The organism is Nocardia yamanashiensis NBRC 100130 (genome assembly GCF_001613325.1).
Lineage (GTDB): Bacteria > Actinomycetota > Actinomycetes > Mycobacteriales > Mycobacteriaceae > Nocardia > Nocardia yamanashiensis.
Genome location: NZ_BDCD01000052.1, coordinates 1 through 41,884, shown reverse-complemented (window position 1 = coordinate 41,884; position 41,884 = coordinate 1). Strand labels below are relative to the sequence as shown.

The following is a 41,884-nucleotide window of genomic DNA, read 5'->3' as shown; positions in this document are numbered from 1 at the left end:
TCACCCCAGGGTGTGGGCTACCCGTTCACCCCGGGCCTCTACACCGACGCGCAGGCGGTGAGCTGGCGGCGGGTGACCGATCTGGTGCACGCCGCAGGCGGCCGCATCGTCGCGCAGTTGCAGCACTGCGGGCGCATTTCGCATCCGAACCTGCAACCCGGCGAGGCCCTGCCGGTCGCGCCCTCGGCTGTGCGGCCGGACGGGCAGGCGGTGACCTATGACGGGATGCAGGACTTCCTGACCCCGCACCCACTGGACGCCGACGAGATTCCCGCGATCGTGGCGCAGTTCCGCGACGCCGCCCGGCAGGCCAAGCGGGCCGGGTTCGACGGTGTCGAGGTGCACGCCGGCAACGGCTACCTGCTCGATCAGTTCCTGCGCGACGGTACCAATCACCGCACCGACTCCTATGGAGGCGGCACCGCGGGCCGGATGCGGCTGCTGAACGAGATCCTCGACGCCGTGTGCACCCTCTGGCCGGCGGGGCGGGTGGGTGTGCGCGTGACACCGGAGAACAGCTTCAACTCCATGACCGACTCGGACCCACAGGCACACTTCGAATACGTTGCCGCCCAACTGAGCTCACGCCGTCTGGCCTACCTGCACGTCCTGGAAGGCGACATGAGCACCACCACCCGCACCGTCGACTACCGGGCGCTGCGCGCGGCGTTCGCGGGCACCTACATCGCCAACAACGGCTACGACCTGCAGCGTGCCCAACAGGCAATCGCCGCCGGGCACGCCGACCTGGTCGCGTTCGGAACCCCGTTCGTGGCCAACCCGGACCTGGTGCGCCGCTACCGCGAAGGCTTGCCCCTGGCGGTGCCCGATCGCAGCACCTTCTACACCGGCGGCGACACCGGCTACATCGACTACCCGTTCCATCCGCACGAGGAGGCCCTCAGTGCCTGACCCACGGACCACACGACCCGACACCGGCGGAAATACCTTGGGCGGCAGGACGACTCGTGAACACATCGTCGCCGCCGCGGACGAACTGTTCTACCACCACGGATTCGAACACACCTCCTTCGCCTCCATCGCCGAAGCCGTGCGTCTCTCGCGCGGCAACTTCTACTACCACTTCAAAGCCAAGGACGACCTGCTCGAGGCCGTCATCATCGCCCGCCTCGCCTACACCCGGGACATGCTGGCCCAGTGGGAAGCCGAGACACCCGACCCCGCCGCGCGGATCGGCAAGTTCATCGACATCCTGCTGGTCAACCGCGCCGACATCCAAGACCACGGCTGCCCCGTCGGCACCCTGACCACCGAACTGGCCAAACTCGACCACACCGCCCTCGACCACGCCAGCGGCCTGTTCACCCTCTTCCGCGAATGGCTCGCCGACCAATTCACCCACCTCGGACGAGCAGACGACGCCGACGAACTCGCCATGCACGTTCTGGCCGCCAGCCAAGGCGTGGCCACCCTGGCCAACGCCTTCCACGACGAAGCATTCATCCACCGCGAAGTACAGCGGCTGCAGAACTGGCTCGACACCACCCTCGAACAACCCTGACAAATCAGAAGCGAGACAAGCGATGTTCGTAGTACAGCTCGAATTCTCCACCAACAAGGACCAGGCCCCGCAGCACATGGCCGGCCATCAGCAATGGATCCAACAAGGTTTCGACGACGAGGTGTTCCTGCTGGTCGGAAGCATCAAACCCGGTATCGGTGGCGCCGTACTCGCCCACAACACCACCGCCGAAGACCTCCAACAGCGCGTCGCCGAAGACCCCTTCGTCGCCGCCGACGTCGTCGCTGCCCACATCATCGAGATCGCCGTCGGCCAGACCGACGACCGGCTGAAGTTCCTGACCGACGACTGATTCCGACCACTGAAGAACACTTCGCACATCGCTGAACATGGCTTCGACCATCGACAACACGAATCGGGTCGAACCAGCTAAGATGAGTCTCTAAAACCTCTTCCTGAAACAACGTCTCGAAAAAGGCGTTTGGTTGATTGGGGACTCATGTCGAGGCTCATGGCGGTGTCGCTGACCGAGGACCAGGTGCGCGACCGCAGCAAGACGGTGACGCGGCGGATGGGGTGGCGGGATCTGCGCGCCGGCACCCGGCTCACGTTGTGCCGCAAGGTGATGGGCCGCCGCCGCGCCGACGGGTATGTGGAGCCGTTGGTGCGCATCACCGACGTCGAGGTCGTCGCCGTGCGCCGCGAGCGCTTGGACGCGATCACTCCGGATGAGGTTGTGGCCGAGGGCTTTCCGGAGATGTCCCCGCCGGAGTTCGTGGAGTTCTTCTGCGATTCCCACCGCGGTTGCACCCCGGACAGCACGGTGACCCGGATCCAATGGCGCTACCTCGATCCGGCCCAGGAGCTGCTGTGGTGACCGGTGGCCGGCGCCATCGGGTCGGTGAACTGCTGTGCGCGCGTCACCGGGTGGCGTGCGCGGAGTACTGGCCCGTGCTCGCGACGGCGATCGAGTTCGTGCGGTCCTGCCCCGACTGCATGCTGGTGGCGCACGCGGTCACCAAGGATGAGGACTTCCAGATGCGGGTGCCGGACTGGGGTGGGACCGAGTTCGGGCGCGAGCACGACGCGTTCCACGAGGCCGGGCACACCGTGGCCGCCGTGATGGCCGGCATCCCGATCCTGCGGGTGCGGCTGGGTTCGAGCGTCGTGGCCAGCGAGTTGACCGGCACCGGCGAGGTGGACGCCGAGGGCGCGGTGGAGATCGGTCACGGATCCTTCGACACCGTCGGATTCGCCGCGTTCGTGTGGGCGGGGATGCGCGCCACCCGCAAGTGGTTGATCGACAACGACTCCGGCGATCAGCTGAACCTGATCGACAGCATGTCCAAGGGCGGCCACGACGTAGCGGCCCTGCGGCACAACCTCGGCCCGCACGCCCTGCCGATCCACACCGGCCGCGCCCGCGCCGACGAGATCATCACCCGGCACTGGCCCGCGGTGCAGGCCGTCGCGGACCTGCTGCTGCGCGAGCGCACCTTGTCCGGCCGCGCGGTCGCGGACCTGCTGGCACCACTGTTGCCCGTCCCGGTCCTGGTCGCCGACCCCGACACCACCGATGATTCCGACAAGGAGGCAGTTCAGTGACTCGCTACGGGTACGCGCGGGTCTCGACCCGCGACCAGTCCACCGACCACCAGGTCGACGCGCTGCGCGCGGCCGGCGTCGCTGATGAGCATCTGTTCGTGGAGAAGATCTCCGGCAAGCTGGCCTCGCGCCCGAAGCTCGATGAGATGCTGGCGCTGCTGCAACGTGGCGATGAGGTCGTGGTAACCCGCCTGCGGCGCATCGGCCGCAGCCACGCGCACCTACTGGAGCTGGTGAACCAGTTCGGCAAGGACGGCGTCGATTTCGTCGTCCTGGAGCAGGGCATCGACACCCGCACCCCGGGCGGGCGGCTCATCTTCCACTTCCTCGCCGCGCTGGCCGAGTACGACCGGGAACTGATCGTGGAGGGCACCCTCGACGGCCTGGCCGCCGCCAAGGCCCGCGGCCGCGTCGGCGGGCGCCCGCCGGCGCTGACCCAGGCCCAGCTGGATGTGGCGCAGAAGATGTACGACGAGGACACCCACACCGTCGACCAGATCGCCGCCATCCTCGGCGTCGGCCGCTCCACCCTGTACCGGAAACTGACTGCGCCCTACACCGATTGCGTGCTCGTGATCTACCGCAACAGCAAGACGAAGGTCGATCCGGACGGCAACCGCCGCTACGGCGAAACCCGGGCATCGGAAGCGGTGCAGCTGGAGGCCGACCGCAAGTGGTGGCCGATCGCCGATGCGCGCCGCAAGCATGTGAAGGCGCTGGTGTACGTCGTGGACGGTGTGGTCACGCGGGTGCGGGCGGTGGATCCCGGCGGGCGCTGGCAGGTCGATGACCGCGGCTACGCCGATGTCCCGGTCGGGCCGCCCCTGTCGGAGGTCGAGATCGCCCGCCTGCTGCCGAGCCTGGACCTGCGGCTCGGCGATACCCGGGCATCGGTGAAGGGCAAACTGCGCGAATACCTCTCGCTGTGAAACCAACGACCTTTCCCCGCGAAAGGTCGTTGGTTCGCGATGCCGCGAAGGGGCCGGTTTCGAACACGATAGTGAGGAAGTGCTACCCGCGATGACCAGACAGAGCGCCACCGAGCTCGCCGATGCCGTCGCCGAGATGGTGCACCAAGTGCGCCGCCGCGCGGGCGAGGAGATCCGCGCCGATATCGGCCGCGAGATCGGGGACCGGTTCGTGGGCCGCCCCGGGATGGACCGCAGTGCCTACTCCTGGCAGCACCCTGACGACTGCGTGCTGGAGGAGCTCACCAACAATCCGGCGTTGCAGAAGCTGCCGATGTTGCAGGCCGCGCTGAAACGGTTCGACGACGAGGACGGCGACGGGATCACCGAGGACTTCCGCGCCGGCATCGCGTTCGCGGTCGCGCTGCTCACCGATCCCGACTTCAACTACTGACACGTGCTGCCCCGGTTTGTCTCCCATGGGGGACAAACCGGGCTGGCAGGATCGACGGCATGCCGCTGCCCACGAAGACGAAGGTCTGGCGGCCGAGCCTGGCCGACACCGTCGAAGGTGACCGGGTCGGCTGGATCGCCCCGCCCGGCCACTTCCCGGTCGAGTACGACTGCTCGTTCATCGAGTCGGTCGAGAACCCCAACGCTCGCAAGGTCGAGCGCCGCGAACCTCCGGACGATTCCGGGGACTGGGCGGTGGTGTGGTGGCAGGGCCTGCTGTATCCCGACGGCACCCGCGGCAAGGGTGGCTACTCGTGGGAGTACGTGCCCTGGCTGGAAGTCCTCGAATACCCACCCGGCTCTCACGGCTCGTAGCGGCGGGCGAGCATGCGGGCGCGGCGCCGGCCGCTGGGGCGGCCGTAGGCGAGGCTGAGTCGGATCTTCAGCTGGGCGTAGCGCCACCGCTGGGCTGCAGTCTCCGGGACGGGCCACAGGGCGAGGACATTCGAGTCGCTCATACCCGGTTTGGACGGCCGCCAGGTGGTCTCGGTTCCCGCGCTGGAGTCCGCGCACCGACGCCGGTGAAACACCCACCGGATTAGGTGGCTTCGGGATGTCCTACCTGATCAGGATTCGGGCAGTCCCTGATGAATCCGATCCGGAGGGTCAGAACAGGATCAGCAGCGCGAAGAACACGAACAGGACCAGCCCTGCGGCGAACAGCCACCACCACCGGAACACCACCTCGTCCGGGTCCGGCAGAATGCCGTCGCGCTGAAGCTTGTCGATGTGCCGCAGCGAACTCATGTACATGCCGGGCCGGTAGTACGGCTCCGGCAGTGGGCGCGTGCAGCGCGGCTCGAGATGGCGGTCGAAGCAGTACGGGCAGTCGTACCAGATCATCGCCCTGTTCCTCCCCGTAATCCCCCACCCTGCCGTGCACCGTAACCCTCCCCCCTGACAATCCTGATCCCTTCTTCCCCTTCCCGTCCCTCCCTTCACCTTTCCCCTGCTCACTCCTTTGTTCTTTCAAGCCCTTCAATTCACCACACACCTCTTGCACGCACGTGGTGATTCCAGAGAATTTCGTCCGGCGAAAATTGATACGTTGCTTGGATGGCCCCCAAACCCTGCCCCCGATGTGGTCTTGCGGTGATGCCGTCAGACGGTGAGCGGGGCCGCCCACGCAAGTGGTGCTCGGATCAATGCCGCCGCCTCGCCTCCGAAGAACGCCGCGCTGCTGCCGCCGGCGGACGGGCGATCGAAGTGCGGGAGGAGATCCGCGAGAAGGTCGTCGAACGCAGCCGCCCGCTCTCGCCGGAGGGCGCGGTGGAGAAGGTGCTCTCTAGCGACGCCGCGACCGAGAAACTGCTCCGGGTCCTGGCGTATCGGCGCCGCCGGAATCCGCCGCAGACCTCGATGGAGAAGTGGAGGGATTCGCGAGTGCATCCGCTGCTCTACGACCTGTGGCAGGCGTATCACGACTCTGTTGGAACATCGGTTCCGACGCCTGCTACCGGCATCATCGGAGACCCGACTTCGGCAGGTGCCGGCGCGCAGCGAGCAGCGGTCGATTTAGTGCTCGGGTCACCGGGCAGTGTCCGCGAAGTTATGACCACTCTCGTCTCGTGGGCACGGTCGGGGACCCTGACTCGCAGCGAGCACTCCGACACCGTCCAGTTAGCTCAGGAACTTCTCGACGCCCTCCGGATGCAGGGACTGGCGCGGTAACCCGCAAGCCCGGTTCGGTGGCAAGCCAGCGCAGCTGGTGCGGCAGCACCGATCGCCTACTCGGCCGACCGAGTCACATGCCGATTCCGTGGTCCTTGCCGCGCCCGCGCCCCAGGTCCGTCGAGGGACGGCGGGCCGCCTGTGCGCCCCGGCCCGGTTCCACGCGCGGCTGTCGAGGACGCGACAGCCCACCATCCTGGCCTCGGGTGACTGCTTCGGCAGCCTGCTGTTCGGGAGTCAGTTTCGCGCGGCGAGCGTGCTCGGTTTCGACCTTTTCCAGCTCCGATTGCAGGTTCCGCAGATGCGTGTGGTCGTCGCGGATCTCGCGGGCATCCTCGTCGTGGGCGCCGCGCAGCAGGTACTTCTGGTGCGCCGGATCGGCGCGCCGCAGCACGTTGTTCCACTCGCTCGCCAGCACGCCGGTCGCGGTCGCGGTGGTGTCGGCGGCCTCGCGCGCGGCCTGCGCCACGGGCTCGAACCGTTGCAGTTTCTCCTCGGCCTGGGTCAGCTCGGCTTGTGCTTTCTGACGGGCCAGCATCCGCCGTTTGGGCAACTCGGCGAGCTCCTGGGCGAGCCGAGCATGCTCGGTTTCGAGGCGATCGAGCTGCCGTTCGGCCTCGCCCGCAGCATCGCGGGCGGCCTGAGCATCCGGGATCAGGCGGGCCTGCGCGGTCGTGGTCTCGTTCTCGGCGCGCACTGTGCGGGTGCGGGGGCCGCCGTTTCGGGCACGGTCGTCGAGGTCGGCGGCCAGCACCCGCAGCTCCTCGCGCCGGTGCGTCAACTCCGCCGCCAGCTTCTCATCGCTCCAGTCCTGCGGCGCGAGATCCAGGTCCGCAAAGCCCGCGGCGGCCACATGGGTGTTGCGCAGCGATGACTTCTCCTGCGGTGTCAGGTCGGTGTAGAACGTCCGCAACCGCGGGCGCGGAACCCCGGTATCGGTGGGCGGGGTGAGCGGACCGGACGCGGCGGCGAGCACCTTGTCCGGGTCACGAGGACCGGGCTTCGACTGTGCCGCGGCGGGTTCGGGCATGGAGTCCAGGGCCTTGTCGGCGGCGCGACCGGCGGCGGCGGTGAACACCTGGGCGGCGTCGCGGTCCCACTCGAACAGGCGCGCCGCGTGCTCGTTCTCCCACGCCGTGCGGACCGGGCCCAGCTGGGCGTAGGTCATGTTCTCGACCGCTGCCGCGCGCCACAGTTCCCCGCGGCTGCGGTGCGCGCCCGCGACCGCCTGCGCGATCGCGATCAACGCCAGCAGCAGCAACAGCATCAACGCCAGCAGCAGCACCGCGACCTCGGACACCGGATCCGAAAGCGGCGGCCGGGCAGCGGGTTTGCCGCGCTGCGGATCGGCCAGCAGCAGCCGGGCCACGTCCGCGAACACGGTCGGATGCGTGCCCGGCGGCGGCCGGTAGCGGTCACGGGCCTGGTTCACCTGCGCCGAGCGGGTCAATTCGCGGTGTGCTGCCGCGAACGCACCCGGCTGATCACCTTCGAGGACTTCGCTCCAGGCCGCGAAAGCGCCGGCGGCCTGCCCGGCGATCCACGCCCACTGGGCCCGATCCCCGTGCGGTACGTCGGCCAGCTGCTGCTGCCACTGCCCGATCTCGGCGATCGCTTCCCGCCACACCTCCGTATCCGGGCCCGGACGCTGGGACCGACGGGGCGTGTCGGTGTGGTTCTTCCACGCCTGCAGCGCGGCGTCGCGCCCGGCGGGGCTGTCGTCCCACTGCTGCCCGCGCAGCGCGGGCAGGGCGAGGTCTCCGGCGAGTTTCCCGCCACCGAGCCAGGGCCCGATCTCGGCGCCGTCGCGGCGCATCCGCACCGAGTAGCCGGTGACTTCCTCGGTACCGCCCGCCTTGTAGAACGGGCGCACCGCGATCCCCGCCGACCGCAGACCATGCACGAAATCGGCTTCCGATTCCGCCGCGGTCGCGATCGCCCGCACCGATCGGCGCAACCGTTCGCGTTCGGTTTCCGGGGTACCGAGCCGCTTCTGGCGCTCGATCTCCGCCCGCGAATGCCCGGACAAGCCACCGCCTTCGGCGCGTGACGCCAGCACCTGCAGCCCGAACTCGTGCTCCAGCTCGCCACACACTTCGTCGGCGCGCTTCCAATCCCCCTTGGCCTTACCCGGCCCGTAGTCGTAGGTCGAGACCTTCGACCCGTCCTCACGGATCAGCGAAGCAGCGATATGGATATGGTCCTGGCCCTCCCCGTCCGCACCGGACAGCCCGTGCCGCACCGCGACCCAGCGCGCCTGGGCACGCTTGCCGTCGGGGGTGCCGGTGAAGCCCATCCGCTCCATGAACGCCTCGGCGACCTGCTCCCACTTCTCGTCCGACAGCTTCTCCCGGGGCATCAAGGCCAGCACGCAATGCCACACCGGGGCGTCCTTCAGAACGCCGTCCTCGCCCTTGCGGGCGGGCTCGAACACATCCATCCCGAGATCCCGGCCACCGACGCCGGCCTTGGCCTTCATCCGCACCGGGGTCTTGTACAACCGGCGCGGAATCTCGATCTCGTGCGCCACCGCCAGCGCGGTCTCCCGCGCGGCCTCGTCGTCACCAGGACCGTCGAAACGCTCCAGCCACATCTCCCGCATCACCGTCGGCGAACCCGCCACGACATGCCGGTCGGTGTGCTCGTTGTGCTCCCCCGGCCCCAACAGATACGCCACCAAACCGGCCAGCTTCGCCCCGCGCCGGATCTTCGGAATCATCGCCGCGCTGCTTGCTTGGCCAGCTCCTCGATCCGCTCAGCCCGCTCCCGCAGCTCCTCCGCCACCAGCTGCAGTTCCTCGATCAGCTCCCAGATCTCTTCCGACAGCTCACCCTCCACGTGCATCGAATGCACGATCTGATTCAGATTGCCGCCGATCTTGCGCACGTGATGCCACCGCATCATGTCCAACGCACTTGCCGCCGAACCCAACTGGGCCACGATCTCCCGCCGCTGCGGCCACGGCAACCACGGTCCACCACCCTCCCCCGACGACCCGCCGGGCACCGGATACGCCGCGGCCTGCACCACATACCAGGGCAGCGTGCAGTTCGCCTCCTCCGCGAACTGCTGCACCCGCGCGTACTCCTCCGCCGAGAACACGATCTCCGGAGTGTGCTTCGGGCCCACGATGTTCGGGCGCCGCCGACGCCGGCGCGACCGCGCCACGTTCTGCGAACCACGCCGACCACTCGCCGAACCCGCCCCCTGAGCCTCCTGCTCGCTCACCGAAACCACCCTCCGATCGGGTCCAACCCGGACGAAAAAACCGCCTAGCGCAGCGACCACCCGTCCCCGGGTGGGCTCCTCGCCCCTGCGAGGAGAACTCATTTACCCCTGGGTAAATGTTACCTTGCTCCGCCTGGGGCTGAGTACGAGTGTACCGGGAAGTCGATCATTGGGCGGGGTTTGGAATCGGGACCGCACAGGAGAAATCGGGTGGTCGGTTTCTCGGGCGTACGTACGTTGGGGCGATGGTGGGAAATCATTTGGGGCGGGCGCAATGGCTCGCTGGGGACGCGTACCGGGCTATGGACGACGCCAAGGAGGCCTCCGAGAGTGCGCTGGTAGACGGTGCCTATCTTCGGCCGGAGAAGGCGGCGGAGCTCGCGTTGCGTTGGAAGATCGTCGAGGCGATGCAGCGGCAGGCCGAGCTGCACCTGCGCGTAGGAATCGGACTCGGGGAGGATCCGCCCAACGGGTAGGGTCTGAAGACGCGACAGTCCCCGGCGGATACGACCCGCCGGGGGCTGTCGCGTTTCTGTGAGCGTGCGGGCTTACTGCCGTTCGGGTTTGCGCAGTTCGATCACCTGCCCGCGCCTGCTGGTGCGGCCGGCGGCTTCGGCGTGGATCCGCAGGGCGGTGTCGCGGATGTTGCCGATCGTCTTGTGGTGCACCTTGGTCTCGGCGTGGATGGCGTTGGGCGTCTCGTCCGCGGCGAGCATTTCCAGCACCCGCACTACGGTCTCGAACGGCATCCGCTGCCCGATGCGGCGGGCCCGCACTTCGTGCGCCAGCTCGGTCGCATCACCCCGCACTAGGCCCGCACTTTGCTCCGGTGCGAGTGCGAGTGCGGCCCGCAATGCACCCGCACTTGCCGAAGTGCGGGGCCCCGCACCAGAAGAAAGTGCGGGCGCTGGTGCGGGTGTCGTGCGGGCTACTGGGTGCGGGCGGGAAGTGCGGGCCGTCGCCGGTGCGGGCACCTCGCCGCCGAAAGTGCGGGCTGGTGCGGGAGCACTGGTGCGGGCCGGTGCAGCCTCGGTGACCTGCTCGGCTTCCTCGCCGTCGTCCTGGTGCGAGGTGTCGGCGGCGGGCTCGATGCGCTGGTGCGGGCTGCCCGCACTTCCCGCACTTTCCTGGTGTGGGGCAGGCTCGGCGGCCTCCTGGACGTAAGTGCGGGCCTGGTGCGGGAAGCCCGCACTTACGCCCGCATCAGTAAGTGCGGGGTCTGCACTTACGCCGGGGAAGCCCGCACTTTCCTCCGGTGCGGTTGCCCAAGTGCGGGCCTGCACTTCGGCAAGTGCGGGCTCTGGTGCGGGCGTAGTGCGGGGCGCGAGTTCGCGCTCGTACTCGGCCAGCATCACCGTGTCGGACTCAAGTGCGGGGGCCTGCACTTGCCCGAGTGCGGGCGGTTGCTGAGGCTCCGGCGCGGTCTCGACGCTCGCGGCGGTGAGTTCGGCGCGGGGCGCGCGATCGAGGAATTCGCGTTCGAGTTCGGCCATCGCCGATCCGGTCTCCTCACGCGGCGCACGCTGCGCGAGAGGCCGAGACGGCACGCGGGTGAGGTCGGCCCAGTCGGTGGACGGCTGATACTCGGGCAAGGTGTAGGCGCTGAAGCGGCCCTCCAGGTGTTCGGTGAGCCGATCCCGCACGGAGGTCTCGCCGAGCACGACACCGTCGTCGGTGGCCTTGTCGATCGCGCGGTGCAGGCGACGGAGCGCGCGACGCTCGGCCCGGTCGCCGGCGCTCGTGGTGCGGGCCAGGCGCACCGAGTCTGCGGCTCGGGCCAGATCGGCCAAGCGGCGTTCGATGGCGACTTCGGCGGTGGTGCGGTCGGTGGGATCGGTGATCCCCCATCGCACCAGCAGCCGCTGCGGGGAGATCCGCCAGTTCATGCCCCCGGCCTTGCCGGTGAGCTTGCGCCGTTCCAGTGCCATGGACCGTTCCCAACCCCAGGCCGCGACCAGGGGGGCGATCAGACGCAGGAGCCATTCGCCGACGGTGGCGGCGTGGGTGGCGGCCAGGACGCCGGACAGGATGGTCAGCACCCACATCGCGATGCCGTCGACACCGCCGGATCCGGTGTCGATCTGCGAGCGCCGTGCCCGCATCGCGGAGGCGACGACCATCAGCTCGATGAACGCGAAGGTCGCGAACACCAGCGGTTTGGGCATACCGGCGATGCCGGTGAAGAACGAGAACATGCCTTGCGCGGCGACCACGCTCGCGATCGCGGACGTGACCAGGGTGAGGACTCGTTCCGCAGTGAGGTCGCTGTTGGCGGCGGCGTCCTTCACGCGGCGGCTCGCGCGGGTCAGGAACCAGCCGGTCAGCGCGATCCCCGCGAGCGCGACGGCGGCGACGATGGCGAACTGCGTGGGGTGGGTGGACACCGCGCGTGCCCATTCGTCGGTGGAGGCTGGCAGGGCGAGAGCTGTCGTCTGGCCGGTCATCAGTGGGATTCCTTCTTCTCGGTGAGCGGTGCTTCGAGGTAGAGGGGGGTCTTCGTGGTGTGGGCCTGCGCATCCGTGAACTCGACGGCACGGCCGGGGATGATGAACTGTCGCGAGGCCATGGCGTAGCCGTGGCTGAAGACCAGGGACATCAGCACCGCAATGGCGCTCGTGCTGACGATGACGACATCGACGAACATCTTGTAGGCAGCGGCGTGAGTCAGGGAGTCACTGGCCCACAGTGCGCCGGCGGCGAGGGTGAGCGCAGCGGCGGCGATCCAGTAGAGAAAGCGCAGATCCCGGGCAGGGGTCCGGTCGATCAGGGAGTCGAACGTCGTCATGGTGACGCTCAACAGCCCGAACAGTGCGATCCCTGCACCGGGTCCGGCCACGAGATCGGCGATCGATGCCTGGGGTGGCTGGTTGGCCAAGATCGACAGCGCGACAGAGATCCCGCCCAGAGCAATCACGCTGATCATCGCCCGAAGCGTCCGCCGCCGATACCGACGCAGCGCCGCCCATTCCAGGAGCGCACTGCGATCAGCGGGCGTGAGTTCCGCTGCGACCGACCGCAGCGAGCGCGACGCCACCTCGCTCCGAGCGATCAGGTATGCGTATTCGGCCTGCACCTGCCCGGAGAGCGCAGCGCTTGGTTTGCGATGGAACAACATCAGCGGTCGCCTTTCGGTAATGAGGGGTCGCATTCGGACGCCGACGGAACTCCGGCCGCGTCCAGGTAGGCGTTGATGGCGGCGTCGACGGTGTCGTTGATGACGTAGTCGTGGCGGCGGATCCAATCCAGACGTGCGAGGGTTTCCGGCCGCAGCTGGGTGGAGAAGGGTCTCTTCCCTCGGGCGCTGCGGGCGGGAAGTGCGAAGTCAGGGGAATCGGAGGGGCCAGTCATACCAACATTCTACCTGCATGTATGCATACAAGCTTGCTTACATGCAGCCAACATGTAGATGATTTTCGAGGTCGCGCGTGCGCACGTACGCGCGTAACACGCGGGTGGGCGTACGCGCGGCAACCTGGCAGCGTGTCCGCTCGCGATGGCGGCGGCGATGTGTCAGGGTGACCCCGGAACGCTGGCCCCTCCGGGGCCGCACCCGGGACGAGAGGGCGGTCGAGATGTCGGAAGCGGTCGTGGTCGCGATGGCGAACCAGAAGGGCGGCGTGGGTAAGTCCACGTGCACGATCTGCACCGCGCGCGCCGCGTCCCGGTACCACGGTGCCCGGGTCCTGGTGGTCGATATGGACCCTCAGGGCAACGTGACCAGCACTCTGGCCCGCGAGCCCATCGCCGCCGACGAGGTCACCCTCGCCGACGCGATCACCCCGGACAGCGATGTCCCGCTGCGTGAGGTGATCGTGCCGACGATCTGGGATGGAGTGGACCTGGCGCCGGGCGGCCAGAAGCTCTCGATCGCCGATGCTCGGCTCAACTTCGCCGAGTATGGACGTGAGTCCGCGCTACGCAGAGCCCTTGAGCCGGTCCGCGGTGACTATGACCTGGTCATCATCGACAATCCGCCGTCGCTGTTGGGGCAGATGCTGAAGAACTCGCTGACCGCCGCCGATGCCGTGGTGCTGGTGACCGAGGCCGATGAGTGGTCGGCTGACGGCCTGGCGCTGCTCGGCAAGACCATTGCCCGGGTGCGGGAGAACTACAACCCGCAGCTGCGGATCATCGGCACCGTGATGAACAAGTGGCGCGAGACCCGATCCGGGCGCGAGGCCGCCACCGAGATCATCGAGGGTATGACCAAGCACTTCCCCGGTGTCCCGGTCTGGATCGATTACAAGATTCCGCTGTGGGTCGGGGTCACCGATGCCAAGAAGGGCATCGCCTTCGACGAGTCCAAGGACGCTCGCCTGCGCGTGATGGCTCAGGAAGTCTGGCAGCCGATCGCCGGCCACATGCTCCAGGCCACCGCATGAGCGCCACGGAGCAGGCCACGCCCGAGCCGAAGCCGCGCAAGAAGACCGCGCTCAACGACGATGAGATGTGGTCGGTGTCGGGCAAACCGCCGGAGGTCACCGAGCAGCCCGCCGCCGCACCTGCGGCCCCGGTCGCTCCAGCGAATCCTGCCGCTAGCACGCGGTCTGCCTCGCGCGCGCCCGCGCGTACGCGCGAGACCCGCGGGCATGCCCGTGACTTGGCTGAGGCCCGAGGCCGCAAGCAAGTCCGCGACGCTGCTCACGCCTGGGCATCGGCAGCCCGTAAGGCCGCTGATCGCCGCGACGAAGTCTTCGCGGAGTGGCAGCTCGCGATCGGCCGCGGTTCCGACCGCGAGCTGATGGCGACGTTCATGCTCGAAGCGTGCGAGCGCCACGGCATGGACTGGCATCTGCTGCCGGAGGAGATCCGAGCCGATATCGCCCGCTACACCGAGACGTAGCCCGGCCTGTCGGTGGTGTGGTCCTCGCGCGTACGCGTGCCCGCGCGTGCAGGAGGTCTTCACCAGTGAAGACCTCCTGCTGGGAGAGCCGAGGTCACACCGGCTGTGCGGCACCCTGTCTACGTTGCAGACACGGCGGTAGGAAGGTCGTGACCGGAGTTCTGTGATCCACGCAACCTGTCCGCTGTTTTCGTCAACGTCGGACGGCACGCAGGGTGCAAACTCCGGCGGGTAATCCGGAACCACCGGATTAGGCCAAGTTTTCGTGTCGTACCGCATCAACGTGACAGGTAGTTCTATGCGAATTAGAGCATGGGTATCTATATGGTTCGGCGTGCCTACTGCATCAAAAATCACTGCACTGCAGGATGGCCCGAGAGGGGTGGGGCCCCGCAGCTATCTGAAATGGTTCGGCGTGCCTACTGCATCAAAATTGAGCGTGGGGGTTAGGTAGCCCCATGGCATCTGGGCAGGTCCTCATGACGGACGGGCAGTGGGCACTCGATGTGCTGCTGCCGTACAAGCCGTATGCGACGAACTACCTCGCGGACGGCCAGTTTCGGAGGCCACGTGAGGAAGCGTTGGAGATGCGCTATATCGAGCACTCTCCACACGCGATGATCGGGTCCATCGTGATCGACTGCGACCACGTCGACACCGCTCTCAGGGCATTCGAGCGCCCCAAGAATCATCCCGACCCGAACTGGGTTGCCCAGGCCCCCACCGGGCGTGGCCATATCGGGTGGTGGCTGAAGAGGGATTCCCACGTGTGCCGAACGGATTCGGCCCGGCTGAAGCCGTTGCGGTTCGCTCAGCGCATCGAGGCAGGTCTGCGTGCCGAAGTTGGGGGAGATCCCGCCTATGCGGGTCGTTTGACGAAGAACCCGATCCACGAGGACTGGGAGACCATCTACGGTCCCTCGGAGGGTTATGTGCTGGCGCAGTTGGTGACGCCTTCGACGCCGCGGCAGATGCCGCGCCGGCCACAGAAGGCGTCCGGACTCGGCCGGAACGTCACCATGTTCGATACGGCCCGCACGTGGGCCTATCCGATGTGGTGGCAGCACCGAGACGGCACCCAGGAGAACTGGGAGAAGCTCGTGCTCGACTATTGCCTTCGTGAGGTCAACGATCTGTTTCCGTACCCGCTGCCGTTCTCGGAGGTGCATGCGACGGCGCAGTCGATCAGCCGTTGGATCTGGCGCAACTTCACCGAGGAAGCGTTCCGGAAGACGCAGTCGGTACGTGGGAAAATCATGACTGACACGCGGCGTGCTGCGATCGCCACGACCAACAAGAAGCGAGCCATCGATCGCGCGATGGTTCTGGCTGCGCTGGAGGGATGATGGGCGCCGAGAACCCTATACGGCGGAGTAAGACCGCCCGCGAGCTCGCCCACGAGCTGGGTATCAGTGAGCGCTCGATCCGCAACATCGCGGCGGAGCCGCGAGGGGACTACGAAGCGCGAACCCGAGCCAAGGAGCAGCGTGCTCAGGAACTGCGATCTGCCGGATTGAAGTACCGGCAGATCGCAGAGGAGATGGGCATCTCCATCGGGTCGGTTTCGGTGCTGCTTCACCCCCGCCGCCAGGAATCCCGAGCCAGCTGAAGGCGCTCGCGCGTACGCGTGCACGCGGGTACGCGAGGGCTTTGCCCTGCAGAAACTGACATCAGTGCAGGTCACGGGTTTTTCGCGCCAGCTCGCGGCGCGCGGCGTCGCTGTTCGCGCGGTGGTCTGCGGCCTTGCCGATTGCTTTGTGCTTGGCCTCGGCCGCGATGGCGCGGGCGGCGACCCAGCCGGGAGAGTTCGGATCTGCCGCGTTCATCGCCGCGGCGCGGGCTTCCTCGCGAAGTCGCGCCCGGTGCTCGCGCTCTGCGGCTTCGGCCGCGACGGTGCGGGCCCGGTCCAGCCGGGCCGGGGGCACCTCGTCCTGGATCGCGTCCAGGATCGTCCAGAGGTAGCCCGCCGGGTTCCGTGGTGCGGTCAGCAGTTTCTTGTCCGCGATACGCCACTCCTCGAACGCGCCGTACACGTCGTTGACGTCCCACTCGGTGGAGGCGGTGGCCTTGCGCGTCAGGACGGCCGCCAGCCGCCCGGGGCGTATCAGCCGTACCCAGAGCGGGAAACGTTCGTCACGGCGCACGCCAGAGGCCAATCTGAGCGCCCTGGGGTCGTACGCTGGGCTCCGCCTGGACCGCTCCTTCTTGTCCGGGCCGCGCGAAGCGCGTCTTTCCATCGTGTTCTGTGGTGAAGAACCACATCCTCTCCGTGAGAGAAAAGCGGAACCCTCGCTACGCTCGGGAGGGGTGCCAATCCCCTGGTCAAGCAGTGTTTGCACCAGGGAGTTATCCACAGGGAAGTCCCGGGATTCGTGCAGTGCGGACACGGCGGTCCAGCCCTTGATCTTCGGCTCGTGGCGGTCCCAGCGGCGCAGGGCTTCGAGCTTGGTGAGCTGGCGGCCGCGGTAGACGACGGTGCGGCAGCCGAACTTGTAGAGCAGGCGACGGCACCGGTGCATGGTGGACTCGCTCATGCCGGTGGCCTTCATCAAGGCGGCCATCGGGGTGCGGGCACCCCGGCCGGTCTTGAAGTCGGCGGTGCCGGCCTCGGCACGCAGGTACGCCAGGAAGGTGTCCCGGCCGACCGACTCGGCCACCCGGTTGCCGTAGAGCAGCGTGTAGTGCATGTCGTAGAGCGCCATCGCGTGCGCGATGAACCGCTCCAGCCCCCACCAGCACGCCGCCACGCCCTGGTACGGATCGTCGGGAAAGTCGCTGGGGCGCACGGGAGGTAGGGAGAACAGCACCTCGACCGGCGTCAGCCGTCGACGCCGGCGGGGCCGGGGAGAGGCAGTGCAGCCTCGGCCGGAGATGCGTGAGGCGCTGCTGCGCTGAGAAGCGTTCAGCACAGCGCGATCCGGGGTATCTGGCACGCCCGCACTGTTGCGGGCGGGTTCTCCACACCGGCCGGTGTCACGTCGGGGGAGCCCGTCCACGACGGACAGCGGTGACGGCGTGTCGGCGTGGAACGCCAGTATTTCCGCTGGTCAGGCGGAATGTAATTACTGATATCGCAAATGAGGGCATGTTCGCTCGCACCCGAATCGGGACGTGCGATACCCTGAGATCCGTCAGCCAAGACGAAATCCCTTCAAAGGGTGCGAGTTACCCTCGACGTGCCAGGTCGAGGGTTTTTTCGCGTTTATGAGGTTGTGTGTCCACCGTGCGGGGCCAGCCCGCACTCAGGTCATCCAGCCAGTGGCAGCTCCTTCTGCTGTCCGGTTTGCTTCTTCCGGCGAGGCTTCGCCGGTTTGCCTTGCGCCGCAGCGGCTTCCCGCTGCTGCTTAGCCAGTGCCCGCAGCTGCCGCACAGTCGGCTTCCGCGGTTTGCCCAGTTCGAGCACCAGGTCTTCGCGGCCGATGTGCAACGCCATGACGTCTGCGACGTACTGGGCGATGCTCATGTCGTTGTCCTTGGCGCGCTGGCTGATCTCTTCGAATACTTCGAAGGCCAACCGCGGCCCTACTTGCTGCCGTGATCCCTTAGCTCTCTGAGCCATGGCGCACAGCATTCCATCGTCAATCTGTGAAGGTGCGGAACTGGGAACCGACACGCCGGAATACGTCACATGCGGCGCAGCCGGCGCGGCACGGCGGATGGGGCGTGAGCCATCAGGTAGGGGGTTCCAGAGTGGTTGGTGCACATGCGGTCTGAGAACCTTCCAAGATCGTACGCGAATCATTCGGGAAGCAGCCGATCAGTGAAGCCAGCATCGACGAGCCGCGAATACGCCTGGCGCACTTCGTCTGGGACTTCCTGTTCGATGGCCCAGCCGTTGTCCGCGTAGACCCAAACCCGCTGAGTGTCACCGACGAGCATGGTGATGACCCGCTCGATGTCGCCGATCCGGTCGATGTAGTAGTCCAGTGGTACATCCCGCGGGGCGCAGACGACGTCGACTTCCGGCCACTGCTTTCGGCAGATGGCATAGCTACGCCGCTGTTGGTACGGACGCGAAATCAGCATCACCGATTTGACGCTGCCGAGCGTGCCGTGCTCGGCAAGCAGCGCCCGGGTGAAGTTGATGTTCTCGGTGGTGTTGGTGGCGTTGGGCTCCACCAGGATTGCTTCTGGTGGCACGCCGCCGGCGATGGCCCATTCGCTGTAGTGCTGGGCCTCGCCGCGGGGGAAGCGTTCGATCGTGGTGGGCGCGGTGGCGCCGGTGAAGACGATCAGCGGGAAGAAGCCCTTGTGGTAAAGCTTGATTGCCTGGTCCGCGACGCCCAGGTCATGGCTACCGAGTCCGATAGCGGCATCGACGGGTCGGACTTCGTGGCGCAGCTGGTTGTAGTGCCAGAGGGTTTCGATATCGGGCACCAGGTCCTCGGGCAGGGTCGTCAGCGGCATGAAGTGCCCTTTCGCTCGTGCAGCCTGTAGCCGTTTGACCAGGCGAGTTCAACCGAAATCATGTAGCCGGAGCAGTTTCGATAGCGTCGCGAACGTTGCCTGCGTCGATGAGCTGTCCAGCACCTACGAGACGAGAAATGTGCAGCAAGGCCGAATCGTGGATTTCCTGGGCGGGGTGGCGAGTCGCGTTGGATGCCACTGCATCTCGCACGACCCAGGGGACATAGCCGCGCTCGAATGCATCGAGGGCGGTCTTGAGAACGCATGCGTCCGTAGCTATTCCGCAGATGACGAGGTCGGTGATGTCCAGCTCGTCGAGCAGGGCTAGGCCCTCGTCGGTCAGGGCGGTGTAGGTGGTCTTGTCCAGGACGCGCGCGTTGGCGCGGGCGGTGAGTGGCACCAGCTCGTCCACGATGTCGGTGTCCGGTGGGCCGTAGAGGGCTCGCCAGCCGATCAGGGTTTCGTATGGGCTGCCCGCATAGTTCCAGTACCGCGTGAAGATGGTGGGGCGTCCGGTGGCTGCCCACCGGGTGGCCAGGTCGAGAACGATCGGAATGACGGGCGCGCTGTGCTGGTTGACGAACCCCTTCTGCGCGTCGACGACCAGCAGGGCCGCCTTCTCCAGTTCGATGGTCATCGACCTGTCTCCTTGAGGGCTTCCATGGCCAGATTCAGATGTCCAGGCAGGCCGCTGGTGCTCACGATCGCGTCGCGCATCTGCTGGTGCTGTCCGGTTTCCTGTGGCCGAGGGGTAAGCAGAACCGAGCGAGCGGCCCGCAGGAATCCGTACCCATATCGGGTGCAGACCTCCGGGTCAGCGCCGTTTTCGATCTGTTCGTTGATTCGCGCGGCCAGTGCCCACACGGCCTGGAGGCCGATCTCGAAGGCGACAAGGTCCCCCTCTGGCAGTGCCCGAAGCGGATCGTGCGGGTGGTAAACGACGCCGGACCAGCTGGACCATGCGCTCGAAACACCCGGAGTACCAAATGATTTCATCTCGGGCGGCTGGTGTCCGGCGCTCAGGAGCTCCTGCTCGATTCGTTCGCCGTTGGCCTGGGCGGCGGTGTCGTCGGTCAGGTCGCGGTCGACGAGGATGCGCGGCGCGCAGATCAGGCGTAGCCCGGTTTCGAGGGTAGAGCCGACCCAGGGAGTGGAGTGCACCCAGTAGAGGCTGAGGACGTATGAGGCTTCGACTGGAGTGCTGGTCAGGCTGCTGAGCTGGGCACTCGCCCATTCCAGGTTCTCTGCGTACGACCGGTAGCGCCAGATCGCCAGTGTGGTCACGTCGGGGATGTCGAGGTCTTCGACCAGGTGGATGATCGCGGTTCCCCAGGGCCAGATATGGAGGGTGCACTCGTCGCCGGCGCCTTCCAGACCTGCGGTCCAGCAAGGTGTTTTCCCGAGATAGCCGGTCACTTCGCGCATGCCGAGTTCGCTACTCAGCCGTTCAGCGCCGGCCTGGCCGATATGCGCTGCGATGAACTTGTGTGAGCGGACGCCGATGCGGCTGCTGGTGCTGGGAGCGAGCGCGCCGACGGCGAGGAGTACATCACCGGGCGGTGTGGTGCTGGTTTCCCAGGAGGTGATGTGCCCTGGTTTGATCTCGCGGCCGATGAGCCGACTGAGAGCTTCGGCGAAGACTTTCGGAGACATCCCTGCCGCCGAGCGGGCCAGCGCAACACGGTTTTTCGCCAATGCGGAGTAGTTGGGGTGGTAGCTCGATCGCCTCGCGTGCAGTCCGGTTACCGTGCCGGGGCTCTGGGGAAGGCGGCTGACGTTCACCCTGCCTCCTGAGTCGCAGTATCAGAGCTCTCCGAGGGGTGATGGAGGATGAGGTTCGCGTAGACCTCTTCCATTTGGGTCTCGAGTCGGGCGAGACGTTCTCGGATTTCCTCGATTTCGTCGTTGGCCGGCTCCGGCTCCGGCGCCGTGCGCACGAAGCTACCGAGACCGTGGAAGGTCTCCACCACTCCTTCGTCGCGAAGTTCGGACAGTGCTCGCTCGACCGTGTTGACCGACACCTCCCACTGTTCCGCGAGGCTTGTCTTCGCTGGCAGCTGGTCGCCCGGAGAGTATTCGCCGGAGCTGATCCGCTGCCGAAGATCGTCGGCGAGTAGCTGCCATCGAGGTCGTCCAGGGCGTTTGGTCATGCAGCAAGCGTAAGTGATCAGGTGTCACCTCGTCTCATCCCACTCATACCTATTGACCACATATGACAACACTGCTGTACTAGGTCATAGGTATCAGTAGGTATGAGTAGTGATGACAGGACGTGATACACATGCAGAACTCTCCGAATCCCGGCGTCAGCCGGAACCTCATCCCACTTGCCGAAGGCGCGGCGCTGGCCCGCCGGAACCGGCAGACCCTCAGGCGGTGGATCCAGCAGGGAAGGCTGACCGGTTGGCGCATGCCGTCCAACCGCATCCACGTCGATCGTGACGAGGTGCTGCGACTGCTGCAGCCGCAGCGGATGCAGCCCTGCACGGACGGCGATGCAGCATGACCGCCATCGATGTCCGTCCTGCCGGACCTGCTCTGGATCTGACTGCTGCTCGGTTGGCTGCATTGACCGCCGAGGTGCAGCGGTTGCAGATCGAGCTGCACCGCACTCAGGTGGCGCTGGATGACCAGACGGGGGAGTCCTCGCCGATCAATTCGCCCGATATGGAGCGGTTGACCACGCTGGCGTCCTTGGAGCGGCTGCACACGCCGCGTGCTCGGCGGGTCGTATCCGCCGAAGTCGCGACGTCGGTGCGACGTTCCGGGGTGATGGCGTGGCTGGCGCATCCGCTGCGCGGCCTGCACGATGTCGCGCGCGCCGCGGGCTCTTTCCATCGGGCGGGGGTGACGGCGTGAAGACCCGTGAGCAGGTGGTCCACGTGCCGGTCGTGCTGGCGGTTCCCGCGATCGGGGGCGTGCTGGTGGGCCTGGTCCTGGCGGTCGTGTTCGCGGCCGTGCTGGCGCTGGTGGTCTGCCTCAGCGATTTCAGCGACGGAACCTCCACCGTCCCTACCGAATTGGGTTCGTGCGAGCCGTTCTGTGCGCTGCGCACGGATGCCCCGCAGGGCGGTGAGCAGCGATGACCCGGGCAGCAAGGATGCCGCGCACGGCCGTGCACCGTCCCGCCGTCCGGCGGCGCCGGTTCCGGCATGACGATCTCGTGGCCGTTGATCTGTTCTCCGGCTTCGGCGGGCTGACTCGCGGGATCGAGTTGGCGGGGTTCACCACGATCATGGCCGCGAACCACAACGCCTACAAGGTCGAGGTCCACGAGGCGAACCATCCGGATGCCGAGCATTGGATCGCCGATCTCATCAATCCCGATGCCGCCGACTACCATTCGGCGCGCGATCTGCCCCCGGCCGATCTCCTCGTCGCCGGGGTGACCTGCACGAATCACACGTTCGCCAATACGAAGAAGGCCTACGAGCAGGGCTTGACTCTGTTCGACCTGGACGATCCCGAGTTCGACGAGCGGGTCACCCGCTCCGAGAGGGACCGTGCCACCGCGAACTGCGTGCTGCACTACGCCCGCAAGCACCGCCCGCGGATGATCCTGATCGAGTGCACGACGGAGCTGACCTCGTGGGGGGTGGCGCTTCCGGACCGGCCGAAGATCGGTGACGGGTCCACCTACCGGTGGTGGCTGGCCCAGTTCGGGATCGAAGGCTATGAGCACAAGGTCCTGTACCTGAACAGCCAGTTCTTCGGGGTGCCGCAGAGCCGGGACCGGATCTACATCGCGTTCTGGCAGCGGCACCTGCCGGCGCCGGATCTCGAGCATCGCCCCGTGACACGGTGCATGCGCTGCGACGAGGACGTCGAGGCGGTGTGGTCGTGGAAGACCGGAATCCCACCGGCCGGAACGGTGCGCTACGGCACGCAGTACAACTATCGGTGCCCGCGGTGCCGGCGCGAGGTGATTCCGCCGATGACGCCCTCGTTCCGGGCCTTGGACCTGAGCACCCTCGGCCCGCGTATCGGGGACCGTGTCAAGCCGCTGCGGCCGAGCACGATGGCCCGGATCGAGCGCTGCCGCAAGCGATTCGCCGAGTTTCCCGCGATCCTCATGCCCGCGAAGGGGGCGCACGGATCCGAGCGTCATCCGTGGCAGCCGATGGCGACACAGACCAATCAGCAGGAGACCGCGCTCGTGTCGACCGGCGCGGTGTTCGCGGCGCACCGGCACAACGGGGACGGCAAGAACTTCACCCAGCCCATGGACACGGTCACCTCGACCCACGAGCTGGCGATGCTGTTCGCCGCGGTCAACAACTTCCAGGGCGCCCCGCGCGGCCTGAACGACCCGCTGCCGACCGCGCTCGCGTCCGAAACCCTCAGCCTGTTGGCCGGCGTCGTGCCCTACCGCAAGCACACGATCCCGGCCGTGCACTGGGAGCCCATGCCGACGGTGACCTCGGATCAGATCCCGGGACTGTTCACCGCCGAATGGGCTGCGGCACTGGCCGATATCGCGGTGGAGGACTGCCACTTCCGGATGCTCGGCCCCCACGAGGTGGGACGCGGGTGCGGGTTCGACACCGACTTCCCCGGCCACAACGGCGAATTCGTCGTGTGGGGAAGCGCCCGCGACCAGTGCGACGGATTCGGCAACGCGGTCTCGCCCGCCGTCGGCGCATGGATCGGGGCGCGGCTGCGCGCCGTCCTTCACACCGCCGGCGACGCCAGTGCGCCGACGGCGAGGGCCAGCCAGATCGAGGACCACCTGACGCCGCAGGTCGGCGAGTGCGTCTCTAGCGCCCTGGAGGTTGCGTGATGACCAGCATCGAATGGACCGAGGTCACCTGGAATCCGGTGACCGGCTGCGATCAGATCAGCGCGGGCTGCGATGAGTGCTACGCGCTGCTGATGGCCCGGCGCCTCAAGGCGATGGGCGTGGCCAAGTACCAGAACGACGGCGATCCCCGGACTTCCGGGCCCGGGTTCGCGGTTACCGAACACCCTGAGGCGCTGGCGATTCCGTATAAGTGGCGGACTCCGCGGCTGGTGTTCGTCAACAGCATGTCGGACCTGTTCCACGCGAAGGTCAGCGAGCAGTTCGTGCGGGAGGTGTTCGACGTCATCGCCGCCACGCCGCGCCACACCTACCAGCTGCTGACCAAGCGGCCCGAGCGGGCCCGCCGCCTCGCTGACCGGGGTTTGGAGTTCCCGTCGAACTTGTGGCTCGGGGTGTCGGTGGAGAACGGTGCGGTCACCCACCGCATCACCAACTTGCTGAAAACTCCTGCTGCACTGCGGTTCCTGTCGGTCGAGCCGATGCTCGGCCCGGTCGATCTGGATCCGTTCCTGTTCCCGGATTCCTGCCCGGACGGGTGCCGGTGCCGGTATCCCGCTGATGCGGTGATTTTCGAGTGCCCGTGCACGGGAGCGTGTGTGGGCTGGTCGCCGAAACCGGCCCTGGACTGGGTGATCTGCGGGGGCGAGTCCGGTCCGCGGGCGCGGGCGATGCATCCGGATTGGGCGCGGGATCTGCGCGATCAGTGCGATGCGGCCGGCGTGCCGTTCTTCTTCAAACAGTGGGGTGGCCGGGACAAGAAAGCCGCTGGTCGCGAGCTGGATGGGCAGATCTGGGACCAGATGCCGGCGGTGCGCGGCCCGGTCCCGTGTGAGTGCGCCTGCCACGCCCAGGGCGAGCACTACGACCGGTGCTGCCAGGACCGGCTGTGCCCGGACTGCCTCTTCTACGCAGCGACGGAGGGCTGATCGATGGATCGCAGTGTGAAGGCTCCCGGTGAGGAGTGGAGCACCGAGAAGAAGCAGATCGTCGGTGCGCTCGTCCTGGCGGGCGGGCTTCCGGCGCTGGCCGAGGTGATGGCGCTGTCGGTGTGGGTGGCCCCGGTGTACGGCGGGCCCGCTCAGGATGTGCCGTTGCAGAATCCGGTGGCCTCGTCCTGGCACATCATCGCTGCTCAGGACCTGGTGTGGACTCCGCAGGCGTGGGCCGGGCTGGGCACGATCGCGCTCACCACGGTCGCTGGTGTGGTCGGCACGGCGGTGGCGGTGCGGGCGGCGTGCGAGAAGTGCCGGGAGATCCGGGAACTGCGCGCCGATCGCAAGGCTGCCCGGAAGGCGGCCAAGGCGTCGGCGGGCCAACAGCGGTTGAATACGTTGCCGCGCCGTCCGATGCCGATCGCGCCGGAGCGGATCGACACCCAGGCCCGGTTCATGGCCCGCGGTGCCGAGCTCGACGACATGAGCGTCGAGGCGATGCGTGACAAGGCCGCTGATCTGGGTGTGCAGTTGCGGGATGGGGACGCACCCGGGTTGATGATCGCGCGCGCGGTGATCGACGGCCGTCAGCTGTATGCCTCGTATGAGGATCTGCACCTGGATCTGTGGGGCCCGCGTTCGGGCAAGACGACCAGCAGGGTGATTCCGGCGGTGCTGGAGGCTCCGGGCGCGGTGGTCACCACCAGCAACAAGCGAGATGTCGTGGATGCGACCCGCACCGCCCGCGATCTGGTCGGTGACGTGCATGTATTCGACCCGCAGGGTGTCGCGGGTGAGGCGTGCACCTGGTTCTGGGATCCGATCGCCTGGGTCGCCGGACCTGATGGTGGTGCGGGTGCGCAGGAGCGGGCGGCGGAGCTGGCCGGGCGGTTCGCCGAGGCGGTGGATTCCGCGCGCGGGGACGCGTTCTTCGAACCCGAGGGCGAGGACCTGCTTGCGGGCCTGTTCCTGGCGTGCGCGCTGGGGAAGCGGCCGATCACGCAAGCGTTCGCGTGGGTGACCGACGTCGAGGAGCGCGAGCCGATCGAGATCCTGCGCAAGGGCGGGTTCGGTCTGCTGGCAGCGGCGTTGCAGGACCAGTACAACGCGCCCGACAAGCAGCGGGGCGGTGTGTTCTCCACGGCGAAGAAGATGGCAGCGGCGCTGAAGTACGAGCGGATCCGCCCCTGGGTCGAACCCGCCGGCAAGGGGGAGGCACTGCGGCGGGAGTTCAAGGTCGAGGACTTCGTGACCGGCCGCGACACCCTGTATGCGCTGTCGAAGGAAGGCAAGGGCAACGCGGGACCTTTGGTGACCGCGCTGTGCGCGGCGGTCGCGGCGGCGGCCGAGGCCGAAGGTGCCCGACATCGCGGCGGCCGGTTGCCGGTGCCGATGCTGATCGTCCTGGACGAGGCCGCCAACATCGTGAAATGGGCTGACCTGCCCAAGCAGTACAGCCATTTCGGGTCACGCGGCATCGTGGTCATGACGATCCTGCAGTCCTGGGCGCAGGGGGTGCGCTGCTGGGGCAGTGAGGGCATGTCCGCACTGTTGTCGGCGGCGAATGTGCTGACCCTGGGCGCGGGCCTGAAGGACACCTCGTTCCTGCGGGATATGTCCGAGCTGGTCGGCGGGCACTACGAGCTGGTCACCTCGACCTCGACCAGCCACGCCCCGAACGGGGGCGGCACCTCGACCTCGACCTCGACCCAGCGGGTCACCGAGATCACGCTCACCCCCAGCGATTTGGCGGCCCTGCCCAAGGGGCGGGTGCTGGTGTTCACCTCCGGCCGCCGGGGCCTGCTCGCGGCCACCGTGCCCTGGTTTCAGCGCCCCTACGCCGGCCAGGTGCAGGCCGCGCTCGATGACCTGTACCGCGCTCCCATTCCCGCGGCGCCGCGTCTGCGTGCGGTGCCGCCGTGGACCGATACCGATGAGGAAGGCCAGACCGCATGAGTGACAACGGAACCCGACCCGACACCACCGATGAAGTCCCTGCACCCGCCGCGGTGGTGATTCCGCAGATGGATCTGGGAGAGCTGCTCGACGGCGCGATCCGCAAGGCCGTGACCGGGCAGATCGCCGCTCAGGCCAGGGACATCGCCACCGAGGTGGTCGCAGCGATGCTGACCCCCGACGTGCTGGAGGGCATGCGCCAGAGCGCGATCGTGGAAGCCGAGCTCGCGCTCAACCCGATCCCGACCCCGGACCCTGAGCCCGACCCGGAGGCAGAGCCCGCGCCGGCGGCAACCACCGCCGCCCAGGAGGATGCCCAGCCTGCGCAGCCGCCGAGGTACCCGACGCTGCGGGATTTCGTGGAGCGCTACGTGATCCAGGTGTACCGGCGGTCGGTCTCGACCAAGGGCGCGCACAAGGAGTCCGGGGTGCGCTGGTGCCCGTGCTGGTGGGACCACGGCGAGGTGGTCGGCCGGTTCAAGACGATGCACCGCGCCTTCGAGCACTTGCGCCTGGGGGAGGGCACGGAGCCGAGCTTGTGGTGGCTGGTGCATTTCGACCCGCACATGGACCGCATCATGTCCCCGACCGGCCCGTTCATGTACTGCAGCGTGGCCGACGGTCACGCGATCGGCCCGAAAGCGATCCCGCCGCTGCCGGTGCTCCCGGCCCCGCCCGGTGTGCTGCCGGACGAGGAGGACCAGACCCCGACCAGCGGATACGTGACCGCGTCCGGGCTGGTCGTGCCCTCGTCCCCGGCGCGGCCTCGTGAGCTGATCAGGGAGTGGCTCGAATGAGCGCGCCCGCCCCCGACTCGGCCTCGCGGGCGCGCGTCCGCGCGGGCGCGCGCGGTACCGATCATAACGGCGAGTCGCTGGAAGTGGTCACCGCCGCGCTGGAGAAAGCGGTCGGCGCGGGCCGGGAATCGGGTGCCTGGACCAGGTACCGGTGCCCGGTCCATGAGGCCGACGGCCGCCACCACAACCCGAGCTTGATCGTGAAGCACCTGCCCGATGCCGGCCGCACGAAGGTCTCGTGCCGGGCAGGCTGCGATGACCACGCCGTGCTCGCCCAGCTCGGACTGACCGTGCGCGACCTCTACGACCGCCCCCTCACTCGCGAGCCTGGTCAGGTGCGGCGCCCGTCACGGCGTCCGGCCCGGCAGGTCGGTCCGGCGCAGAAGGCGATCGATGCGGCCGGGTTGCCGCTGATGAAACCGAAAAAGGAGCTCGGAGCGCAGGTTTCGCCGTGGAAGACCACCGCTGTCTACGACTACGCCGACACCGACGGGCAGGTCGTAGGCCAGATCGTGCGCAAGGAAGCCTCCTTCGAAGCCGGTCGGGACAAGAAGTTCACTCAGCAGCACTGGAACTCGCAGGCCGGGAAGTTCGAGCCGGGTGGGTTCGCGTCGCTCCCGTTCCGGCTCCCGCAGATCCGGGACGCGATCAGCGAGGGCCGCTGGATCGCGGTCTGTGAGGGCGAGAAGGACGTCCTGGCCGCCGAATCGGCGGGGATGGTCGCCACCACCAACGCTGGCGGCGCGGGCTCCTGGACCGCTGAGCATGCCGAGCATCTGCGGGGTGCGCACACGGTGGTGATCGTCGTGGACCGCGACGCGCCCGGCTACCGGCGCGCGGAAAAGGTGATGGCCACCTTGTCCGGGCTGGTGGAGCGGGTCCGGGTGGTCCAAGCCGCGACCGGCAAGGACCTGCACGACCACTTCGCCGCTGGTCACGAGGTCAGCGAGCTCGAGCCCGTCCCGCACCTGGACCCCCTCACCCCGCCCAGAGCGGCGGCGTCCGCGCCGACCACCGACACCCCTGCAGCCGAGGCCGAGAACGTCTCGGCTGCCCCGTCTACGCCCCAGAAAGGCACCGCCATGGCCACAGGCAGCTTGTTCCGTGACGACACCCAACACACCCCGCATTCGGACGAGGTCGACCACATCGGCCGCCAGTGGGCGGGCGCGTTCCAGCTGGCGTTGGCGCGCCTGCTGGAAGCCGCGATGAAGCGCAAGGTGCGGCTGGAGAAGGACGAGGAAGAACGCAAACGGCTCGGCGAGCAGAAGAAACGCGAGCTGGAAGCCGAGCAGAACGCCAAACGCGCGGCAGCCGAGGCGAAGCTGCGGAAACTGCGGGATGCGGGGTGGGAGAACTGCAGCCGCGAGCAGATCGCCGCCGCTGTCGCTGACGCCTTCGAATGGTCGGAAGATTCCCAGCTGGCCAAGCAGGCGTTGACCGAGCTGAAACACCATGTGCAGGACCGGTTCGGGGTCGCGATCGACACGACCACGGGCAAGGTCGCCGCGGCGGATCCGTCGGCGGGCCCGGAGGTCTCAGCGATGCTGGCCGAGGTCGAGGCCGAGCGGGCGCGTGCGGCCCGGTTGACGCGGGCGCAGGACCACATGGTGGAGATGGTCGCGGCCGAGGAGGGCCTGGACCAGAGTGTGCGCGAAGAGCTCTACGCCGAGATCGAGCGCTGGCGGGCAAACCCGTCCCCGGTGCGGCTGAGCGAGCTGACCAAGAAGCTCGCCGACAAGGGCGTGGGGGAGGCGACCCGCACCCGGATCCGGTATGTGGCCTCCTACCTCGGGGTTCCCGACGCCGCTCACTCGGCGGAGGCCGGGATCGAGCAGACGCTGCAGGCGGCTGCGGAGCTGCGCAAGCTCGGTAGGGCGCTGGTCGATCCGGGCGAGGAGGCCAAAGGACGTCTGGATGCGGCGCTGGCCGACTTCCAGGCCCAGTTGCGGCGCGGTGCCGACGATCCTGCGGTGCGGCGTCAGCTGATCGATTCCCGGCAGCAGGTCAACGCGATGATGGCGGTCCTGACGCAGGAGGATCGCAAGCTCGCCGCCGAGCGGCTGGCGGCGATCGTGGCCAATCCGGCGGGCCGGTTCCGCAAGCTGTGGCCCGATCACGTCGACCGCGACGAACTCGCCGCGCAGGTGCGCCTGTTGGCGACCGTGGCGCCGCAGGCCGATGCCGCTGCCGTGCGCGCCGCCTCGCACGATGATGCGACCGCGGCGGCGATGCGCAAGCAGGCCGGCAACGCCCGCAAAGCCATCGCGGCCGCGATCAGCGACGGCAAGGGCCTGCACCAGCTGGAAAAGGACCAGCTCGCCGCGGTGCTGCGGGAGGTGGATGCCGGCCGCAGCCGGGTGCCGAAGCTGCTGTTCGCCGATGACCGCTCCACCGCCGCCGCGGAAAAGGGGCAGGCGACTCAGCGGGCGCAGACGGTGATGCGTGTGCAGCGGCGGCAGTTGGAGAAGCTGCTCGACGGCCCGGGTTCGGTCCCGGGCACCTCGGCGCGAGTCCGCGACCAGGTCACCAAGGTGTTCGACCGTCAGTCCGCACTCGCTGCGGGGCGGACCCGGCTGGCGGACTACGAGAAGTCCGGCGCGGCAAGCGAACTGGTCTCCCGCCTCACTGCCGTCCCCGGAGTCAGTGCGGCGATCGTCCACCGCGTCGGTGCGCATCTGGCGATGTCGGCGGGTGAGGCGACCAGCCTGGGCCAGCAGGCCAAGACCGTCGCCGAGCAGTGGGGGCAGCGGATGGATGCCGTCACCCTCGAACGCGCCCCGGAAGTGCCCGCCTACGACAGCCCCGAACGGCGGGCGGCCCTGGCCGCCGGGCTTCAGGCCGCCGGCCTGGACGCCGACCAGGTCGCTGCCCGGATGGCCGCCGATGCCGGATGCGCGAACCCCGCCTCCGCCGCGACCAAACGCGGCCCCGGCGAGCCGCGCACCACCAATCCCGGCGAGGGCGTGCATCGCATCAACCACTTGCGCAAGAACCAGGGCCGCGACAACGGCTACGGCGACTGACCCCCGGCTCACCGATCTCCCTCACCCGATTACAGGAGGAAAGCCCATGTCCCACACCACAACCCACGCCCAGCGGATGGCAACGCTGCGGGCCTTGGTCGCCGCGCACCGCGCCCGCGCCACCAGAACGCCGGTGACCGAGCTCGACTACACCCTCGGCGTGCGTATCGACCCCGCCACCGGCACGGTCGCCATCGATGCGGGGTTCGACGCCCCAGGTGCGGCAGCCATCGAGCATGCGGTCACGACCTGGATGCGGCTGGCCACCGCCGCCGAACAGCTGGAGAAGCTCGGGTATTCACCCGCAGCGGTCGCCGCGGTGACCGCCCGCCGTGGTGACCTGCTCACCGACGCGGTCGAAGCCGAGCAGTGGCTCGACCGCGGGTACAGAGACGACCAGCAATTGCGTGACGCGCTGCAGCGGGAGAACCTTCCGGCGGCTGAGCAGGTGCTGGCGTTGACCGGCTACATGCTCGGGCAGGTCAGCGATGTCGATGTGCTGACCGATCTGCCGGTGCTGATCGATCCCGCGGTCGAACCGCGCGGCCGGATCGGGCAGTTGTTGCGCCGCTTCACCTTCGATGGTGAATACACCGGTGAGCTGATCGGCAAGGAGCTGGCCGCGATGCGCGCCGAGGACCGCGACCAGGTCCGCCGGATCGGGCGACGTATCGCGGCCGGGCACCCGGTGCCGGACCGCGATACCGATCTCTGGCCGGACCACCTCGACCGGGACGAGCTGTCCCACGATGTACGGTTTTTCGCCGATTTCAGCGGTGAGGTCGCCGAGATCGCCGACCGGCTCGCCACCGACACCGACCCGAACACCGTGTTCACCGGGGAGCAGCTCGACCAGATCGGGGTCATGCTCGACGCCCTCGATACCGTGCGGACCGGGATCCTGTCCGCACGCGACCGGGTCGGGATCCATCCCCTGGAATCGGTCGCGCTGGTCGCGACTGTGGCCGATATCGGTGCCGGGCGCATCGCCAGCCAGCACGAGCTGCCCGATCTGCTGCTACTCGACGAGGGCAGCAAAGCCACCGAAGACGCCAACCGCACCGCCGATCTCGCGATCCACCACGAGGAACTGACCCGCCAGAACGTCGACTTCATCGTCTGGAAGCACACCGACGGCTCCCTGCTGCCCACCGACAGCCCGCTGGCGCTCGCAGCCGACGAGGTCACCGAGAACCTGCGCGCCACCGCCGCCCGGGTGGGCCCGGCCACGCCGGACCAGGCCGGCCGGGAGCGTGAGGGCCTGCTGAGGCTGGGCATGGAACTGGCCGCAGCGGATCTGCCCGAGGCGGCCCGCCGCGACATCGTCAACGAGCTCTCCCACCGCGCGAACGTCGCCGAAGAACTGCACCAGCGCGCCGAAACCCGCGCCCAGCAGTGGGAACAGCGCCGGATCGCCTTCGCTGACACCCCGGTCCCGGGTAGCGACCGCGAACTGCAGCGCCGCGCCGCCGCGGCAGGAGTCGCCTCCTCCCGCCAGCACCTCACCGCCCCCTCGCCTGCCCCGGTTCAGGCCGCGCCCCCGGCGCGGGGGCCGTTGCGGCGGCTGCTGCACCACGCGGGCCTGGACCGCTGAGGCAGAGACGAGCACGGACATGACCACCACCGGCGAGGCTCCCGACGACTTCCGTGAGGAGTTCGCTTGGGGCCTCGCCCCGTCTCACCTGAAAACCCGCCGCCAACTCCGCGCGATGGGCAAAAGCCCAGGCCAGTCCCTTGCTGCGGTCATGGTCGGCAAGATCCGTGGCCGCCGCATGGTGGCCAACCTTTTCGACTCCCGCATCGCCCCCGACAAACGCGTCCCTACTCCAGCGCAGCTGGAAGCGATCGCCAAAGCCACCCGCGAACACCAGCTCAACGCCGCACAGCGGCGCGGATTCTCCCGCACCGAGATGACCGCGCCGGTCGAATCTGCTCCCGGCTGGGAGCACACCCCCACCCCGAAGGAAGGAAATCCCATGTCCGACACCACGTCCCCGCAGGCCGAGGCTGCTATCCCGTCCGGTTTGGAGCAGCGCAAGGCGTTCTTACTGGTCACGGTCGCGGTCAACCAGGCCCGCACCTGCGCCGATCGTCTGACCCAGGAGCTGGATCTGGCCGAGGCCACCGGTCCGGAAGCGGTCGCCGACCTGCTCGCCGACGCCGGGAAAGTCGAGGCCGACGCGGTCGCCGCGATGGCCTCGATTCCCTGGGACAACCCGGCCGCCACCGTGAAGACTCTCGCCGACGCGCTGCTGTGGCTCCCGAGCTCGCAGGTCGCCGCCGATACCTTCGCCCAGTTGGCCGGCCACTTCGGCGAGCAGTGGGGTATACGGATCGACTCCGAAGCGTTCACCGTCGCCGTCGATCCGGCCTTCGACGCCGAAGCCGCCCAATACCGCTGCGATTCGAGGCGCCTGTGGGCACGCGGGGCAGCGGTGATCGACACCGTATCGGCGATGGCGCTGCCCGACACCGCGAAACCAGCGGTGATGGAAGCGATCTCGGCATGGCGCGACGAGGCCGACCCCAATGACCCCAGCGGCGGAGCGCTTCGGCGCATCGAGCTGGCCGAAGCACTCAGCGCGGCCAAGCTGTCCGATGCCGACCAGGCCCGGATCGATTTCGTCGTGGACTACCTGAGCGGCAACACCCACGGCGTCGATCTGCTGGCCTCGCCGGTGTACGTCGATCCCGGCGAAGAAGTCCGGGGACGGGTGCCGCGGCTGCTGGAAACCTTCGCCCGTAACCCGAAGTCGGCGAAGCTCGTGGGCGAGGAGATCGCGGTCATGACCCCCGCCGACCAGCAACGCGTCCGGGATACCGGCCGTGCCATCGCGACCGGCGCACCGTCGGTCGACTACCAGCTGTGGCCTGACTACATCGACCGCTACGACCTGGGCGAGAAGATCCGCGACTACCTCGAAGACACCATCGAACTGCGGGAGGAAGCCGACTACCTCGTGGATGACGACCTCACCGACGAGGAACGCGACCGGCTGGGCACGGTCACCGATTCCGGGCTCACCGACGACACCCACGAACGCATCGAGCGCCTCGCCGAGCTGCGCGAGCAGCTCAAGACCCGCATCCTCGACGGCAAAGGCCTGGCCGGTATCGAACGCGCCCAGCTGATGGCCGTACTCGACGATATCGACGCCGGCACCATCACCAGCCGCACGCAGATGCCGGAGCTGCTGTTCGCCGACGAGGCAAGCAAAGCCACCGCCGACACCGAACGCACCGACGCTCTCGCCTCCTCACTGTCGGCCTCCACGCGCTCGGAGATCGCCACACGGGTCGAAGCCGCCACCGGGCCGAAACCGACCCAACGCGAAGCCGACGACATCACGCTGGCGACCGCACAGATCGGGGACTCGATCTACAGCGTGGCCTGCGGCGCGCAGGGAATGGGCATCGAATTCGAACGCAAAACCTATCTCGACCGGCGCGCCAAGCTCGCCCACGCCCTCTCCCAAGCCGGAATCCCGGACGCGGCCAGCGTCGAGATCGTCAAGGGAGTCGACGCCCGCGCCCGCGAGGCCGGGACGCTGGGCCAACTCGCCGCCGGACGCGAACAGGAGTGGAAGGACAAGACCGCCCACGTCGTCGCCGCCCGCAACGACGCCATCGCCCAACGCCAGGCCGCCGATGCCGGCGTCGCCCGGCCCGCCGACCGCGTGTGCACGCCACGCCCGAACCTGGCCACCTCCCAGTCCACCTCCGCCCCGGGCCCGGCGCAGCTGCCCGGCCGCCGCAACCTGCACTCCCCGGAACTCGGGCGATGACCACCGAAACCTCTACTCAGACAGGACTTCCCATGAACACCGCCACCGCCGCCCCGCTCGCGCCCTGGGATCGGGGCGGGCATTTCCAGCCCGGCGACTCCGTCACCCTGATCAGCTTCTACGCCACCGGATACAGCGACCTTCCCTGCACCGTCGTCTCCGACGGCCTGGTGCTGATCCGCGGCTCGGTCCACCAGAACCCGGTCCGCGTGCACCCCTGGCCCCAGCACGTACGCCACAGCGACGGCTGCCCGCCCTGCCAGGCCTACACCACCGGTGTCCGCCTGCTCGGCGCCCGTGGTGAAACCGATTTCCTGGCGCAATGGTCCCCGGCCGCGCACACCCGGTTCGACGCGCTCACCGACGCGATCGACGACGGCACCTTCACCACCGGCGCGGATGTCCCGGACTGGCTGCGCACCGCCACCGCCGGCCTGCTGATGTTCCCCGAAGCAGGGGGCTTGCAGCTCGCCCGCGTCTACGACCCCGTCGACTGGCCCACCCTGCTCGACCAGCACCCCGGTGAGGTCACGGTTGGGATCGGCGACACCGGTTACGGCCCGGCCGAACTGACCTGGGACATGGTGGTGGCCGCCTACCGGGCGCTGGAAACCGCCGGGTACACCCCGTGCCTGGATGTGGACCTGGCCCTCGACTACGACGCCACCCTGCAGATACAGCCCACCATCCTGTACTGCGACTGCGACGACACCGCCCTGCGCGCCCGGGTGAGCACACTGCTCGGCGGGATCGAGTACCTCGCGGACGCCGACTGGTACGGCGGATGGGCCTGGTGCTGACCCTCACCTGAAATCCCTCGATCGATCGAACCTGTAGTTCAGCCCCTGACGAGTCGTATGCGTCAGGGGCTGGCTCATGTCCCGGCCCCTTGTGTTCCGGGTTTTTGTCCCGGAATTCCTCGCCCGCGTACGCGCGCACGCGCGCGGGTTCACCAGATGGACGCCGAGCTTTCGTGTATCCACTCACGGGAACTGTTCGTGTTCTGGCAGCAGAACTTCCTCACATTCGGCATCTTGATCGCCGTGTTCACCATCGAGCTTGAGAACTACCGCTGGGCCGTGGTGTGAGCACCGTTCCATACCTCCCGGTGCCTGTTCTCCAAACGTCAATGCTCGATATCTCAAGGCAGCGTTGACGTTTGGATTTGGCGGCGCTGTGGACCATGGTGTTCGACCATGCCCAAAACAAACACGCCGAAAGGGAAAAGCCGCTGGTATCAGCGACCGTATGACCATGGCCGAGGAGAACTCGTACCACCCTGGCCGGAGGATGTTGCACTCCGTCGACCTGCAGAGATGCGCGCGCACCTGGTCGACGGATACTTCAGGGCATCGATGCGGTACGTCGGCGGGGGTGTCGAACTGCTGTGTCGTCGGCCCGGCGGTGACGGCGTCGAGAACTACGATTCCCGACCATGGCCGCCACCTGGCGGTCATCTCGGATCCGGGATGTTCCGGCCGCCCGAGAACCTAGCGCGTCCCCTGCCTCCTGGCGCCAAACCTTTTCGGCAGGGGCCGCCCGACAACCCAGTTCCCACTCCGAACACGAGGAGGGCCCAGGTCCCCATGAGGCTAGTCACCTCGGCTGACCATTCTGAACGACCCCCGGCGAGAGCGCAGCAGGCACACGCGGATCTTGCGCAGCCCATCGCCGGGGCCGAAACCGGTCGGCACCACCACGTCCGAGCCGCCCACACCCCACACAGCTGGTGGTTCCGGGTCGGCCACGAATTCCGAATTCAGCGCTCCACCTGCGGAAGTCGGCACCTGCAACATCGCCGCGGGCCGGTCATAGCGTTCTCTCGTCCACTGAATCACCAGAGACGGGAACACTATTCGATGACCGATCCATTCGCCGGCACCGGCGCTCTGTCCGCCCGTGGAGAGGGACACCGGTGATGGCCACGTTGATCTCCACGGTCGGTACAGCCGGGTTCGGTGCCGCCGCCCTCTTCCTCGGCCTGCTGTGGTGGCTATACGTCGACGGACCGGCGCGCTTGTGCGCGGGCCTGGTCGCGGTCTTCCACCCGAAGCCCGACCGCCGCAAAGCCGCCCTCGCGGTCCTGGAGTCCACGAGAGGGCTGCGGCGCCGCGGTCGCGGGCAATGACGGGGAATCGTCCAGCGGTCCCGGGTGGTGACCGCTGGACCTCCTCACCGGAGGTCCACCCTGCCAAACCTTTTGGGCAGTGCGGATCGCTCGCTCTACCCCAGAAGCCTGTCCCTCCTGATCGGAGGTTCGGAATCAGGCCACCGCGATATCGAACAGGGTCATGGTGGCGGCGGCGAGCTGCTCGGCACGCTCACGGATCGCGCAGGTCGGGCCGATGCCCGCGGCCACCGAGGCCGCCGAGACCAGCCAGCCATGGCAGCGCCGGCAGTGCGCGACCAGCCGGACCTCGGGTCTGTCGTCGGTGGCGGCCATATCGGGTACCTCTTCCGGCCGGTGGTGGAGTCTTTTCCGCCACGGTCGCACAGGGGTCCGACACCCAAGTCGAATTACACCGTCACGCACGGCCCGATCGAGTTTTGTCTTCCATGGGAGACAAAGCTGTGGTCTACCGACGGTTTGTCACCCATGGGAGACAAACCGCCAGCTTCTACTTCTCCTCAGTGGGGGCCAACGCCGGCGTCGAGGCCGCCGGACCGGTCGCGGCACTGATGACGATCTCGGGCGCAGGCGCTCCAGGCGCCGGCGGGGTCTGAATGCTGTCCAGGACAGGGGCGATGGAGTCGTAGACAGCCATCGCAAGGGAGGAGGAGCTTTCTCCGAGGCCGCCTCCGTGAGCTCTGTAGTCGAGAACCTTGAGGTAGTCGACCATTTGTGAGCCGGTTAATTCAACAGTCGCCATGCCGGTGTTCGGGTCCTCGGTCACGCTCTTGGGTTCGCGTACCGGAACTCCCGCATAGAAGCCGGGATACTCGCTGGTGCGCTTCCAAAGGTCCTGCATCATGTGCAGACGGAATACAGGCACCATCGCTGCTTGGCGCTCACGGTCGAGCTGCTGTTTCGGCGAGTCCGGAGAACAGCCCACCAGTAGCAGTGCTGCACCTGCCGCAATACCCAGCGTGGATAAACGGACGAACGGTCCATAACGCCTGAACATCTCGAATCCCCTTCACTCGCAGTGCTTTCCGGCCAGTGGATCCGAGACAGGGTACGTAGCGATGCCACCACTGAAGCCCAGGTCACCAGGCGGCGCGCCGTGCGGGCCGCCGTATACGGTGCGTGGTCCGCATTTGGCTCGGTATGCCTACTCCATCAGCTGTTTCGCGCGGTCCCCACTTAACGGTTTCGGGCCCCTGGCTTTCCAGAATCTTGGAGAGGTTCCCCTCGGAGGGGTTCAGCGCCTCGGTTCGGAGATATCGACTACCAGCGGCCGGGCTTGACGGTCGTCCTTGTTGACCAGGATCGGGTGAAGCCACCGAACCTCGGGGACGGGTGCCTGCCGGGGCCCTGTCCAGTAGGTGTGCCAGTGCGCACGCCGCAGGTGTGCGCGTACCGAACCGGCTTCACGATCGCTGGTTTCTCCCGCAGCGGCGGGGATGCTGCGGGCAGCGAGCAGCGCGGGCCCTATCTCGAAGCCGAGATCTACGACGGTTCGTTCTTCACCGGGGCGGGCCTTCTTGCCGCGCCGGCCGGGCTCGGGCTGATAGTCGCGGGCGTCGCGATGGTCACTGCACAGGTACAGCAGCAGACCGATGGCCAGGTTGTTGACGCGCACCAGGTCTTCCCGGCGGACGTCACCGAGGGAATCGTGGGATTGCAGGCGAGTGACGAGTTCGTCGACGGTGTAGGTGCCGGTCAGCGGCAGGAAGGTCACCGACTCCTCGTGGGTGGGGTAGGGGAGGCTGACGTAGTGCACCCGGCTGGCCAGCGCCACTTGCAGACTCCGCACCTCGGGATCGGCGGTGGAACACAGCTGTTCGTGCTCGGTCATGCCGGTGACGAGCATGCCGACGAACACCGGCGGTTCACGCAGTCGGTCCAGCTCCGGATCCAGGGCAGGTCCGGCATCGGCCGTGATGGGTTCGGGGAACACGATGAACGGGTCCGGATGCGGCAGCCGGGCGAAGACCTCACACGGGATCTTCGCGCTGGTCTCGGTGCTGAGCAGGCTGTCGGCCAGGCCGGGGTGCACGCGGTAGACGACACGGTGCTGGCGCCACAGCCGGGCGGCCACCGCGGTCTGCACGCTCAATCCGAACAACGTCGCCTGCTGCGCACCGACCATCATCTCCAGCTCGGCGGAGAAGACGCGGCTGCGCTGGAAGTCTTCGGCGCCGCGGCCGAGGAACCCGTCGCGCAGTCGATCGAGAATCAAGGCCAGCTCGGGGTTGCTGCGCCCGCCGTCCACCACTGCGATGGTGTCCTTCACGTACTGCTCGGCAACCTGCACGGACTGTTTGGCTGACAACGGCTTCTCGGTCCCCACCACCACAGCATCGCAGTACCGACCGCCACCGCGTGCTGTAAATCGATGCGTATCAAACAGTTTGGCGACAATGCTCAGTTCTCACCCTCTGGGCCGTAGGTGACGGGGCGTAAGGCCCAGAGCCGCGAAAAGTCACGCTAAGACCCGGACCTACCTTGCGGCGTGGGTCAGCTTCGGGAATCGGGCCGCACTTGACGAAACCGACTGTGGCGCAGCGCCATAGGCCGCTGATCTCGCGTGATCAGTCGGCGACACGCCGGGCAGCGTAGCATCCGCGGAAAAAACAACGAAGTTCGCTTGACCTGCGACGATGTGCGGCCAGTGTGTGTATCCGCCCGAAATTCGGCGGGTGGTACGACCGCCGCCGATTGCATCAGATGCAGGATCTCTTCATCCGATGAAGGCTGCCCGCAGAGGCTCTACCGCAGATAAATTCCCGAGTCGGCGCAGGTCCGTAGTCTCGCAACGGCAGATTGCCCCTGGTGGCGCATCTCTGCGAGATCCGGCGCTAAGGCGCTACCGCAGATAAGTGCCAATTATCTGCGGTAACTCCTTAGCGTGACTTTTCGCGGATCTGGACCGCACGGGCCGCTTCGTAGGGTTACTTGTTTGCCAAGGCGGTGCCGACCGAGGCCGTGTTTCATAGGTGATCACCCATGAAACACCCGGCGCGGCGGACGGTCTCCAGGGCGATCGGTGTTTCATAGGTTGTTTCATAGAGCTTCTCTCTTGAAACGTACCTATGAAACACTGTTCGGGTGAGCGACGACGACTTCCTCCGCGTGGAGGCCCACGACTGCCCGATGTCGAGCTGCGCCGCACCGGCCGGATCCCCGTGCCGCACCGGCAAGGGCAAAGTAGCGATCGGCTATCACACCGCCCGCTTCCGGCTCGTACCGTCGCTGGCAAAATCGCTCACCGTCGCCACGCCGGCGCTGCGCCGTCCGGGCGCGGTGTGGACCGAACTGCCCCGCCCGGCCGCGGCCGCCGACGCCTCGGGCGCGCACGTGCGCCTGGGCTACGCCCGTGCCTCCACCGTGCGCCAGTCCCTGGACACTCAGCTCGACTCCCTGCGCGCGGCCGGGATCGGGCGGATCTTCTCCGAGAAGATCTCCACCCGCGCCCAGGTGCGCCCCGAACTCGACCGCGCGGTCGCCCTCGCGCGGGAGATCCGCGCCTCCGGCGCCGCGGTCACCCTGGTCGTACACGAACACAAACGCCTCGGCCGCGGCATCGAACTGGCCGCCCTGGCCGAACAGCTCAAAGCCGCCGGCATCGGCCTGGAATTCCTCACCGGCGAGCTGCAAGGCTCCCACGACCCGTCCGGAGTGGTCTTCACCGTGCTGGCCGCCCTGTCGGGCATGGAACGCGAATACATCCGCGACCGCACCCTCGAAGGCCACGAATCCGCCCGTGGACGCGGCAAATCGATCGGCGGGGTCACCGTCGTCGACGAGACCATGCAGGCGATGGCGCTGCACCTGCGCGAAACCGGACTCAGCCTGCGCGAAATCGCCTCACGGCTGGTCATCACCACCGGCAAGAAGAAAGGCCAGCACCCCTCCCCGGCCACCGTGATGCGGTTGCTGCGCGAGCACGATCGAGCAACCTCGCCGGCAGGGTGATCGCTCCCCCGCAGCGGATGAGCGCGTCACGAATCACGCGCCACTGCAACACGTTCTAGGATTCGAGGGTGGCTGTAGCGCATCTGGGATCGATCACTCTCGACTGCGATGATCCGAGCGAGCTGGCGATCTTCTGGGCCGAGCTGCTGCGCGGGCGGATCACGGCCGGCACGGAGAAGTTCGTGAGCGTCAAACTCCCGCATCTGGTCCTGACCGCGATTCGCGTGCCGGACTACCGGCCACCGTCCTGGCCGGATGAGAGCGTTCCCAAGCAGATTCATCTCGACCTCGTGGTGACTGATCTCGACGAGGCGCAGCACCGCGCGGTCGAGCTCGGTGCCCGGGTTGCCGATCATCAGTCCGCGCCGAGCAGGTGCCGCGTCCTGTTCGATCCGGCGGGGCATCCGTTCTGCCTGTGCCTGCCGCCGGTTGCGTGAGGGTGCCCGAGGTTCCTTCCGGCGCGGCCGGACAAGTCGATATCGTCGCGGTGGTGGCGAACGTCGTGCGCAATATCTTCACCGACTACATCAACGAGGCGCTCGCGGTCGATGGCGAGTGGCCACTGGTGACGCCGCTGACAGCGACACCCATCCCGGCCTGAACGTCGAAAGGCCCGCGGATCTCGCGCTGGTTCCACACTTTTCGCATGCGCGAGGCCCGGCTCTCCCTCTCGACAGGTGAGTGGCCGGGCCTCGTTCGCGGGTGCGCGATCAGTGCTCGTGGTGGCGCACCACCGGCCAGTCGATATCGGTCTCGACGGCCTTGTTCAGGTAGTTGGTGAATACGTTCAGCGCGACATTGGCGATGACCTCGGTGATCTCACCATCGGTCAGGCCCGCGGCTTGCGCGGACTTGATATCGGCTTCCTCGACGCCGCCGCGCGTGCGCACGACCGCGGTCGCGAACGTCAGTACCGCAGCGGCTTTCGGGTCGACCGAATCGCCGTGGCGGCTGGCCTCGATCTCCTCGATACTCAGCTTGGCGATGTTCGCGCCGATGTAGGAGTGCGCGGACAGGCAGTAGTCACAACCGTTCTCCTCGGCGACCAGCAGCGCGATGCGCTCCCGGATTCCCGCGGAGAGCGCACCGGAGCCGAGGGCGCCGGAGAAACCCAGGTACGCCTCGAGCACGGCCGGGCTGTTGACCATGGCCTTGGTCATGTTCGGGGTGACGCCGAGCGCCTTCTGCACACCGGCCAGCAGGTCGGCGGCCTTACCGCTCGCGGTGTCGGGCTGGATCAAGGGCAGACGGGACATGAGTCGATCCTGTTCTCGTAGAGCATGTTCCATGACCGAGTCGTTCTAACCGATCATCGATACATAGAAGGTTATGCAACGGCCGGGCATTCCCGGATCGCGAAGACTTCTTTCTTGCCTCGCGCCGCTGTTTGAAACCTACGACCCGCCCGGGCATCGACCGGGGGACGGAACGCGCCGCGATGGGGACCGCACATGCCGAACCATCCAGGCGGAAACACCGCGAGAGACCCGCAGGAGATCAATCGACGCAGACGACCGACTCACCGACCGGAACCCGCGCGCGCCGGAGCCCTACCAGGACTGCCACCATCCGCGACGCGGGACGCCTTGACTCTCTAGGTCGAGTGTCCTAGCGTCCTGTCTAGGACGCATGGCCTACAGGTGGTGTGCGTTGAGCTTCCGGAGGATGGCGTGTCCGCTGATTTGTTCGGCCCGTTCCGTGTGGGTGAGATGACCTTGGCGAACCGGATGGTGATGGCGCCGCTGACCCGTAACCGCGCGCAGGCCGACGGGACGGTGCCCTCGGCGATGGCGGTCCACTACGGGCAGCGAGCGAGCGCGGGATTGATCGTGTCGGAATCGGTTCCGGTC

General features: G+C 67.6%; 49 protein-coding genes. 30 read left to right on the top strand and 19 right to left on the bottom strand.

Annotated elements, in window-relative coordinates; all coding sequences use genetic code 11:
* Together NY1_RS39845 and NY1_RS39840 are read left to right on the top strand one after the other, a co-directional pair.
* On the top strand, window positions 1-912 hold a 912-nt coding region (locus NY1_RS39845), incomplete at its 5' end, for an alkene reductase (protein ID WP_067722958.1).
* Window positions 905-1,522: a TetR/AcrR family transcriptional regulator gene (locus tag NY1_RS39840; RefSeq protein WP_218028564.1), complete on the top strand. Its 618-nt coding sequence runs from the start codon at window positions 905-907 to the stop codon at window positions 1,520-1,522. The genes NY1_RS39845 and NY1_RS39840, both read left to right, overlap by 8 nt.
* A gap of 4 nt (window positions 1,523-1,526) precedes the next feature.
* On the opposite strand, the gene NY1_RS43520 is transcribed toward NY1_RS39840, so the two are convergent.
* Window positions 1,527-1,886 (bottom strand): hypothetical protein, encoded by a 360-nt coding sequence (locus tag NY1_RS43520; RefSeq protein WP_157762812.1) that lies wholly within the window; start codon window positions 1,884-1,886, stop codon window positions 1,527-1,529.
* A gap of 96 nt (window positions 1,887-1,982) precedes the next feature.
* Here NY1_RS43520 and NY1_RS39830 point away from each other — a divergent pair, with 96 nt between their 5' ends.
* The 5 genes from NY1_RS39830 to NY1_RS39810 all read left to right on the top strand — a co-directional run bounded on the left by NY1_RS39830 (window position 1,983) and on the right by NY1_RS39810 (window position 4,824).
* Window positions 1,983-2,360, top strand: coding sequence for an ASCH domain-containing protein (locus NY1_RS39830; RefSeq protein WP_233434689.1), 378 nt, complete (start codon window positions 1,983-1,985; stop codon window positions 2,358-2,360).
* Complete coding sequence (locus NY1_RS39825; protein WP_157762811.1) at window positions 2,357-3,088, top strand: hypothetical protein; 732 nt, start codon at window positions 2,357-2,359, stop codon at window positions 3,086-3,088. Before NY1_RS39830 ends, NY1_RS39825 begins: the two co-directional genes overlap by 4 nt.
* Window positions 3,085-4,017 carry a recombinase family protein gene (locus NY1_RS43515; RefSeq protein WP_067722941.1) on the top strand — a complete coding sequence of 311 codons (933 nt, stop codon included), beginning with the start codon at window positions 3,085-3,087 and terminating at the stop codon, window positions 4,015-4,017. Before NY1_RS39825 ends, NY1_RS43515 begins: the two co-directional genes overlap by 4 nt.
* A 91-nt stretch (window positions 4,018-4,108) precedes the next feature.
* Window positions 4,109-4,450: a hypothetical protein gene (locus NY1_RS39815; protein ID WP_067722939.1), complete on the top strand. Its 342-nt coding sequence runs from the start codon at window positions 4,109-4,111 to the stop codon at window positions 4,448-4,450.
* A 59-nt stretch (window positions 4,451-4,509) separates the two neighbouring features.
* Entirely contained in the window at window positions 4,510-4,824 is a 315-nt protein-coding gene (locus NY1_RS39810; protein WP_067722937.1) for a hypothetical protein, read from the top strand.
* Here NY1_RS39810 and NY1_RS43510 read toward each other — a convergent pair.
* On the bottom strand, window positions 4,812-4,967 hold the full coding sequence (locus NY1_RS43510) for a hypothetical protein (protein WP_157762810.1): 156 nt from the start codon (window positions 4,965-4,967) through the stop codon (window positions 4,812-4,814). The genes NY1_RS39810 and NY1_RS43510 overlap by 13 nt on opposite strands.
* Before the next feature lie 148 nt (window positions 4,968-5,115).
* Window positions 5,116-5,352 (bottom strand): hypothetical protein, encoded by a 237-nt coding sequence (locus NY1_RS39805; protein ID WP_067722935.1) that lies wholly within the window; start codon window positions 5,350-5,352, stop codon window positions 5,116-5,118.
* 252 nt (window positions 5,353-5,604) lie between these two features.
* Between NY1_RS39805 and NY1_RS39800 the strand changes: the two genes are divergently transcribed.
* A complete protein-coding gene (locus tag NY1_RS39800) occupies window positions 5,605-6,180 on the top strand; it encodes a hypothetical protein (protein ID WP_157762809.1) in 576 nt (191 codons plus the stop codon).
* 73 nt (window positions 6,181-6,253) lie between these two features.
* Here NY1_RS39800 and NY1_RS39795 read toward each other — a convergent pair whose 3' ends face one another.
* Window positions 6,254-8,899: a relaxase/mobilization nuclease domain-containing protein gene (locus tag NY1_RS39795; protein WP_067722928.1), complete on the bottom strand. Its 2,646-nt coding sequence runs from the start codon at window positions 8,897-8,899 to the stop codon at window positions 6,254-6,256.
* On the bottom strand, window positions 8,896-9,408 hold the full coding sequence (mobC, locus tag NY1_RS39790; protein ID WP_169815478.1) for a plasmid mobilization relaxosome protein MobC: 513 nt from the start codon (window positions 9,406-9,408) through the stop codon (window positions 8,896-8,898). Before mobC ends, NY1_RS39795 begins: the two co-directional genes overlap by 4 nt.
* Window positions 9,409-9,653: 245 nt before the next feature.
* On the opposite strand from mobC, the gene NY1_RS39785 reads away from it, so the two are divergent.
* Entirely contained in the window at window positions 9,654-9,884 is a 231-nt protein-coding gene (locus NY1_RS39785; RefSeq protein ID WP_067722923.1) for a hypothetical protein, read from the top strand.
* Window positions 9,885-9,956: 72 nt separating this feature from the next.
* Here the strand turns inward: NY1_RS39785 and NY1_RS39780 are convergent, their stop codons facing one another.
* Genes NY1_RS39780 through NY1_RS39770 form a run of 3 tightly spaced genes read right to left on the bottom strand, consistent with a single transcriptional unit; the run spans window position 9,957 to window position 12,756 of the window.
* On the bottom strand, window positions 9,957-11,852 hold the full coding sequence (locus tag NY1_RS39780) for a hypothetical protein (protein ID WP_067722921.1): 1,896 nt from the start codon (window positions 11,850-11,852) through the stop codon (window positions 9,957-9,959).
* A complete protein-coding gene (locus tag NY1_RS39775; RefSeq protein WP_067722919.1) occupies window positions 11,852-12,523 on the bottom strand; it encodes a hypothetical protein in 672 nt (223 codons plus the stop codon). The genes NY1_RS39780 and NY1_RS39775 overlap by 1 nt, the downstream gene beginning before the upstream one ends.
* Window positions 12,523-12,756, bottom strand: a complete 234-nt coding sequence (locus NY1_RS39770) for a hypothetical protein (RefSeq protein ID WP_067722917.1) — start codon at window positions 12,754-12,756, stop codon at window positions 12,523-12,525. Before NY1_RS39770 ends, NY1_RS39775 begins: the two co-directional genes overlap by 1 nt.
* A 167-nt stretch (window positions 12,757-12,923) precedes the next feature.
* Between NY1_RS39770 and NY1_RS39765 the strand changes: the two genes are divergently transcribed.
* The 4 genes from NY1_RS39765 to NY1_RS39750 all read left to right on the top strand — a co-directional run bounded on the left by NY1_RS39765 (window position 12,924) and on the right by NY1_RS39750 (window position 15,860).
* Window positions 12,924-13,790: a ParA family protein gene (locus NY1_RS39765; protein WP_067722915.1), complete on the top strand. Its 867-nt coding sequence runs from the start codon at window positions 12,924-12,926 to the stop codon at window positions 13,788-13,790.
* Complete coding sequence (locus NY1_RS39760) at window positions 13,787-14,251, top strand: hypothetical protein (protein WP_067722913.1); 465 nt, start codon at window positions 13,787-13,789, stop codon at window positions 14,249-14,251. The genes NY1_RS39765 and NY1_RS39760 overlap by 4 nt, the downstream gene beginning before the upstream one ends.
* A 458-nt stretch (window positions 14,252-14,709) precedes the next feature.
* Window positions 14,710-15,597: a replication initiation protein gene (locus NY1_RS39755; protein WP_084536254.1), complete on the top strand. Its 888-nt coding sequence runs from the start codon at window positions 14,710-14,712 to the stop codon at window positions 15,595-15,597.
* Complete coding sequence (locus tag NY1_RS39750) at window positions 15,597-15,860, top strand: replication protein RepB (protein WP_084536259.1); 264 nt, start codon at window positions 15,597-15,599, stop codon at window positions 15,858-15,860. Before NY1_RS39755 ends, NY1_RS39750 begins: the two co-directional genes overlap by 1 nt.
* Window positions 15,861-15,921: 61 nt before the next feature.
* On the opposite strand, the gene NY1_RS39745 is transcribed toward NY1_RS39750, so the two are convergent.
* The 6 genes from NY1_RS39745 to NY1_RS42485 all read right to left on the bottom strand — a co-directional run bounded on the left by NY1_RS39745 (window position 15,922) and on the right by NY1_RS42485 (window position 20,808).
* Window positions 15,922-17,037, bottom strand: coding sequence for a hypothetical protein (locus tag NY1_RS39745; protein WP_067722909.1), 1,116 nt, complete (start codon window positions 17,035-17,037; stop codon window positions 15,922-15,924).
* Between the two features lie 461 nt (window positions 17,038-17,498).
* Complete coding sequence (locus NY1_RS44070; protein WP_067722907.1) at window positions 17,499-17,765, bottom strand: hypothetical protein; 267 nt, start codon at window positions 17,763-17,765, stop codon at window positions 17,499-17,501.
* Between the two features lie 224 nt (window positions 17,766-17,989).
* Window positions 17,990-18,658, bottom strand: coding sequence for a YdcF family protein (locus tag NY1_RS39735; protein WP_067722905.1), 669 nt, complete (start codon window positions 18,656-18,658; stop codon window positions 17,990-17,992).
* Between the two features lie 58 nt (window positions 18,659-18,716).
* Complete coding sequence (locus tag NY1_RS39730; RefSeq protein WP_218028563.1) at window positions 18,717-19,295, bottom strand: cysteine hydrolase family protein; 579 nt, start codon at window positions 19,293-19,295, stop codon at window positions 18,717-18,719.
* Complete coding sequence (locus NY1_RS39725) at window positions 19,292-20,440, bottom strand: hypothetical protein (RefSeq protein ID WP_157762808.1); 1,149 nt, start codon at window positions 20,438-20,440, stop codon at window positions 19,292-19,294. The genes NY1_RS39730 and NY1_RS39725 overlap by 4 nt, the downstream gene beginning before the upstream one ends.
* On the bottom strand, window positions 20,437-20,808 hold the full coding sequence (locus NY1_RS42485) for a GntR family transcriptional regulator (protein ID WP_084536250.1): 372 nt from the start codon (window positions 20,806-20,808) through the stop codon (window positions 20,437-20,439). Before NY1_RS42485 ends, NY1_RS39725 begins: the two co-directional genes overlap by 4 nt.
* Before the next feature lie 131 nt (window positions 20,809-20,939).
* On the opposite strand from NY1_RS42485, the gene NY1_RS39715 reads away from it, so the two are divergent.
* The 12 genes from NY1_RS39715 (at window position 20,940) to NY1_RS45275 (ending at window position 35,043) form a co-directional block, all read left to right on the top strand.
* On the top strand, window positions 20,940-21,164 hold the full coding sequence (locus NY1_RS39715) for a helix-turn-helix domain-containing protein (protein ID WP_067722899.1): 225 nt from the start codon (window positions 20,940-20,942) through the stop codon (window positions 21,162-21,164).
* Window positions 21,161-21,517: a hypothetical protein gene (locus NY1_RS39710; protein WP_157762807.1), complete on the top strand. Its 357-nt coding sequence runs from the start codon at window positions 21,161-21,163 to the stop codon at window positions 21,515-21,517. The genes NY1_RS39715 and NY1_RS39710 overlap by 4 nt, the downstream gene beginning before the upstream one ends.
* Entirely contained in the window at window positions 21,514-21,744 is a 231-nt protein-coding gene (locus NY1_RS39705) for a hypothetical protein (protein WP_067722895.1), read from the top strand. The genes NY1_RS39710 and NY1_RS39705 overlap by 4 nt, the downstream gene beginning before the upstream one ends.
* Window positions 21,741-23,438 carry a DNA cytosine methyltransferase gene (locus NY1_RS39700; protein WP_233434688.1) on the top strand — a complete coding sequence of 566 codons (1,698 nt, stop codon included), beginning with the start codon at window positions 21,741-21,743 and terminating at the stop codon, window positions 23,436-23,438. The genes NY1_RS39705 and NY1_RS39700 overlap by 4 nt, the downstream gene beginning before the upstream one ends.
* A complete protein-coding gene (locus tag NY1_RS39695; protein WP_084536246.1) occupies window positions 23,438-24,385 on the top strand; it encodes a DUF5131 family protein in 948 nt (315 codons plus the stop codon). The genes NY1_RS39700 and NY1_RS39695 overlap by 1 nt, the downstream gene beginning before the upstream one ends.
* Before the next feature lie 3 nt (window positions 24,386-24,388).
* Window positions 24,389-26,347 carry a type IV secretory system conjugative DNA transfer family protein gene (locus NY1_RS39690; RefSeq protein WP_067722893.1) on the top strand — a complete coding sequence of 653 codons (1,959 nt, stop codon included), beginning with the start codon at window positions 24,389-24,391 and terminating at the stop codon, window positions 26,345-26,347.
* Window positions 26,344-27,144, top strand: coding sequence for a DUF4913 domain-containing protein (locus NY1_RS39685; protein WP_067722891.1), 801 nt, complete (start codon window positions 26,344-26,346; stop codon window positions 27,142-27,144). The genes NY1_RS39690 and NY1_RS39685 overlap by 4 nt, the downstream gene beginning before the upstream one ends.
* Window positions 27,141-30,170 (top strand): toprim domain-containing protein, encoded by a 3,030-nt coding sequence (locus NY1_RS39680; protein ID WP_067722889.1) that lies wholly within the window; start codon window positions 27,141-27,143, stop codon window positions 30,168-30,170. Before NY1_RS39685 ends, NY1_RS39680 begins: the two co-directional genes overlap by 4 nt.
* A 46-nt stretch (window positions 30,171-30,216) precedes the next feature.
* Window positions 30,217-31,764 (top strand): hypothetical protein, encoded by a 1,548-nt coding sequence (locus NY1_RS39675; RefSeq protein WP_067722887.1) that lies wholly within the window; start codon window positions 30,217-30,219, stop codon window positions 31,762-31,764.
* A 19-nt stretch (window positions 31,765-31,783) separates the two neighbouring features.
* Complete coding sequence (locus tag NY1_RS39670) at window positions 31,784-33,955, top strand: hypothetical protein (protein ID WP_157762806.1); 2,172 nt, start codon at window positions 31,784-31,786, stop codon at window positions 33,953-33,955.
* Between the two features lie 32 nt (window positions 33,956-33,987).
* Window positions 33,988-34,755, top strand: coding sequence for a hypothetical protein (locus NY1_RS39665; RefSeq protein ID WP_067722884.1), 768 nt, complete (start codon window positions 33,988-33,990; stop codon window positions 34,753-34,755).
* 156 nt (window positions 34,756-34,911) lie between these two features.
* Entirely contained in the window at window positions 34,912-35,043 is a 132-nt protein-coding gene (locus NY1_RS45275; protein ID WP_267888497.1) for a hypothetical protein, read from the top strand.
* A gap of 504 nt (window positions 35,044-35,547) precedes the next feature.
* Here NY1_RS45275 and NY1_RS43500 read toward each other — a convergent pair.
* Window positions 35,548-35,868 carry a hypothetical protein gene (locus NY1_RS43500; protein WP_157762805.1) on the bottom strand — a complete coding sequence of 107 codons (321 nt, stop codon included), beginning with the start codon at window positions 35,866-35,868 and terminating at the stop codon, window positions 35,548-35,550.
* A gap of 5 nt (window positions 35,869-35,873) precedes the next feature.
* On the opposite strand from NY1_RS43500, the gene NY1_RS39655 reads away from it, so the two are divergent.
* Entirely contained in the window at window positions 35,874-36,083 is a 210-nt protein-coding gene (locus tag NY1_RS39655) for a hypothetical protein (RefSeq protein ID WP_157762804.1), read from the top strand.
* A gap of 135 nt (window positions 36,084-36,218) precedes the next feature.
* On the opposite strand, the gene NY1_RS39650 is transcribed toward NY1_RS39655, so the two are convergent.
* From NY1_RS39650 to NY1_RS39640, 3 genes are all read right to left on the bottom strand, one after another.
* Window positions 36,219-36,398 carry a DUF6011 domain-containing protein gene (locus tag NY1_RS39650; RefSeq protein WP_067722878.1) on the bottom strand — a complete coding sequence of 60 codons (180 nt, stop codon included), beginning with the start codon at window positions 36,396-36,398 and terminating at the stop codon, window positions 36,219-36,221.
* 175 nt (window positions 36,399-36,573) lie between these two features.
* Complete coding sequence (locus NY1_RS39645) at window positions 36,574-37,080, bottom strand: hypothetical protein (RefSeq protein WP_157762803.1); 507 nt, start codon at window positions 37,078-37,080, stop codon at window positions 36,574-36,576.
* Between the two features lie 237 nt (window positions 37,081-37,317).
* Complete coding sequence (locus NY1_RS39640) at window positions 37,318-38,409, bottom strand: AcrVA2 family anti-CRISPR protein (RefSeq protein WP_157762802.1); 1,092 nt, start codon at window positions 38,407-38,409, stop codon at window positions 37,318-37,320.
* Window positions 38,410-39,167: 758 nt separating this feature from the next.
* Between NY1_RS39640 and NY1_RS39635 the strand changes: the two genes are divergently transcribed.
* The 3 genes from NY1_RS39635 (at window position 39,168) to NY1_RS43495 (ending at window position 40,635) form a co-directional block, all read left to right on the top strand.
* The gene (locus tag NY1_RS39635; protein WP_218028562.1) at window positions 39,168-40,034 is read left to right on the top strand and encodes a recombinase family protein; all 867 of its coding nucleotides are present in this window, start codon (window positions 39,168-39,170) and stop codon (window positions 40,032-40,034) included.
* A 68-nt stretch (window positions 40,035-40,102) separates the two neighbouring features.
* A complete protein-coding gene (locus NY1_RS39630; protein WP_067722873.1) occupies window positions 40,103-40,471 on the top strand; it encodes a VOC family protein in 369 nt (122 codons plus the stop codon).
* A 2-nt stretch (window positions 40,472-40,473) separates the two neighbouring features.
* Entirely contained in the window at window positions 40,474-40,635 is a 162-nt protein-coding gene (locus tag NY1_RS43495) for a hypothetical protein (protein ID WP_157762801.1), read from the top strand.
* Window positions 40,636-40,744: 109 nt separating this feature from the next.
* Here the strand turns inward: NY1_RS43495 and NY1_RS39625 are convergent, their stop codons facing one another.
* Window positions 40,745-41,290 (bottom strand): carboxymuconolactone decarboxylase family protein, encoded by a 546-nt coding sequence (locus NY1_RS39625; RefSeq protein WP_067722872.1) that lies wholly within the window; start codon window positions 41,288-41,290, stop codon window positions 40,745-40,747.
* A gap of 414 nt (window positions 41,291-41,704) precedes the next feature.
* Between NY1_RS39625 and NY1_RS39620 the strand changes: the two genes are divergently transcribed.
* A partial coding sequence (locus tag NY1_RS39620) for an oxidoreductase (protein ID WP_439956073.1) occupies window positions 41,705-41,884 on the top strand: 180 nt, incomplete at its 3' end.

Excerpts from the sequence above, each read along its gene's own strand:
- NY1_RS43520 (WP_157762812.1), bottom strand. The coding sequence starts at position 1,886 with ATGGTCGAAGCCATGTTCAGCGATGTGCGAAGTGTTCTTCAGTGGTCG.
- NY1_RS39830 (WP_233434689.1), top strand. The coding sequence starts at position 1,983 with ATGTCGAGGCTCATGGCGGTGTCGCTGACCGAGGACCAGGTGCGCGAC.
- NY1_RS39815 (WP_067722939.1), top strand. The coding sequence starts at position 4,109 with ATGACCAGACAGAGCGCCACCGAGCTCGCCGATGCCGTCGCCGAGATG.
- NY1_RS39810 (WP_067722937.1), top strand. The coding sequence starts at position 4,510 with ATGCCGCTGCCCACGAAGACGAAGGTCTGGCGGCCGAGCCTGGCCGAC.
- NY1_RS43510 (WP_157762810.1), bottom strand. The coding sequence starts at position 4,967 with ATGAGCGACTCGAATGTCCTCGCCCTGTGGCCCGTCCCGGAGACTGCA.
- NY1_RS39805 (WP_067722935.1), bottom strand. The coding sequence starts at position 5,352 with ATGATCTGGTACGACTGCCCGTACTGCTTCGACCGCCATCTCGAGCCG.
- NY1_RS39800 (WP_157762809.1), top strand. The coding sequence starts at position 5,605 with ATGCCGTCAGACGGTGAGCGGGGCCGCCCACGCAAGTGGTGCTCGGAT.
- NY1_RS39795 (WP_067722928.1), bottom strand. The coding sequence starts at position 8,899 with ATGATTCCGAAGATCCGGCGCGGGGCGAAGCTGGCCGGTTTGGTGGCG.
- NY1_RS39785 (WP_067722923.1), top strand. The coding sequence starts at position 9,654 with ATGGTGGGAAATCATTTGGGGCGGGCGCAATGGCTCGCTGGGGACGCG.
- NY1_RS39780 (WP_067722921.1), bottom strand. The coding sequence starts at position 11,852 with ATGACCGGCCAGACGACAGCTCTCGCCCTGCCAGCCTCCACCGACGAA.
- NY1_RS39775 (WP_067722919.1), bottom strand. The coding sequence starts at position 12,523 with ATGTTGTTCCATCGCAAACCAAGCGCTGCGCTCTCCGGGCAGGTGCAG.
- NY1_RS39770 (WP_067722917.1), bottom strand. The coding sequence starts at position 12,756 with ATGACTGGCCCCTCCGATTCCCCTGACTTCGCACTTCCCGCCCGCAGC.
- NY1_RS39760 (WP_067722913.1), top strand. The coding sequence starts at position 13,787 with ATGAGCGCCACGGAGCAGGCCACGCCCGAGCCGAAGCCGCGCAAGAAG.
- NY1_RS39755 (WP_084536254.1), top strand. The coding sequence starts at position 14,710 with ATGGCATCTGGGCAGGTCCTCATGACGGACGGGCAGTGGGCACTCGAT.
- NY1_RS39750 (WP_084536259.1), top strand. The coding sequence starts at position 15,597 with ATGGGCGCCGAGAACCCTATACGGCGGAGTAAGACCGCCCGCGAGCTC.
- NY1_RS39735 (WP_067722905.1), bottom strand. The coding sequence starts at position 18,658 with ATGCCGCTGACGACCCTGCCCGAGGACCTGGTGCCCGATATCGAAACC.
- NY1_RS39730 (WP_218028563.1), bottom strand. The coding sequence starts at position 19,295 with ATGACCATCGAACTGGAGAAGGCGGCCCTGCTGGTCGTCGACGCGCAG.
- NY1_RS42485 (WP_084536250.1), bottom strand. The coding sequence starts at position 20,808 with ATGACCAAACGCCCTGGACGACCTCGATGGCAGCTACTCGCCGACGAT.
- NY1_RS39715 (WP_067722899.1), top strand. The coding sequence starts at position 20,940 with ATGCAGAACTCTCCGAATCCCGGCGTCAGCCGGAACCTCATCCCACTT.
- NY1_RS39710 (WP_157762807.1), top strand. The coding sequence starts at position 21,161 with ATGACCGCCATCGATGTCCGTCCTGCCGGACCTGCTCTGGATCTGACT.
- NY1_RS39700 (WP_233434688.1), top strand. The coding sequence starts at position 21,741 with ATGACCCGGGCAGCAAGGATGCCGCGCACGGCCGTGCACCGTCCCGCC.
- NY1_RS39695 (WP_084536246.1), top strand. The coding sequence starts at position 23,438 with ATGACCAGCATCGAATGGACCGAGGTCACCTGGAATCCGGTGACCGGC.
- NY1_RS39690 (WP_067722893.1), top strand. The coding sequence starts at position 24,389 with ATGGATCGCAGTGTGAAGGCTCCCGGTGAGGAGTGGAGCACCGAGAAG.
- NY1_RS39685 (WP_067722891.1), top strand. The coding sequence starts at position 26,344 with ATGAGTGACAACGGAACCCGACCCGACACCACCGATGAAGTCCCTGCA.
- NY1_RS39680 (WP_067722889.1), top strand. The coding sequence starts at position 27,141 with ATGAGCGCGCCCGCCCCCGACTCGGCCTCGCGGGCGCGCGTCCGCGCG.
- NY1_RS39675 (WP_067722887.1), top strand. The coding sequence starts at position 30,217 with ATGTCCCACACCACAACCCACGCCCAGCGGATGGCAACGCTGCGGGCC.
- NY1_RS39670 (WP_157762806.1), top strand. The coding sequence starts at position 31,784 with ATGACCACCACCGGCGAGGCTCCCGACGACTTCCGTGAGGAGTTCGCT.
- NY1_RS39665 (WP_067722884.1), top strand. The coding sequence starts at position 33,988 with ATGAACACCGCCACCGCCGCCCCGCTCGCGCCCTGGGATCGGGGCGGG.
- NY1_RS45275 (WP_267888497.1), top strand. The coding sequence starts at position 34,912 with ATGGACGCCGAGCTTTCGTGTATCCACTCACGGGAACTGTTCGTGTTC.
- NY1_RS39655 (WP_157762804.1), top strand. The coding sequence starts at position 35,874 with ATGGCCACGTTGATCTCCACGGTCGGTACAGCCGGGTTCGGTGCCGCC.
- NY1_RS39650 (WP_067722878.1), bottom strand. The coding sequence starts at position 36,398 with ATGGCCGCCACCGACGACAGACCCGAGGTCCGGCTGGTCGCGCACTGC.
- NY1_RS39645 (WP_157762803.1), bottom strand. The coding sequence starts at position 37,080 with ATGTTCAGGCGTTATGGACCGTTCGTCCGTTTATCCACGCTGGGTATT.
- NY1_RS39625 (WP_067722872.1), bottom strand. The coding sequence starts at position 41,290 with ATGTCCCGTCTGCCCTTGATCCAGCCCGACACCGCGAGCGGTAAGGCC.